This is a genomic window from Paenibacillus tuaregi, assembly GCF_900086655.1.
GTDB classification, from domain to species: Bacteria; Bacillota; Bacilli; order Paenibacillales; family Paenibacillaceae; genus Fontibacillus; species Fontibacillus tuaregi.
Genome location: NZ_LT575476.1, coordinates 55,654 through 113,324, shown reverse-complemented (window position 1 = coordinate 113,324; position 57,671 = coordinate 55,654). Strand labels below are relative to the sequence as shown.

Annotated in this window: 53 protein-coding genes, 10 tRNA genes, 1 other RNA gene and 2 other annotated features (1 of these 66 running past the window's edge); of the genes, 8 read left to right on the top strand and 56 right to left on the bottom strand. The window is 50.9% G+C overall.

The genetic code is table 11. The features are described from left to right. Together BN6628_RS00910 and BN6628_RS00905 are read left to right on the top strand one after the other, a co-directional pair. A protein-coding gene (locus BN6628_RS00910) for an erythromycin esterase family protein (RefSeq protein WP_068612955.1) crosses the window boundary here: on the top strand, window positions 1-728 show its 3' portion. The gene continues 667 nt to the left of window position 1, outside the view; only the last 728 of its 1,395 coding nucleotides appear in the window; the start codon falls outside the window, past its left edge; the stop codon is at window positions 726-728. Between the two features lie 404 nt (window positions 729-1,132). Then, window positions 1,133-1,609 (top strand): hypothetical protein, encoded by a 477-nt coding sequence (locus tag BN6628_RS00905; RefSeq protein ID WP_068612953.1) that lies wholly within the window; start codon window positions 1,133-1,135, stop codon window positions 1,607-1,609. A 111-nt stretch (window positions 1,610-1,720) separates the two neighbouring features. On the opposite strand, the gene trxB is transcribed toward BN6628_RS00905, so the two are convergent. From trxB to BN6628_RS00815, 18 genes are all read right to left on the bottom strand, one after another. Then, window positions 1,721-2,677, bottom strand: a complete 957-nt coding sequence (gene trxB / locus BN6628_RS00900; RefSeq protein ID WP_068612950.1) for a thioredoxin-disulfide reductase — start codon at window positions 2,675-2,677, stop codon at window positions 1,721-1,723. A 327-nt stretch (window positions 2,678-3,004) separates the two neighbouring features. Further along, the gene (locus tag BN6628_RS00895) at window positions 3,005-4,735 is read right to left on the bottom strand and encodes a tetratricopeptide repeat protein (RefSeq protein WP_068612947.1); all 1,731 of its coding nucleotides are present in this window, start codon (window positions 4,733-4,735) and stop codon (window positions 3,005-3,007) included. Window positions 4,736-4,952: 217 nt separating this feature from the next. Beyond that, window positions 4,953-5,900 carry a ribose-phosphate diphosphokinase gene (locus BN6628_RS00890; RefSeq protein WP_068612943.1) on the bottom strand — a complete coding sequence of 316 codons (948 nt, stop codon included), beginning with the start codon at window positions 5,898-5,900 and terminating at the stop codon, window positions 4,953-4,955. A 425-nt stretch (window positions 5,901-6,325) separates the two neighbouring features. After that, a complete protein-coding gene (locus tag BN6628_RS00885; protein ID WP_082926732.1) occupies window positions 6,326-7,477 on the bottom strand; it encodes an ABC transporter permease in 1,152 nt (383 codons plus the stop codon). A gap of 1 nt (window position 7,478) precedes the next feature. Further along, window positions 7,479-8,612: an ABC transporter permease gene (locus BN6628_RS00880; protein WP_068612940.1), complete on the bottom strand. Its 1,134-nt coding sequence runs from the start codon at window positions 8,610-8,612 to the stop codon at window positions 7,479-7,481. Window positions 8,613-8,638: 26 nt separating this feature from the next. Continuing rightward, window positions 8,639-9,580 carry an ABC transporter ATP-binding protein gene (locus BN6628_RS00875; protein WP_068612937.1) on the bottom strand — a complete coding sequence of 314 codons (942 nt, stop codon included), beginning with the start codon at window positions 9,578-9,580 and terminating at the stop codon, window positions 8,639-8,641. A 171-nt stretch (window positions 9,581-9,751) separates the two neighbouring features. Beyond that, entirely contained in the window at window positions 9,752-10,864 is a 1,113-nt protein-coding gene (locus BN6628_RS00870; RefSeq protein WP_068612934.1) for a sensor histidine kinase, read from the bottom strand. A gap of 21 nt (window positions 10,865-10,885) precedes the next feature. Further along, complete coding sequence (locus BN6628_RS00865; RefSeq protein ID WP_068612931.1) at window positions 10,886-11,701, bottom strand: response regulator transcription factor; 816 nt, start codon at window positions 11,699-11,701, stop codon at window positions 10,886-10,888. 408 nt (window positions 11,702-12,109) lie between these two features. Beyond that, window positions 12,110-12,508 (bottom strand): Imm10 family immunity protein, encoded by a 399-nt coding sequence (locus BN6628_RS00860; RefSeq protein ID WP_068612928.1) that lies wholly within the window; start codon window positions 12,506-12,508, stop codon window positions 12,110-12,112. A gap of 132 nt (window positions 12,509-12,640) precedes the next feature. Beyond that, on the bottom strand, window positions 12,641-13,468 hold the full coding sequence (gene hisJ / locus BN6628_RS00855; RefSeq protein ID WP_068612923.1) for a histidinol-phosphatase HisJ: 828 nt from the start codon (window positions 13,466-13,468) through the stop codon (window positions 12,641-12,643). A 21-nt stretch (window positions 13,469-13,489) separates the two neighbouring features. Then, the gene (gene hisIE, locus BN6628_RS00850; RefSeq protein ID WP_068612920.1) at window positions 13,490-14,191 is read right to left on the bottom strand and encodes a bifunctional phosphoribosyl-AMP cyclohydrolase/phosphoribosyl-ATP diphosphatase HisIE; all 702 of its coding nucleotides are present in this window, start codon (window positions 14,189-14,191) and stop codon (window positions 13,490-13,492) included. After that, the gene (gene hisF, locus BN6628_RS00845; protein WP_068612917.1) at window positions 14,188-14,946 is read right to left on the bottom strand and encodes an imidazole glycerol phosphate synthase subunit HisF; all 759 of its coding nucleotides are present in this window, start codon (window positions 14,944-14,946) and stop codon (window positions 14,188-14,190) included. Before hisF ends, hisIE begins: the two co-directional genes overlap by 4 nt. 156 nt (window positions 14,947-15,102) lie before the next feature. Further along, window positions 15,103-15,837: a 1-(5-phosphoribosyl)-5-[(5-phosphoribosylamino)methylideneamino]imidazole-4-carboxamide isomerase gene (gene hisA, locus BN6628_RS00840; protein ID WP_068612914.1), complete on the bottom strand. Its 735-nt coding sequence runs from the start codon at window positions 15,835-15,837 to the stop codon at window positions 15,103-15,105. A 231-nt stretch (window positions 15,838-16,068) separates the two neighbouring features. Continuing rightward, window positions 16,069-16,704 carry an imidazole glycerol phosphate synthase subunit HisH gene (gene hisH / locus BN6628_RS00835; RefSeq protein ID WP_068612912.1) on the bottom strand — a complete coding sequence of 212 codons (636 nt, stop codon included), beginning with the start codon at window positions 16,702-16,704 and terminating at the stop codon, window positions 16,069-16,071. A gap of 3 nt (window positions 16,705-16,707) precedes the next feature. Next, window positions 16,708-17,319, bottom strand: coding sequence for an imidazoleglycerol-phosphate dehydratase HisB (gene hisB / locus BN6628_RS00830; protein WP_068612909.1), 612 nt, complete (start codon window positions 17,317-17,319; stop codon window positions 16,708-16,710). A gap of 2 nt (window positions 17,320-17,321) precedes the next feature. After that, complete coding sequence (gene hisD / locus BN6628_RS00825) at window positions 17,322-18,629, bottom strand: histidinol dehydrogenase (RefSeq protein WP_068612906.1); 1,308 nt, start codon at window positions 18,627-18,629, stop codon at window positions 17,322-17,324. 21 nt (window positions 18,630-18,650) lie between these two features. Further along, the gene (gene hisG, locus BN6628_RS00820) at window positions 18,651-19,280 is read right to left on the bottom strand and encodes an ATP phosphoribosyltransferase (protein ID WP_068612903.1); all 630 of its coding nucleotides are present in this window, start codon (window positions 19,278-19,280) and stop codon (window positions 18,651-18,653) included. Between the two features lie 75 nt (window positions 19,281-19,355). Next, a complete protein-coding gene (locus BN6628_RS00815; RefSeq protein WP_068612899.1) occupies window positions 19,356-20,531 on the bottom strand; it encodes an ATP phosphoribosyltransferase regulatory subunit in 1,176 nt (391 codons plus the stop codon). Window positions 20,532-20,863: 332 nt separating this feature from the next. On the opposite strand from BN6628_RS00815, the gene BN6628_RS00810 reads away from it, so the two are divergent. After that, window positions 20,864-21,388: a sigma-70 family RNA polymerase sigma factor gene (locus BN6628_RS00810; protein ID WP_068612897.1), complete on the top strand. Its 525-nt coding sequence runs from the start codon at window positions 20,864-20,866 to the stop codon at window positions 21,386-21,388. Beyond that, window positions 21,381-22,760 carry a DUF4179 domain-containing protein gene (locus BN6628_RS00805; protein ID WP_068612894.1) on the top strand — a complete coding sequence of 460 codons (1,380 nt, stop codon included), beginning with the start codon at window positions 21,381-21,383 and terminating at the stop codon, window positions 22,758-22,760. Before BN6628_RS00810 ends, BN6628_RS00805 begins: the two co-directional genes overlap by 8 nt. 109 nt (window positions 22,761-22,869) lie before the next feature. On the opposite strand, the gene BN6628_RS00800 is transcribed toward BN6628_RS00805, so the two are convergent. The 22 genes from BN6628_RS00800 to ffs all read right to left on the bottom strand — a co-directional run bounded on the left by BN6628_RS00800 (window position 22,870) and on the right by ffs (window position 36,112). Further along, window positions 22,870-23,394, bottom strand: a complete 525-nt coding sequence (locus BN6628_RS00800) for an acyltransferase (protein WP_068612891.1) — start codon at window positions 23,392-23,394, stop codon at window positions 22,870-22,872. Beyond that, window positions 23,391-24,047, bottom strand: a complete 657-nt coding sequence (ppaX, locus tag BN6628_RS00795) for a pyrophosphatase PpaX (protein WP_068612889.1) — start codon at window positions 24,045-24,047, stop codon at window positions 23,391-23,393. Before ppaX ends, BN6628_RS00800 begins: the two co-directional genes overlap by 4 nt. Window positions 24,048-24,054: 7 nt before the next feature. After that, window positions 24,055-25,119 carry a prolipoprotein diacylglyceryl transferase gene (gene lgt, locus BN6628_RS00790; RefSeq protein WP_068612886.1) on the bottom strand — a complete coding sequence of 355 codons (1,065 nt, stop codon included), beginning with the start codon at window positions 25,117-25,119 and terminating at the stop codon, window positions 24,055-24,057. Window positions 25,120-25,131: 12 nt separating this feature from the next. Further along, window positions 25,132-26,073 (bottom strand): HPr(Ser) kinase/phosphatase, encoded by a 942-nt coding sequence (gene hprK / locus BN6628_RS00785; RefSeq protein WP_068612883.1) that lies wholly within the window; start codon window positions 26,071-26,073, stop codon window positions 25,132-25,134. A 230-nt stretch (window positions 26,074-26,303) separates the two neighbouring features. Next, window positions 26,304-27,425, bottom strand: a complete 1,122-nt coding sequence (locus BN6628_RS00780) for an ABC transporter ATP-binding protein (protein WP_068612880.1) — start codon at window positions 27,423-27,425, stop codon at window positions 26,304-26,306. 114 nt (window positions 27,426-27,539) lie between these two features. Further along, window positions 27,540-28,664, bottom strand: a complete 1,125-nt coding sequence (locus BN6628_RS00775) for a PucR family transcriptional regulator (RefSeq protein ID WP_082926730.1) — start codon at window positions 28,662-28,664, stop codon at window positions 27,540-27,542. A gap of 255 nt (window positions 28,665-28,919) precedes the next feature. Further along, window positions 28,920-28,992: transfer RNA gene (locus BN6628_RS00770), tRNA-Lys, on the bottom strand. A 4-nt stretch (window positions 28,993-28,996) separates the two neighbouring features. Next, window positions 28,997-29,081 (bottom strand) — tRNA-Tyr (locus BN6628_RS00765). Window positions 29,082-29,103: 22 nt separating this feature from the next. Further along, window positions 29,104-29,176 (bottom strand) — tRNA-Phe (locus BN6628_RS00760). 78 nt (window positions 29,177-29,254) lie between these two features. After that, window positions 29,255-29,331: transfer RNA gene (locus BN6628_RS00755), tRNA-Asp, on the bottom strand. 16 nt (window positions 29,332-29,347) lie between these two features. After that, window positions 29,348-29,423, bottom strand: a tRNA-Thr gene (locus tag BN6628_RS00750). A 5-nt stretch (window positions 29,424-29,428) separates the two neighbouring features. Beyond that, window positions 29,429-29,504, bottom strand: a tRNA-Val gene (locus BN6628_RS00745). 10 nt (window positions 29,505-29,514) lie between these two features. After that, window positions 29,515-29,588, bottom strand: a tRNA-Met gene (locus tag BN6628_RS00740). Between the two features lie 50 nt (window positions 29,589-29,638). Then, window positions 29,639-29,730: transfer RNA gene (locus BN6628_RS00735), tRNA-Ser, on the bottom strand. A gap of 98 nt (window positions 29,731-29,828) precedes the next feature. Then, window positions 29,829-30,664, bottom strand: a sequence feature (23S ribosomal RNA rRNA prediction is too short). Between the two features lie 64 nt (window positions 30,665-30,728). Beyond that, window positions 30,729-30,804, bottom strand: a tRNA-Ala gene (locus tag BN6628_RS26355). A 91-nt stretch (window positions 30,805-30,895) separates the two neighbouring features. After that, window positions 30,896-30,972: transfer RNA gene (locus BN6628_RS26350), tRNA-Ile, on the bottom strand. Between the two features lie 33 nt (window positions 30,973-31,005). Continuing rightward, window positions 31,006-31,866, bottom strand: a sequence feature (most likely nonfunctional fraction of RNA operon). Window positions 31,867-32,158: 292 nt separating this feature from the next. Then, window positions 32,159-32,428: a pro-sigmaK processing inhibitor BofA family protein gene (locus BN6628_RS00725; protein WP_187386098.1), complete on the bottom strand. Its 270-nt coding sequence runs from the start codon at window positions 32,426-32,428 to the stop codon at window positions 32,159-32,161. Window positions 32,429-32,452: 24 nt separating this feature from the next. Further along, window positions 32,453-32,695: a DUF2508 family protein gene (locus BN6628_RS00720; protein WP_082927062.1), complete on the bottom strand. Its 243-nt coding sequence runs from the start codon at window positions 32,693-32,695 to the stop codon at window positions 32,453-32,455. Between the two features lie 197 nt (window positions 32,696-32,892). Next, window positions 32,893-33,492 (bottom strand): recombination mediator RecR, encoded by a 600-nt coding sequence (gene recR / locus BN6628_RS00715; protein WP_068612872.1) that lies wholly within the window; start codon window positions 33,490-33,492, stop codon window positions 32,893-32,895. A gap of 27 nt (window positions 33,493-33,519) precedes the next feature. After that, window positions 33,520-33,831, bottom strand: coding sequence for a YbaB/EbfC family nucleoid-associated protein (locus BN6628_RS00710; protein ID WP_068612869.1), 312 nt, complete (start codon window positions 33,829-33,831; stop codon window positions 33,520-33,522). 81 nt (window positions 33,832-33,912) lie between these two features. Further along, on the bottom strand, window positions 33,913-35,679 hold the full coding sequence (dnaX, locus tag BN6628_RS00705) for a DNA polymerase III subunit gamma/tau (RefSeq protein ID WP_068612866.1): 1,767 nt from the start codon (window positions 35,677-35,679) through the stop codon (window positions 33,913-33,915). A gap of 165 nt (window positions 35,680-35,844) precedes the next feature. Next, window positions 35,845-36,112: signal recognition particle sRNA large type (gene ffs, locus BN6628_RS00700), an RNA gene on the bottom strand. A gap of 234 nt (window positions 36,113-36,346) precedes the next feature. Here ffs and BN6628_RS00695 point away from each other — a divergent pair. Next, window positions 36,347-37,603 (top strand): stalk domain-containing protein, encoded by a 1,257-nt coding sequence (locus BN6628_RS00695; RefSeq protein ID WP_068612863.1) that lies wholly within the window; start codon window positions 36,347-36,349, stop codon window positions 37,601-37,603. A gap of 227 nt (window positions 37,604-37,830) precedes the next feature. Here BN6628_RS00695 and rpmE read toward each other — a convergent pair whose 3' ends face one another. The 9 genes from rpmE to BN6628_RS00650 all read right to left on the bottom strand — a co-directional run bounded on the left by rpmE (window position 37,831) and on the right by BN6628_RS00650 (window position 46,971). Beyond that, window positions 37,831-38,028, bottom strand: coding sequence for a 50S ribosomal protein L31 (rpmE, locus tag BN6628_RS00690; RefSeq protein ID WP_068612860.1), 198 nt, complete (start codon window positions 38,026-38,028; stop codon window positions 37,831-37,833). Between the two features lie 105 nt (window positions 38,029-38,133). Next, window positions 38,134-39,405: a radical SAM family protein gene (locus BN6628_RS00685; protein WP_068612857.1), complete on the bottom strand. Its 1,272-nt coding sequence runs from the start codon at window positions 39,403-39,405 to the stop codon at window positions 38,134-38,136. Between the two features lie 50 nt (window positions 39,406-39,455). Continuing rightward, a complete protein-coding gene (gene rho / locus BN6628_RS00680; protein ID WP_068612855.1) occupies window positions 39,456-40,778 on the bottom strand; it encodes a transcription termination factor Rho in 1,323 nt (440 codons plus the stop codon). Window positions 40,779-41,158: 380 nt separating this feature from the next. Beyond that, on the bottom strand, window positions 41,159-42,412 hold the full coding sequence (locus BN6628_RS00675; RefSeq protein WP_068612852.1) for a UDP-N-acetylglucosamine 1-carboxyvinyltransferase: 1,254 nt from the start codon (window positions 42,410-42,412) through the stop codon (window positions 41,159-41,161). 152 nt (window positions 42,413-42,564) lie between these two features. After that, window positions 42,565-43,419, bottom strand: a complete 855-nt coding sequence (locus tag BN6628_RS00670; RefSeq protein WP_068612849.1) for a class II fructose-bisphosphate aldolase — start codon at window positions 43,417-43,419, stop codon at window positions 42,565-42,567. Window positions 43,420-43,555: 136 nt separating this feature from the next. Beyond that, on the bottom strand, window positions 43,556-43,933 hold the full coding sequence (locus BN6628_RS00665) for a response regulator (protein ID WP_068612846.1): 378 nt from the start codon (window positions 43,931-43,933) through the stop codon (window positions 43,556-43,558). Between the two features lie 142 nt (window positions 43,934-44,075). Continuing rightward, on the bottom strand, window positions 44,076-45,677 hold the full coding sequence (locus BN6628_RS00660; RefSeq protein ID WP_068612843.1) for a CTP synthase: 1,602 nt from the start codon (window positions 45,675-45,677) through the stop codon (window positions 44,076-44,078). A 293-nt stretch (window positions 45,678-45,970) separates the two neighbouring features. Next, on the bottom strand, window positions 45,971-46,516 hold the full coding sequence (rpoE, locus tag BN6628_RS00655; protein ID WP_068612840.1) for a DNA-directed RNA polymerase subunit delta: 546 nt from the start codon (window positions 46,514-46,516) through the stop codon (window positions 45,971-45,973). Between the two features lie 218 nt (window positions 46,517-46,734). Further along, window positions 46,735-46,971, bottom strand: coding sequence for a DUF6199 family natural product biosynthesis protein (locus BN6628_RS00650; RefSeq protein WP_235847545.1), 237 nt, complete (start codon window positions 46,969-46,971; stop codon window positions 46,735-46,737). A gap of 393 nt (window positions 46,972-47,364) precedes the next feature. Between BN6628_RS00650 and BN6628_RS00645 the strand changes: the two genes are divergently transcribed. Beyond that, a complete protein-coding gene (locus BN6628_RS00645) occupies window positions 47,365-48,513 on the top strand; it encodes a S8 family peptidase (RefSeq protein WP_068612836.1) in 1,149 nt (382 codons plus the stop codon). Between the two features lie 309 nt (window positions 48,514-48,822). On the opposite strand, the gene argS is transcribed toward BN6628_RS00645, so the two are convergent. The 3 genes from argS to BN6628_RS00630 all read right to left on the bottom strand — a co-directional run bounded on the left by argS (window position 48,823) and on the right by BN6628_RS00630 (window position 52,339). Further along, complete coding sequence (gene argS, locus BN6628_RS00640) at window positions 48,823-50,502, bottom strand: arginine--tRNA ligase (protein WP_068612833.1); 1,680 nt, start codon at window positions 50,500-50,502, stop codon at window positions 48,823-48,825. Window positions 50,503-50,505: 3 nt separating this feature from the next. Continuing rightward, a complete protein-coding gene (locus BN6628_RS00635) occupies window positions 50,506-50,928 on the bottom strand; it encodes a YwiB family protein (protein WP_068612830.1) in 423 nt (140 codons plus the stop codon). A gap of 226 nt (window positions 50,929-51,154) precedes the next feature. Then, entirely contained in the window at window positions 51,155-52,339 is a 1,185-nt protein-coding gene (locus BN6628_RS00630; RefSeq protein WP_068612827.1) for a beta propeller repeat protein, read from the bottom strand. Between the two features lie 253 nt (window positions 52,340-52,592). Between BN6628_RS00630 and BN6628_RS00625 the strand changes: the two genes are divergently transcribed. Next, complete coding sequence (locus BN6628_RS00625; protein WP_068612823.1) at window positions 52,593-53,681, top strand: SPL family radical SAM protein; 1,089 nt, start codon at window positions 52,593-52,595, stop codon at window positions 53,679-53,681. A 333-nt stretch (window positions 53,682-54,014) separates the two neighbouring features. Here BN6628_RS00625 and speB read toward each other — a convergent pair whose 3' ends face one another. Next, complete coding sequence (gene speB / locus BN6628_RS00620; protein ID WP_068612818.1) at window positions 54,015-54,884, bottom strand: agmatinase; 870 nt, start codon at window positions 54,882-54,884, stop codon at window positions 54,015-54,017. Window positions 54,885-54,896: 12 nt separating this feature from the next. Next, window positions 54,897-55,724 (bottom strand): polyamine aminopropyltransferase, encoded by an 828-nt coding sequence (speE, locus tag BN6628_RS00615; RefSeq protein WP_068621803.1) that lies wholly within the window; start codon window positions 55,722-55,724, stop codon window positions 54,897-54,899. A gap of 558 nt (window positions 55,725-56,282) precedes the next feature. Between speE and BN6628_RS00610 the strand changes: the two genes are divergently transcribed. Further along, window positions 56,283-56,573, top strand: a complete 291-nt coding sequence (locus BN6628_RS00610) for a hypothetical protein (protein WP_068612815.1) — start codon at window positions 56,283-56,285, stop codon at window positions 56,571-56,573. 30 nt (window positions 56,574-56,603) lie between these two features. Here BN6628_RS00610 and BN6628_RS00605 read toward each other — a convergent pair whose 3' ends face one another. Both BN6628_RS00605 and BN6628_RS00600 read right to left on the bottom strand, forming a co-directional pair. After that, window positions 56,604-57,080 carry a GNAT family N-acetyltransferase gene (locus tag BN6628_RS00605; protein WP_235847544.1) on the bottom strand — a complete coding sequence of 159 codons (477 nt, stop codon included), beginning with the start codon at window positions 57,078-57,080 and terminating at the stop codon, window positions 56,604-56,606. Window positions 57,081-57,123: 43 nt separating this feature from the next. Beyond that, on the bottom strand, window positions 57,124-57,642 hold the full coding sequence (locus BN6628_RS00600) for a GNAT family N-acetyltransferase (RefSeq protein WP_068612809.1): 519 nt from the start codon (window positions 57,640-57,642) through the stop codon (window positions 57,124-57,126). Window positions 57,643-57,671 lie beyond the last annotated feature (29 nt).

Genomic DNA, 57,671 nt, shown 5'->3' with positions numbered 1-57,671 from the left:
AGGTTATTGATCTCTATGAACCCAAATATAAAGAAACGATCAAGTATATTCAAGAACACCGTCAAGAGTTCGCTTCTAAATATCCGGACAATCCCAAAATGACGGATATCATCATCCGTTCCCTGAGAGACCATATTAATTTTCTGAATATGGCCGCTCAACAAGATGTAACACGCTCTTATGAATTCAGAGACAGACTGATGGTGGACAATCTGGAGTGGCAGATGAAGAACTTATATCCCGGCAAAAAGGTGATTCTGTGGGCACATAATGACCATCTGGCCAAGAATACGTCCCAAATTCTAACCAAAGAGAACGGAAAATGGGTTCGCAGCTTCACCAGCATGGGCGAAATGCTCCACAAGAAGCTGAAGGATAAGCTCTATGTTGTTGGTCTGTATATGAACCAGGGCTCGGCCTCTACGATTTCCGCGAACAAGCCTTTTACCATCAAACCTATGCCTAAGGGAAGCCTTGAGAATCTAATGCTCAGCAGTGGGTATAAGAACACCTTCATCGACTTGTCCAGACAGAAGAAAAATTCGTTAAATGCCTGGATGTTCAAACCTATATATGCGGCTGAAGATGGCATGACGGCTGAGTTCATTATGCCGAACCAGATGAAGTTCATTCCGAGAGACCAATATGACGGCATTCTTCTTATTGATAAGGTAAAGTCGCCCACACCTGTTGATTTCTCCAAGCTTGCAGCTCCTTCATCGAACTAAGGAGCACATGAACAAGGCCACCCGGCAAGGGGTGGCCTTTGTTTGCGTTTTAAGAGTTCGGTTTGTGTTTGTTCAGAATGACAGCCGTCATGCAACGCCATACCGCGCGCCGGGAGCTTCGTGCCGTGCGCTTTAATAACGAACACCCCCTTCCCATCCCTATTGGTTTCGGATTTCTTTCTTGATTTATTTCCAGGGGATGAAATCCAAAACCAAAGGCGACTGCTAGCGCTTGGTCGTGAGTCGTTCGTCTCTTTGCCGACTTTGGCGAAATCTTCCATCTCAAAACAAACAAATTAAAGCAAAAGAAACCGTTCTTTGGTAAAATGGAAGTATGAGGAAGCCGATACAGGTAATTCTCTCAAGTTCAATTTTTATACTAGAAAGTAAGGATGGTCACCGTTATGACATTAAAAAAGTTGTCCCTCCTGCTGGTTACTGGACTCGGCGTGGCTGCAGCAGCTATTGCTATTTTTGCCGCTCCGGGACTGCAGCCGCCATCTGTTCAGGCCTCTTCGTCGTTGCCTTCAGCAGCAGGAAGCCCCTATTCTGAAGACCAGATCAACCTGTTAAGCCATCGGCAGCCTCTTGAGACCCATCATAGCGGTCTGGGAGCCTACACCGGCGAGTATACCAGCTCACCTTTGAATGGCAAGAAATTGACCTTTACGATCAGGAACAACAGCAGCTCATCCGTATATATGACGATTAAGCGAAATCAAGTGAAATTTATAGAGGATATCGCCATCTCACCAGGCTCGAGCAGAACCCAGGAATTTAAGGAGCTTGCTGCTGAAGGTATCAGCGGCAAATGGGATATGTATATTTACACGCGGAACGGAGACTTCGTTGATCTCGATATCTCGGCAGAGCAGAGCTGATCGGATAATCAGACTTCAGTACTTGTCCGCTTCCTACAATAAACAAAGAAGCTGTCCCAACGGCCATGGAAATGGAGGGGACAGCTTCTTTGTTATGTGATTTGACCCTGCTTACTGGTCCAGCGTCTCGCTCCAATCGTGCACCATTGCGCCTTCCAGGAACTTCTCGCAATCCATCGCGGCCATACAGCCGGAACCGGCTGCAGTGATGGCCTGGCGGTACTTCGTATCCTGAACGTCCCCACAGGCGAACACGCCAGGGACATTGGTCTCGGTCGTTCCCGGCTTTACCACAATGTAGCCGTGATCATCGGTCTTGATCTGACCACCGAGGAATTTCGTATTCGGAGTATGACCGATTGCCACGAACACCCCGTTCGCCTCAATAAGTTCCTCTTGTCCGCTCTCATTGTTGCGAACCTTCAGCCCTTTTACTCCCTTGTCATCGGTTACCACTTCCAGCGGCGTCCGGTTCAGTGCCCATTTCACCTTCTCATTCTCCCGCGCGCGGTCCTGCATGATCTTCGAGGCGCGGAGCTCATCGCGGCGATGCACCAGAGTCACCTCAGAAGCGAAGCGTGTCAGGAAGCTGGCCTCTTCCATGGCTGAGTCCCCGCCGCCCACCACAATGATCTTCTTCCCGCGGAAGAAGAATCCGTCACAGGTGGCACAGGTGCTGACGCCGCGGCCCACATTGTCCTGCTCCCCCGGAATCCCGAGGTATCTTGCCGAGGCTCCGGTTGAGATAATGACCGTCTCCGCCTGCAGGGCATCCTCTTGGCCTGTTACCTTAACGGAGAATGGCCGCTTGGAGAAGTCGACTTCTTCAACCCAGCCGCTTCGGAACTCAGCGCCGAAGCGTTCCGCTTGCTTGCGCATGTTGTCCATCAGTTCCGGCCCCATAATCCCCTGTGGGAACCCTGGAAAGTTCTCCACTTCCGTGGTAGTCGTCAGCTGTCCGCCTGGTTCCAATCCCTCAATCACCAGCGGCTTCAAATTTGCACGAGCCAAATATATGGCTGCCGTAAGCCCAGACGGGCCGGTTCCGATCACGATTGATTTATACATTATGGATAACCTCCTTGGAATTGGTTTCTCCTGCTTCAGATATTCTTATACCCTTTTGCAACCCTTGCATAAACATTAGAGCCGATCCCGGAATGCGTTATGCTATATAAAATGAACTTATGAAGGTCACCCTTATGAGGCGCTGCGATACCGAGTGTTCTTACGGCCGCTGTTGTCTCCGAAATGCTTGAACTAGATATCCAAGTAAGGGCATTGCGGAGACCAAGGCGGACGCTCCGCTTCTTCAGAATCACTCGGGATCGAAGCTGAGAGAGGTTAATTCTTAAAGTTCGTTTATATAATTAAAATAAATAATATAAATACCAATTAGACCGAAGGGAAGATTCTCTCCATCTTCTCTTTAATTCCGCATACCTCATCCACACGCCGGGCATACTTGCTTGCCGTGGAAGCCGATACCCCATACCGCTGTGCGACCTCTTCATAAGTAATTGTCCGGCGGTGCATCTTCGCGGTCAGATACTCCAAAGCGGCTGCCCAGCCCGCTACCGTTGTAATAGCAGGAGTCTTGGGATACTGGCGGGACAGGAAGTCGACCCATAAGATCTCCAGATCGTACTGCTGCAGCAGGTTATAGCGCGAATCCATGCCTTGCAGGGCGGTGTCCACCACAGCTTGCCATTCGTCCTCCCAGACTGGAAGATCAGAAGAGATGATCTTCGGATCAACCATCCGGACTTCCTCTTGATCGCGGACCGGCACGCTGTCCTTTACACCCAGACTGCGAAGCACGTACAGCGCCACGCTTTTCAAATACTTCTCTTCTTCCGGCTCCATCAGGAACGCCCGCAGTGCTTCGATAACTTCCACATCACCAATGCTGCCGAAGGCCTGAATGACCTGCAGCTTGGTTCTCGCGTCTCCATGGCGCAGCGCCCAGAAGAAGGAGGAGCGGATCAGCGGGTCTTTCTTCATGCCGTCCGGCACACCTGAATCCTGCTTCTCCCACAGCTTGAACTGCTCCTCAAACGGCAGATGATAATGATAGCTGACCTGAAGACGTTCCCCGCCGGTAAGCTGCTCCTCTTCCAAACGACTTAAGTAGAATTTCGGAATTTCAGCTGCCGGATCGAGCTTCTGTACATGCTGCCAATACTTCTTGGCTTCCGCATAACGGCCCGTATTATATGAAGCCACTGCGGCATAATGGAAGAGACAAGGATCAAAGTTCACCTCATCATCCTTGATGAGACGTTTGAAATGGCCATAGGCCGCTTCATGCTCACCCAGGATGCCCATCGTGGTAGCCAGCTTGAACACATGCTCCTGGTGAAAAGGAACAATGTTGCGCAGCTGAAGGGTCAGCTCGCCCAGCATCTTCTCATCTCCCTGGTGCTGATAGAAGATCGCCAAGTTGCATAAGCCGTGCAGATTGCCCGGCTCACGTTCAAGCACGTCGTCAATCGCACCTTGGGCCTTGCGGAAGAGGCCCAGATAATAGTAGGCCAGCGCCAGATTGTTGCGCGCCGCAAGGAAGTCCGGGTTCTTATCCAGAATCTCCTCCAGCAGCTTCGCGGCCTGCGCGAACTTCCCTTCTTCGAGCAGCGCCCGGGCACTCTCGTGTTCGATCATCCCTTCACGGGCTTTGATGGAGCTGAGCTTCATAGGCCGCTCCAGCTCATAGTGGAGGAGATCCATCATTTCCTCCGCCTCGGCCAGGAACTGGCCGCTGACATCCTGTTCCAAATATGTGATTAAGGCCTGTTCAGCCGCTTCAAACTGTTCCATGTTGGCATAGTTATTCGCCAGATAGAAATAACATTCCGTCATGGACGGGTCCACATGCTCCAAAATCGAAGTCAGAACGGCATTAGAGCCTTCATAGTCCCCCATCTCGGACAGAATTCCCGCCATATTGCAATGATTAACCGGGTTCTCCGGTTCATATTCCACAGCCTTGCGAAAATATTTCAATGCCTTGTCGTAATGATAGCGGTCCAGTGAAGAGACGGCTCTCTCAAAGAAAAAGCCCGCATCCATGCGGATGGGCACCACTTTGCGCGGCACACCGCCATTTTGCTGTTTTTTCTCTTTCAAGCAAGGCACCTCCTTCAAGTATCCCTAAAAGTCTCTCAGGTATTATACCATAGAGAGGCCTTTCGTCCCATGATAAAAGAAAAAGCGGGATCTAAGATCCCGCCGACTCACACGCCTATGTCCGGACAACCTCATCAGCTAGCTAATGAGCTCCAATTTCCTTTTTGGACGTATGCAATTGAAAGTAAAATTATGGAGAACTATGAGAAGCGCCCTCTCAGATCCCGCGGTCTCTGAACAAGGTGGCAATCGACCCACCGTCTCGGATGATTTGGATAGCTTGGGAGAGCATTGGAGCTACGGACAGCACATGAAATTTCTCGGGGTGCTGCTCAGGCAGGGCGATCGAATCCGTAATCACAACTTCACGGATGTTCGGATGAATGAGACGCGACATGCCGTCAGCCGAGAAAAGTCCGTGGGAGGCACACACGAATGCATCCTCCGCCCCCCGTTCCTTGAGCCCTTCGACCACGTTCACAATCGTGGAGCCAGTGTCGATCAAATCCTCAATGATGATCGGGGTGTGCCCTGTAACCTCTCCAATCACATGGGTGATCACCGATTGGTTATGGGCCGGTCTCTTCTTAATCATCATAGCAAAGGGGGCATCCAGGCCGCTCGCCAGCTTCTCAGCCATAGAGGCCCGACCGGCATCCGGCGAGACCACTACCGGGTTCGTAATTCCCTTCGACTTCAGATAGGTGGTCATAATATCCAAGGTCGTCAAATGATCGACCGGAATGTTGAAGAAGCCTTGAATCGCAGGCGCATGCAGATCGATCGTAACCACACGGGTTGCCCCTGCAGTGGTCAGCACGTCGGCAACCATTTTAGCGGAGATCGGTTCTCTTGGGGCGGATTTACGCTCCTGCCGGGCATAGCCGTAATAAGGCATGATAATATTCACTGTCCGAGCGGAAGCCCGCTTGGCCGCATCAATCATAACCAGAAGCTCTACGAACATCTCGTTAATCGGATGGGAGAGCGACTGTACCAGGAACACGTCCGAATTCCGGATGCTCTCTTCGTAATGGACGTAGACCTCGCCGCTTTTGAACCGGGATAGCTCAATCTTGCCCAAAGGCACGCCAAGCCGCTCACAAATCTGTGCCGCCAGCTTCGGATTGGATGAACCGCTGAAAATTTGCAGCCTGGTTTGCATGGGAACCTCCTCTATCACTTCGCAGTTATCTGAGATGATTTGATGTATTCGCTTACTTCTTAAGTATACAACAAATTTTCCAGCCCGCAAAAGCATCCCCGCCTATCTAGCAAATCTCCCCTTAAGTGAATTTTCAGCCACCCCCTATAAAAATGAACTTATGAAAGCTACCCTTTTGGGCGCTGCGATGCTGAGTGTTCTTACGACCACTGTTGTCCCCGAAATCCTTGAAATAGATATCCTGTGGGGCATTTCGGAGACAAAGGCGGACGCTCCGCTTCTTCAGAATCACTCGGCCTCTCCGCTGAGACCGGGAAGTTCTAAAGTTCATTTTATATAGTAGCAAAAAACTCTCCATAGCCTCATAGGCTAAGAGAGCTTTTCACGGACAGGAAGGGTTTCAAGCACGATCCTTGAATCTTCATCTACACGAAGTTTCTTGTGTCATTATTCCGGCCGAATTTATAAGAGGCTATCAGGAAGAACATCAGCCCGAATGCAAACAGAAGCATCATATTAAACCACAGGCTGCCAAGCGAAGCCCCCGACTGAAGCTTCTCAAAGGATTCCAGCACCCAGTTCTGAGGCAGGAAATCGGCAATCCGCCGAACCGCATTCGGCATGATCTCGAGCGGAATGAAACACCCGGAGAGCAGACAGGTTGGCATTACGATAAAGTTCTGCAAGGCTCCCGCTCCCGCACTATTCTTGGAGAAGGCTACGACAACCAGGGAAATTCCTACGGAAGTCAGAGAGAACAGCCCAAGAATAACCAGCATCGGTCCAATTGCCATTCCTACATTCAGCTTGAACACATAAATCAGGAAGAACAAGGCGACAAGAATCTGAGCGAACATGACACAAAGGTTCACGAATATATTCGAAAGCACGTAAGTTCGTGCACTAATCGGTGAGGACAGAATCCGGAAATAGGTCCGGTTCTCCCGGTTCACCAGAATCAGCTCCGACAAATTCACCGCGGATGTCATCATGAACATAATCAGAAATCCAATAGATTGATAGGACATGCGCTTGGCCCCGGAGATATCGGTAACCGTATTTACAACAAGCTTGAAATTGGCAGACTGAAATCCGGCATACAGCTTGTCGAACTTCGGCTGGTCACTGCCCGCGATGCGGCCGATGGCCGAAATATTGTCCATATATTGATTCAGCATCGCTTTAATATAGGACGTAACAGCGGCCCCTTTTGCCGACTGGATCCCAACATGTCCCGGCTTACCGGAGCGCAGACCTTCGGAATAACCGCGTTCAAGCACGATTCCAGTATCCAGATTTCCTGAAGCCAACTCATTCCTAAGCTCGCCCGCATCCATCTCCACCAGCTTAACCTCTTTCAGATTGCCAATCATACGCACCGTGTCAGCTGCCAGCCGCTCACTACCGTCCCCATTCACAACCCCGACCCGCAGCAGAGGCTGCCCGGCCCCCCCATACAACAGGGTCGATACCAGGATTCCCGCCACCGGCAGACCGAAGAACAGCACCCAACTGGACTTCTTGCGGAACGTTCTCTGGAGCGTGCTCAGCATCAGCCATACTATATCTTTGATCATCCTAAAATCCCTCCTTACGCCGCATGAGCACGGCAGATACAGCTAGAAGCAGCACCGCGAGGCCGATATTTAAGCTGATGGCAGGCCATGCGGCGGATACAGAAGGCTTATACACCATTTCAAGAAGCGCCCGATTCGTCCAATAGATTGGTGACATCCGGGTAATATAACTGGTCACACTGGAGCCTGAGGCATCACCAACAGGGAAGTAGGCACCTCCGAAGAATGAGGCTAGCTGTACGAACAGCATGATCAATCCGCTGGATGCGTTGCCTTTGAACAAATAACTTACCCCAAGCCCAAGGCTTACCGCCATGACCACCTCTGTCAGCAGCAGCAAGAGCGCCAGCCACAGATGTTCTCCCCAATAAGCGCCGAACGCAAACTTACTGACCAGAACCACAATCAGAACACACAAGAAATTCTGAACAATACTGCCAAGCACTTTCCCCGCAAAAACTTCACTGCGCCGTACCGGTGCGGCGGCCAGACGCGGTGCTGTCCCCCTGGTGATCTCGCTGCGGATCAATCGTACGGCCGACATCGCGCCCCACAGTCCGACCATGACTGACATCGCAAGCGCATAATAATCCATGGAGCCTGGCTGCCTGTTGGCAAGGATAGAGGTCTCCTTAATGTAACCGCTCCTACTCTGGCTATCGGTATCAAACAATTGGGAGACTTTCGCAGGCTCGATCTTGGCTACCGCCGCTGCAGCGTTGTATTTGTCTGTGAACGCCTGCAGCATACCTTGAATCACATTGCCTTCAATCGCGCTCCGGTTGTTCCCATATAGCGAAATCCCCGAATCGCTTAGTTCCATATAACTGGCATAATGATTCTGCCGGATTTCCTCCACTCCGTTCATCCCGCTCTTCAAGCTCACGAACTCGATGCCCGACTTCTTCATCTCTCCGGTGAACGTTTCGAATGCGGTGGACAGCACCCCGCTGCTGCTGTTCTTCACCAGCACCTTCATCTCGCCCAGACTTACGCTATTAGTAAAAGCATTGGAAAGCGCCAGGCCTAGAATGAGCATCAAAACTAGGGGAAAAGCAAGCATAAACACCAATGTCCGCACATCCCGGAAGTCCTGCTTGATCTCCTTCACGGCAATTGTCAATATATTCCTCATGGTCCCTACCCTCCTCTACACGCGGGCTAATCCCGCAAGTTGCGCCCGGTCAGAGTCAGGAACACCGTCTCCAGGTTCGGCTCCTGTTCTTCCACCGCCCGGATCTCTGCTCCGCTGTCCATCAGCTGTTTTAAGATACGATTCAGGTTGTCTACCGCGGCATCACTATGAATGCGGATCACCGGCTCGTGATCATCCAGCTTTACTGTACGTACGCCCGGAATCAGACGGAGCTGATCTTCAGCCACCTCTACCAGCGACTTCACTTCAATCCGGATATCCTTCACATCTGTAATCGTAGCCGTAAGCTGTTCCTTCGTCCCTTCAGCAATGATCTTGCCATGATCCACGATAGCGATGCGGGAACAGATCTCCTCAACTTCCTCCATGTAATGGCTGGTATAAATGATCGTACATCCGTCCTCGTTCAGCTTTCTAACCGAATTCAGAATGTAATTTCGTGATTGGGGGTCGATCCCCACCGTAGGTTCATCCATAATAATCAGCTTCGGTTTGTGGGCCAAGGCGCAAGCGATGTTCAGCCGTCGCTTCATCCCGCCAGAGAAGTTCTTCGGGTAACCTTTGACCTTGTCAGCCAGGCCCACGAACTCCAGCGCTTCCTCCGTTCTGGCTTTCAGCTCTGCTCCCCGTAAGCCATACAGCCCGCCGAAAAAGCTGACATTCTCATAAGCCGTCATATCCTCGTAGATTGCCAAGTCCTGTGGAACAATCCCCAAATTCAGCTTGGCAAAACGGCTCATCTTGGCAATGTCTTTATCCAATATCTTAATCTCGCCGCTGGTTGGACGCAGCAGGGAGGAGATCATGTTGATCGTTGTGCTCTTTCCAGCGCCATTCGCCCCGAGAAAGCCGAAGATTTCCCCCTCGCCAATCGTGAGGGACATGTTGTCCACGGCGATGAAATTGCCGAATTTTTTGGTAAGCCCCCGAATCTCCAATACGTTCATTCACGTTCACTCCTTAAAATCAATATAAGCTTAGTTAACGTCGGTACCGTTATTTCCTGTCTCCATCATAAAGAAAAAGGATGCCCTTATGTCAGTGCATAAGTTCATCCTTTGAACATGAAGAAATTCATATTTTTGAGGCCCCTGTGTTCATATTTCCTATGAACATATTCACACTGTCCCATGGGGAATCAGAGTAGTCACGCGGAAACCACTCGTCCCATCGGCTATCACTGTGCCCTGGACGGCCGCAGTCCGCTCCTCCATGCCGATCAGCCCAAGACCCTTCACAATCTTCGGGTTACCTTGACCATTGTCTGACACAACCGCTTTAACCAAGCGGTTCAGCACACGGATCTCCACATGCACCGCCGTTGCCTGCGCATATTTGGCCGTATTGGTCAGGGCTTCGATTACATTCGCCTGAATAATCTGCCATTGCAGCGGAGTAATCACTCCCATATCCCCTTCATGCACCAACGTGGTCTGTAGACCCGAGCGTGAACCGAAGCTCTCTACAGCCGCCTTAAGACGGCTGAATCCCAACTGCTCAATCGGTGGCTTGATATTCTTAAGCGTGAGCCGGATCTCCTCGATCCCCTCTTTGGAAATTCCAATAGCATTCTGAAGAAGCTCCTCGGCTTTGTCCGGGTGAGACATGAGCAGCCGCTTCGCAGCCTCCATCTGAATCAGTGCACCCGTCATAGCATGTCCGATCCCGTCATGGATCGTCTGCGACAGCCGGTTCCGTTCCTCCAGCTTCGTCATATACTCGGACGTCCGGATAAGCTCCTGATTCTCGCTCAGCATCCGGGACAGCCGCTGGCGGTCCGATCTTTGAACTTCCGCCTGCTCCTCCAGCTGAATAACCTGCTTCATATAATGCCGGACTATGACGAAATTACAGCAGCTTAGCAATGCCACAAATAAGTAAAGCCCAATCATTGTGAAATCCCTCAGGAATACCGCCGGAAGCAGAGCCACGGGCAGAACCAGCAGATCGCGCCGGACATGAAAGGAGGCCAGCTCATAAAGGCTGAAAGGCAGCAGAAGCAGCACATAGATATCCACACCTGCTGACATGGCCAGCACACCTGCAATGATGCACACAAGCAGTCCCTGCTTCACTCTCGGGTCCTTTAACGTGTGAAGCAGCAAATTCATGGATATATACAGCACGAAATAGAATACAAGCCACAGCGAAGCATGCGTAGTCCCGAAATAAGAAATGTATACCACGAAGAACAAAACACAGAGCTTGTTCCCGACTGTCCATAGTTCCATATCAAGCCCAACCTCCCGGCATTAGCGGACCCGGCCCGTCAAATAATAGATAGCAATTTGCGTACGGTGCTCTAGCAGGGTCTTGCCCAGGATGGAAGTGATATAATTGGCGGTTGTTCCCTCCGAGATAAACAGCTCTTTGGATATTTCCTTATTGGAGAGCCCGCGGGCTACTAGGGACATCACGCCCAGCTCCCGCTCGGTAAAGGGGCTGGGGTCAAACGGTAATCCCTTCGTCTCTGATTGCCCGTGAACCTCTTTCTGGCCAGTACTCCCTTGGGCATAGTCAACCTCCATCGACGCTGTCGTGCCAGCTCTCCCCGGCCCGCCTGCCGGAGCAGCAGTCCTTTTTGTCTCCACCTTGTCCCCAGAACGTCCTTCTGCCGATTCGGACTTGGATGCCGTGTCTACCGGCCGGAGCAGGTCCATTGACGATTTCAGCTTGTCCAGCACCACATCCTGTAACACGTTGTTTCCGCTATGTACGCTCTTGATCGCATCCCGGATGCGTTCGGGATCATTATTTTTGAGAAGATAGCCCTTCGCCCCGTAGCGAATGGCATCGAGTATGTATTCATCATCATCGAACGTGGTCAAGATCATCGGGCGGGTCTTGGTCTCAAGGGTCAGCCTCCTTGTAGCTTCCACCCCGTTCATTACGGGCATCCGCACATCGAGCAGCGCCACATCAACATCCTGACTTTTGCAGAAATCCACCGCTTCCTGCCCATTCTCCACTGTGGCAAGCACATCAAAATCCCCAAATGTCGACAGAATGATCCGCATGCCTTCCCGGATGAATGAGTTGTCGTCCGCAATCAGTACTTTGATTTTCACTATGCTCCACTCCCTTGTGGGGATTATTGTACATGATGACAAGCGCGTATTGGAAGAAGAAAAGCTACTATATAAGTTGAACTATTGATTTACACGTAAGGAAGCCGTATGAAATGTTCCGTAGGGTCGCTGTTGCTCCCCGATTTCTTGAATAAAATGTATAAGGTTGAAGTCCGGTCACAAAGCTTATGCTTCCGATGTAGCTTTCTTTCAGAAAGCTTGTAGGCGAACACTTCGCTTCTCCAGAATCATTTCACACTCTTTCCTATTGGTAATTCTTAAGTCCAACTTATCTTACCTGCTTTTAACGGACTTTTCATATGGCCCACCGGCCATCCAAGCAAGCCCCGGTCCACGAAGGCCCATTATCCATACTCAAACCCACGAAATCAATCGAGGTTGTTAAAATTATAATTCGTAACTGTAAATCTCCTTCTCATTCGAAAACATCTCAAGAAGGTAGTTATGGAATTCAATACGATCTACCTTCTCCTCGTCATAATTAATTACAATAACAGGGCTGCTATTTAATATTCCGGCCGCTTCTTCGTTTAGAGTTATTTCTGTACGAGTAGGTGTGAAGTGAAATTTTGAGATGCCGCCATATATTGATTGCGACTCATCATTATAAGTAATATGAACCTCATCGAATCCGGCTTCGATATCTTCCTCACTAGGATTTAGTGTTTTTTGTAACAAAATATATTCGCTTGTCTCGAACTCATCATCAGCAAAGCCAATCATTAGCACGTCAATTTCTTCATCAATTTGTGCATATAAAAAATTAGCAGTCAATGTTGTAGTCATTTTGCCTCCTAGTATTATTTTTATAGTTTGCATACCATTAAAAACATACAAAAAAACCGTTTCCGCAGCTCACGCCTGCTAAAGCGTTGATCTGCGGGAACGGCGGCCATCATATGCACACACCTTGCCTACTCATTCAGCGGCAAGCGGTATCATCGTTCGGCGGCGGTTCTCGAAGGTCGCAAGCTCACGGAATCCGACCTCATACAAGGTCTTCCGGGCTTGATCCAAATTCTCGCTGAGCTTCTTCGGATCATGCGCATCCGAACCTACCGTCAGCGGAATGCCAAGCTGGAATGCCTGCTCCAGCATTCTTCGGCTGGGGAACATCTCCGCACAGGCCTTGCTTAGGCCCGAAGCATTCAGTTCCATAGCAACACCGGCCGATTTCACCGCTTCAAGCGCCGCCTGCTCCAGCGCAAGCAGCTCTGAATCCTGCTCCGGCTGCGGCTTGTAGCCGAATCTTTTGATCACATCCAAATGCCCCATAATGTCATAAAATCCAGTCTTAGCGGCCTTCTGAACAGCATCATAGTACTGGGTGTACACAGCCAGAATATCTTTGCCCTCCCAATTGTGGGTCTGCCGGAAGTCCGAAATATCCCATTCCCCGAGAAAATGCACCGATCCTATCACGTAGTCCCACGGATAAGCCTCCACGATCCGCTGGATCTCCGGCTCCCAACCCTCAATGTAATCTCCTTCCAGGCCAACACGCACGTCAATCTGCCCGAGGTATTTCGCCTTAAGCGAGAAGCACTCCTCCACATAACGGGAAAGCTCCTCCATCGGCATCGCCATCTCAGGATAGTATTCGGCTGGATTCACATGCAGCAGCGGCATGTGATCGGACAACCCGATTTGGGACAGCCCGATCTCGATGCCCCGCTGTACGTATTCCTCCAGCTCACCCACCGCATGGCCGCAGCGGACATGATGGGTATGATAATCAATCAGCATGCCGGATTCCCTCCCACTGCTCTAATCGCGCCGCGGACGCTCATGACGGCGGTCCAGCTCGCTCATAATGTCATCCAGAGGAAGGTTCCGCTCACGCAGCAGGACAAGCAGATGGTACAGCAGATCGCTGACTTCCAGACGCAGCTCGTCATTGTCCCCATTCTTGGCGGCAATGATCGACTCAGCCGTCTCTTCGCCAACTTTCTTCAGAATCTTATCGATGCCTTTTTCAAACAAATAGGTGGTATAAGCCCCCTCAGGGCGCGTTTCATAACGCTCCTTAATGATCTGCTCCAGCTCACCCAACACCGCAAAACGCCCTTCCCCAGCAAGGGAAGTGGACGGGGCGGCTGGGCTCACGTCCCCGGCCTTCGCCGCTGAGCGGTAGAAGCAGGTATCCTCGCCTGTATGGCAGGCTGGGCCGTTTCTTCTCACCAGCACAAGCAGGGTGTCCCCGTCACAGTCATACCGGAGATCCGAAATTTGCTGGGTATTCCCGGAGGTGGCGCCTTTGTGCCACAGCTCCTGCCTTGAGCGGCTCCAGAACCAGGTTTCCCCAGTCTCCACAGACTTGGCCAGTGACTCACGGTTCATATACGCGACCATAAGCACATCCTTGGTGGCCGCGTCCTGTACGACCGCAGGCACCAGCCCGTGTGCATCCCACTGGATCGTCTTCTGCAGCTCCTCAAGAGGAAGCTGCTGCTCTAAAGGTTGACTCATCGTATCTCCACTCCTCTGGCTTTCAAATCTTGCTTCAAGTCCGGCACCGCAATCTCCTTATAATGAAAAATCGTTGCCGCCAGTGCCGCATCCGCCTGACCCTCCGTGAACACATCATAGAAATGTTCTTTGTTTCCGGCTCCACCAGAGGCGATAACCGGTATTCCGACCAGACAGCTTACCGCCCGGGTAAGCGGGAGATCGAAGCCGTCCTTCGTCCCGTCCGCATCCATGCTGGTCAGCAGAATCTCACCCGCCCCGCGGGACTCGGCTTCCTTCACCCACTCCAGGGCGCGGATACCGGTAGGCTTGCGGCCGCCATGGGTATAGACCTCCCATTCTCCCCAGGCGTCATTGAACTTGGCATCAACCGCCACCACAATACACTGGGAACCGAAGCGCCTTGCTCCGTCGGAGATCAGGTCAGGATTTACAATTGCCGCCGTGTTAATGCCGATCTTGTCGGCACCCGCCCGCAAAATCCGCTTCATATCCTCCACTTGGGAGATTCCGCCACCGACCGTGAAAGGAATAGAAATCTCCCCAGCTGTCTGCCGCACCACTTCAATCATCGTCGCCCGGCCTTCGTTCGAGGCTGAAATGTCCAGAAAGACAAGCTCGTCCGCCCCCTCCCGGTCATATAGAGCAGCGAGTTCCACCGGATCTCCAGCATCCCGAAGGTTCACAAAATTAACACCCTTAACCACCCGTCCGTCCTTCACATCCAGGCAAGGAATTATCCGCTTGGTCAGCATACTTCTCTTCCTTTCTGTACCGTCTCTATATTCATTTCATACTTCATTGTTAGGCGGCCTAACAGCAAGGGTATCTAATTAGTGCCTTATGAGGCAAATGTCCATTCAGCCTGGACCTGAGCCTTGTTCGCCCCCAAAGCTTACCTCAGCCTCAGCCTAGCCTTTCAGCGCTTGAATCGCCTGAGCCAAGTCCACGCTGCCTGTGTAGAGCGCTTTGCCGACAATAGCCCCTCCGATGCCTTGATCCGCATAAGCAGCCAGCTTGATAAGATCCTCCTGGACCGTTACGCCTCCTGACGCAATGACTGTACGTCCCGAAGCCTGTGCAAGAGCCCGGATCGCATCCACGTTAGGCCCCTGCATCATGCCGTCGCGGGAGATGTCCGTGAAAATGAACGTCTGTGCCCCCTTGCCAGCGAGCTCTTTGGCCAGCACTTCCGCCTGGACCTCTGAGGTCTCCAGCCAACCGCGTGTCGCCACAAATCCATCCCTGGCATCGATCCCAATGGCAACCTTATCGCCATACTGTCCAAGCACCTCCTCGGTGAACTGGCGGTCTTCAATAGCCGCTGTGCCAAGAATCAAGCGGCTAACGCCAAGGCTAAGCAGCCGCTCCACATCCGAGACGGTCCGGATTCCGCCGCCAACCTGGACCGGCACCTGTACGCTGCGGGCAATCTGCCCAATCAGCTCATCATTCACCGGGTGCCCGGCCTTAGCTCCATCAAGATCAACGAGGTGAATGTACTCTCCGCCCTGGGCCTCCCAAGACTTGGCGACCTCCACCGGGTTGTCATTATAGATGGTCTCGCGGGCATAATCCCCCTGTACAAGACGGACACACTTGCCGTCCCGGATATCAATAGCCGGATAAATGATAAAAGAAGACATGTACACTTCCTCCTATAATCTATGAATGAAGCCGCCCATGAGGCGGCTGATTACTGCTCGTCTTATCTAAAGCAGGTACTCGTCTACAGAAAGGTGGCGGCCCACACACGGTGAGGCATAGAATAAGGCAAGCTTTGCCAGATTCTGATTTCCTAATTCTGATTTTCGAATCCTCATTCCCGACATCGCTTTCCAAAGTTTTGAGCCTAAGCTCGTTGTTCCTGCTCAGACTTAGCCGGCCTGTCCCTGCTGTCCGCCTTCTGCAAAAGTAAGAAAATTACGCAGCAGCGACATGCCCATCTCTCCGCTTTTCTCCGGGTGGAACTGCATGCCGAACACATTCCCATGGCCAACAACCGCGGTCACCGGATATCCGTAGTCCGTTACGGCAAGCAGATCCTCCTGACGCTCCGGCAGGACATGGTAAGAGTGCACGAAATAGACGTGCCCTTCTTCCAACCCCAAGAACAACGGGCCGTCACTGTTCACATACTCCAGCTTGTTCCAGCCCATATGCGGCACCTTGAGAGAGCCGCCCTCGAACCGCACTACCCGGCCGGGCAGTATGCCAAGACCCTGGTGATCCCCGTGCTCCTCGCTGGAATCAAAAAGCAGCTGCATCCCTAAGCAGATACCAAGCAGCGGCTTGCCCGCTGCGGCAGCCTCCCGAACGACGCGGTCCAGCCCGCTCTCACGAAGATGCTCCATCGCATCGCCGAAGGCCCCTACACCCGGCAGCAGCACACCGCTGGCATTCAGGATGGCCGCCGGGTCACCGGTCACAACGGTCTTAAACCCCAGACGCTCACAGGCCTTGCTGACACTGTGCAGATTGCCCATTCCATAATCGACAATGGCGATGGTCACGGGTTACAGCACTCCTTTCGTTGAAGGCACGCCGGTCACACGCGGATCGAGGCTTGTAGCCTCATCCAGCGCACGCCCAAGCGCTTTGAATACTGCCTCAATCATGTGGTGTGTGTTCTGTCCGTAATGCACAATGACATGAAGCGTAATGCGGGCTTCCAGCGCCAGCTTCCAGAGGAACTCCTGCACCAATTCCACGGAGAAGCTGCCAACCTGGGCTGAAGGATACTGCGCACGATATTCGAAGTGCGGGCGGCCGCTGATATCAATCACAACCTGGGCCAGGGCTTCATCCATGGGTATGAACACGTTGGCATAACGCTTGATTCCTTTTTTGTCCCCGAGTGCCTCAAGAATTGTATGGCCGAGGCAGATGCCGATGTCCTCTACCGTATGATGATCATCGATTTCGATATCGCCCTTGCCATCTACCGTAAGATTGAACTGACCGTGCTTCGTGAACAGGTCAAGCATATGGTTCAGAAAAGGAACGTCCGTCTCCAACCGGGACTGTCCAGTCCCGTCGATTGCGAATTCAAGCTTGATATCCGTCTCATTTGTCTTCCGGCTGATACTTGCTTGGCGTGCGCCACTTGCTCCGTTTGTTGTCGTCATTTTTATTCGCCACCCTTCCTATATGACTTCGCTTCCTGCTGAAGCCTGATCTCTATCGCTCTTGCATGGCCCTCCAGCCCTTCCCTGCGGGCAAGCTCTATAATTGTATCCCCGTTCTCAAGCAGGGCCTGTTTGCTGTAATAAATCATGCTCGATTTCTTAATAAAATCATCCACATCCACCGGTGAAGAGAATCTGGCTGTGCCGTTGGTCGGAATAATATGATTCGGTCCCGCAAAATAATCCCCTACCGGCTCCGAGCTGTACGGGCCGAGGAAGATCGCCCCGGCATTCTCCACAAGACCGAGATAGGCCATCGGCTCCTCGATCATCAGCTCCAAGTGCTCCGGGGCGAGCCGGTTAATAACCTGGATTCCCTCCTGGACGGAATCCACTACCAGGATCACGCCATAGCGCTCTATGGAAGCGGCGGCAATCTCCCGCCGCGGCAGCTCCGCAAGCTGGCGCTGCACTTCCGCTTGGCACGCCTTGGCGAAGTCCACCGAGGTGGTGACGAGAATGGCAGAGGCCATCTCGTCATGCTCGGCTTGGGACAGCAGGTCGGCGGCCACATAGGCCGGGTCGGCGCTGTCGTCCGCCAGCACGGCGATTTCGCTCGGGCCGGCGATGCTGTCGATGTCGACCGCGCCGTACACCTCGCGCTTCGCCAGCGCGACGAAGATGTTGCCCGGCCCGCAGATCTTGTCTACCGGCTCGATCGTATCGGTGCCGTAGGCCAAGGCCGCAATCGCCTGGGCGCCGCCGACCCGGTAGATCTCGCTTACGCCGGCCTCTGCCGCGGCGACGAGGATATACGGGTCGATCCCTTCCTTCCCACCGGTTGCCGGCGGTGTAACCATCACAATCTCAGGCACACCCGCCACTTGAGCGGGAATGACATTCATCAGCACCGAGGAGGGATAAGCAGCCTTGCCACCCGGCACATAGACACCGACCCGCTTCAGCGGCCGGATAATCTGGCCGAGAATACTGCCATCCGGCTGCAGGTCCATCCAAGAGCTGCGCTTCTGTTTCTCATGGAAAGACCGGATGTTTGCCGCGGCTGCGGCGATCGCTGTTACGAAGGAGGGCTCTACCTGGGCGTAAGCCGCCTTCAGTTCGTCCCCAGTCACCCTGAGGCCGGAAGGTGCCAACCTCATGCCGTCAAAACGTTCGGTGTACCGCAGCAGGGCGGCATCGCCTTCTTTTTTTACATCGGATACAATTTGCCTTACAGCCTCATTCTGCTCCGGCGATCCGTACTCCACCTCACGCCGCAGATCAAACTCCTCTGCCGGAAGTATTCTCATTTGCTATTCCCCCTCGCCTCGCTAGACTACACCAATCACATTCTGAAGCGCGTCACAGATGCGCTGAATTTCCGCATTTTTCATCCGGTAACTCACCCGGTTCGCTACCAGGCGGCTCGTAATATCGAAGATACGTTCCATCTCCACAAGCCCGTTCTCGCGAAGGGTCTGCCCGGTCTCTACCATGTCCACAATCCGGTCGGCCAGCCCGATCAACGGCGCAAGCTCGATTGAACCATTCAGCTTGATGACCTCCACCTGTTGCCCTTGTTCCCGGAAATACTGGGAAGCTATGGCCGGATATTTGGTCGCCACACGCTGTTGAATCCCCGGCTGCCAATCCGGGAGTGCGATCACGGACATCCGGCAGCGGGCGATCCCTAAATCCAGAAGCTCGTAGACATCCCGCTTCTCTTCCATCAGCACGTCCTTGCCAACAATACCAATATCAGCCACTCCGTATTCCACATAGGTTGGCACATCCACCGGTTTGGCCAGAATGAACTCCATTCCCACCTCAGGTAGTGGAATGACCAGCTTGCGGGTCTCATCCACATCCAATGGGATGTTAAGCCCGGCTTCCCGGAACAAGGCGGACGCCTTTTTGTATATTCGGCCTTTCGGCATAGCTACCTTTATAATTTCTGCCATATAGGATCAACTCCTCCTCTCTACACTGTTCATTCCTGTATTTAAAAGACTTACAGGCTCTGGCTTTACGTCTAATCAACCCGTAAAGCTGATAACATCGGCATATTTCCCTGCCGCTTCCGTCAATGCAACCAGGTCATCCTGGGTATGCACATGTCGGGTGACCACGATGCCGCCGCTGCTCCGCAGACGGCTGGCTTCCTGAAGGGCTGCTTTACGGCCCTCCGCGGTATACTGGACAAGTACTGGCAGCTCCCGCTCGGTTTGGATTCCATCGACACCATCCAGAATCCGATTGGTCTTCAGTGCGAAGCCTGTTGCCGGCACGGGTCGGCCAAACTGCTGAAGAAGGTTGTCGTAACGGCCGCCGCTGCATACCGGGAATCCCAGCTCTGCTGCATAACCTTCAAATATAAGCCCTGTGTAATAAGAGAAATCGCCAATCATGGTTAAATCAATCAGCACGTGTTCAGCCACACCGTAATCCTCAAGCGCATCCCATACCCTGCACAAATGGTCGATCGAATCCTGAGCCAGCTTACTGGAGCTGAGCTGCTTGGCCTCGCTGCATACTTCCCGGCCCCCGCGAAGCCGGAGGATTCCCTGAAGCTCCTCCTTTTGCTCGGCGGATACATCCAGCCTGGACACCGTCTCGCGGTATCCCACATAATCACGCCGGAGCAGACCCTGCTTGAGCAATTCCCGGGCCTCTTCAGCCCCAGGCACAGCTTCCTCCAGCAGTCCATTCAAGAAGCCCACATGACCAAGGGCAATTTTGAATGTGCTTACGCCAGCAGCCCGCAGAGACGCTACAGCCAGTGCTACAACCTCAGCATCCGCTTCCGGGGAGTCGTCACCGACCAGTTCGACCCCAGTCTGGAAGAATTCCGACTCTCTTCCCGCTTCCTCTTCAATTGCACGGTAGACGTTCGCGTGATAGGACAGCCGGATAGGAAGCGGCTCTTCTTTTAGCAGTGAAGAGACAACTCTCGCGATCGGGGAAGTCATATCAGAACGGAGAACCATCGTTGTTCCCCGGTTGTTGAGCAGCTTAAACAGCTTCTGGTCCGAAGTGGAGCTCGCCACACCCACGGTATCGTAGTACTCCATGGTCGGAGTCATAATCTGGCGGTACCCCCAGCCCTTCATGCAGTCCAGCACACTTCGTTCAATCGCACGCAGGCGTTCCACCGCATATGGCAGATAGTCCCGGACGCCGGCTGGTTTCTCAAATCCTTTCGGTTTAGACAACCCGATCACCTCTTGTCAGCTTCTTTTTATATTTTATCATGGTAAAGCACTACCATGCTACCAAATTAAAGAATATGGGATATCTTATCATATCCTTCCTTACAGCGTCAATAAGTTTCCCCTATTCAGGGCTAGTTGCACCATGAATTATCGAATTCTATGCGGACTGCCCTTATTTTACCATGCTGCCCTCAAGGGTAGTAAATTACTCCAAACTGATCTCTTCTTAAAATCCTTTTACCGTAAATTATTTTTATTTATAAAACGATTCTCCCATCTCGCACGTCATATAGATATACTGCGTACCGAACCTAATTAAAGGAGGCCTAACGGTGGAAGAGAAACAATGGGCCGCCGAAGCATGCAAAGGGGACGAGAGCGCCTTCCATGCGCTCATCGATAGTCAAAAACGAAAACTTTACGGTATTGCCTTCAGTTACCTGCGCAATGAGGCGGACGCGCTAGAGACCGTGCAGGAGACGGTATACCGTGCCTGGATGAAATGCTCGAAGCTTAAGGACCCCGATCATTTTGTCCCTTGGCTGTTCCGGATCTTAATTAACTGCTGTATCGATGAGCAGCGCAGACGCAAACGGCAGAGGTCTATGCCCATGGAGCCACACGGCAGCAGTAGTGAAATGGTGAATGTATATAAGCTTGATCTGGAGGAAGCGATGGACCAGATGAAGCCCAAATACCGGCATGCTTTGATGCTCAAATATTATCAGGAGATGACGGTTCCTGAAATTGCCAGAATTTTGGACAAACCGGAAGGAACGATTAAGACCTGGATCCATCAGGGGTTGAAACAGCTTCGTGGACAGATGGAACGGGGAGGGGAGGTGTATCATGGCTGATCAAGAGGAAAAAATGCTTCGTGATTATTTTCAGGAAGCCCGGATTGCTGAGCAGCACGTCAGTGCATTCAACCTGAATGATGCCGTGAACCGAGGCATCGAGCGGGCCAACCTGGCTCGTCAAAAGAAGGTATACTTCCGCAGGTTCGGCTCTGTGGCAGGAACCTTGGCATTCTGTCTAATGATTGTTCTAATTTTTCGTATAGGGCATTCAGGAACCGTGCCCGCGGCAAATATCCAATTCACCGCACCCGACTATGTCACCGCTGCAATTCAGGGCAACCCGGTATGGCTTACGGCTGCCAACCATGGGCTGTATCAGCCGATGAGCCAGACCGTGGAGAAGGACGGTTATAAATTGACGGTGGATGGGGTGTTGGCTGACAATTTGCAGGCCATTGTTTTTTACAGAACGGAGAATGTGGCAGATGCGGAACCGATCAAACTGAGATTCTTCAATGTGAAGGGTAAGTATACTATTCAAAGCATACCTTACAATAACTCGGTTCCTACTGAACAGGTCAACGCTCAGAAGCAGGGATTTCTGGCATTGAACTTTCTTGGCCTTAATACGCCCGGCTCCTTCAACTTTGAAAGCAGTTGGAGCAAAGGGAGCAGCACAGATACCCAGACTTTAAGTCTGCCTATCGTACTTGATACCACAAAGTTCAGAAGCCTGGTCAGAACCGCCGATTTCAACCAGTTTGTAAGTATTCATAACCACGGCTTCCAAGTGAAGAGGGCTAACCTTTACCCGCTTAGCACAGAGATCACCATTGATTATGACGCTGACAACAACAATATTATAAGGTTCATCTCCCCTTCCCTGATGCTGAAATCGACTCATGAAACTTCAGACATCAAGTATCTGTATCACTTGGTCAACAATAAAGGCCCTTACCGGGTTTATTTCGATAGTATTTACTACGATCAGTTCTTACAGTTGACCTTTGCGGCTAAAGGGATTGAAGAGTCGCTTGGAAATGATCTTAATATCGTCATCAATACCAGTGAACAGAAGCTTATCTGGGCCCCTGATGAGCGTCTCCATCTGAACCGCATCACCCAGACCGGGGAGGTTACCGAGATTTCTCTCTCGTTCTCAGCTAAGAACAGACCTTCGCAGGAGCAGACCCCATTATTAATAAGTGACTTTATGGATGCCAACAGAGAGCTGCACAAGCTGGTAACTAATCCGGCATCAGCGACGGAACTGCCAACCGGGTATATCAGTGTTAGGACCCAGGCTCAGGATGAGCAGGTCTACCCTGTTTATATACAGACCGGAAAGTATGCCGAGCCATTGACTTTCCGGCTCTCCCAGTATCCGGGCAATGATTATTTACAGTCATTTTCCGTAACGGGACAGTAGTCAGCAGGGACCTTAAGAAAACAGGCACACGAGCGATTGTCTTGTACTTTGGGCAATTAGAAGAAGGAGCACGTGAATTCTCACGTGCTCCTTCTTTTTGTCTACCTCACTATTCCGTTTGACCCTCCGCAACCAGGGCCTCCTTCTCCGGACTCTTCCGCTGCAGCACCCGCAGCGGGTTACCGCCAACGAAGCTGCCCGCTTCAACGTCCTTGTGAACAATGGAACCTGCGGCCACGACAGCCCCGTCCCCAATCGTTACACCCGGAAGAATTGTCGTATTGGCTCCAATCAGTACTTCATCTCCGATCACTACCTCGCCCAAGCGATATTCCTTAATCAGGTATTCATGAGCTAGAATCGTCGTATTGTAACCAATCACCGAGTTGCGGCCGATCGTAATTTTCTCTGGAAAGAACACATCCACCATCACCATCAGGCCAAAAGCGGTATGCTCCCCCACCCGCATGCGCAGAAGCTTGCGGTACATCCAGTTCTTTAGCGGAAGAATGGGGCAGTACCGCGTCAGCTGAATGACAATGAAATTCCAGACGCCTTTCCAAGGACTTACCGTCCGGTACAGCTGCCAAAGTGCATTCGGCCCTTCTACCGGATAACGGGTAACCTTCCTCACTTCACTTCAGACTCCATTCCGAGCACACCGTATAAGTCGGTCATGTCGTTAAGAATATAATCAGGTTCATATTTCTTAAGTACCTCTGGGCCCTTCAGTGACCAAGCCACAGCAGCGGATTTCACCCCTGCCGCCCGTGCAGACTGCAGATCAGCCGGGCTATCCCCCACCATCAGGGTTATCTCGGGATTGGCACCCAGCCGCTTGATCGCGGTAAGCACCGGCTCCGGATGCGGCTTAGGGTGCTCCACATCGTTCAGCGTGACAATTTCCTTCATAAACTTCAGCAGGTCAAAAGTTTCCAGTGCAAGTATGGTTGATGGCCTTATCTTGGTGGTGACCACACCCATGGTGATGCCCTTCTCATGCAGTCGGGTCATCACTTCGTGCACATGGGGGAACTCCTGAACCAGCGCATCATGATGCAGTTTATTGTAAGCCCGATAGTCCGTGACAAGCTCAGCCACATCCTCTCTGCCTGTAAACTGATGAAGCTGGTGCTCTAAGGTCAGTCCCATATAAGGGATCATCTGCTCACGGGTAATGGGGGACTCTGGATAATGCTTATTCATCACATGAAGAAATGAGCTGATAATCAGCTCATTCGTATTTACAATCGTTCCATCCAAATCAAACAGTACGGTTTCAATCATTGGGTGGCTACTCCTTTTTATCCTCTGGTTTGATGCTTTCTTCTATCTCTCTCTGTTTATCCGGTTCTGCAGAAACAGACCGGTCTGCTGCTGTAGAATGATGAGTCTCTTCTCTCTCGGTGAGTTGAGACTCAGGCAGATGATCATCCCCTATTCCCTTAGTCCGGATAATCGGGTCACTATAACGTGCATCAGCCTTTCCTGTCTTACGACGGTAAATCATCAGTACAATGGCCGCGATGATGATGAGAATCGCCAGCAATTGAGAAATACGGACATTACCGTATTGCGGGTCCAGCGCTCCAGGTTCGAAGCCTAGAGCCTTCATTGGCGCCCACAAAGCATCCACGAACGATGCAAGCCAGTCCGGTCCTTTGAAGGCCAGGCTGTCCGTACGCAGTCTTTCGATAAAGAATCTTCCAATGGAATACCAAATGAAGTAGGACATAAACAGCTCGCCGGCACGAAGGAACTTCTGGCGCCGCAGCACGAACAGCAGGACTAAGCCAACCAGGTTCCATAACGACTCGTACAGAAAGGTCGGATGGTGGAATACACCTTGAACATTCATTTGATCCACAATAAAAGACGGCAGGTGCAGATGATCGCGAAGGAACGTCTCTGTGGTAGGACCGCCATAAGCTTCCTGGTTCACATAGTTGCCCCAACGGCCGATTAACTGGCCGACGATCAGCCCTGGCGCGCAAATATCCGCGATCCGCCAGAAATTATAGCCTTTACGCCTTACATAAATGACGGCACATATAATAGCACCAATCAGTGCACCATAGATGGCTATGCCGCCCTCCCAGATTTTGAACACATCCCAGAGGTTGTTCTTATAATCTTCCCATTTAAAGGCCACAAAATAAATCCGTGCCCCAATAATGGCAGAAGGCACTCCAAACAGCACGAGATCCATGAAGAACTCAGGCGGAATCCCGAACCGCTTCCCTTCCCGAACGGCAAGCAGCAGGCCAACAAGAGCCGCTGTGCCCAGAATCAGGCCATACCACCGGACATGAAGCTCCCCAATGGAAAAAGCGACCGGATTTAATAACAACGTTTCCATCCACACACGCTCCTAATCCAAATCGTCTACATCTTCCGCAATAGTCTCGGTGAGTTTTGTAGTGAACTGCAATGCGGCATTATAGCCCATCCGCTTCAGTCTGAAGTTCATAGCGGCCACTTCAATAATTACAGCCAAATTTCGCCCTGGACGAACTGGAATTGTAGCAAGCGGCACGTCGGTGTCGATAATTCTTGTTGTCTCTTCATCCAGACCCAGACGGTCGTACTGTTTCTCCTGCTGCCACGCCTCGAGGCGGACAACGAGGGTGATTCTCTTGTTATTACGGATCGCTCCCGCACCAAAAAGGGTCATTACATTAATAATACCGACACCACGGATTTCAAGCAGGTGACGGATTAGCTCAGGGGCTGACCCGTGAAGCTGATTATCCGAGGTTTGACGGATTTCAACGGCATCATCGGCAATTAGACGGTGGCCGCGTTTAACCAGCTCTAGTGCGGTTTCACTTTTACCAATCCCGCTTGAACCTGTAATCAGCATACCCACCCCATACACATCTACAAGCACCCCGTGAATGGTTGCCGTAGGAGCGAGCTTACGCTCCAAGAATCCGGTAATTCGGCTCGACAGAATGGTTGTAGCCATACTGCTGCGTAGAATTGGGATTTCTCTTGTCTCCCCAATCTCCACCATCTCTTTCGGCACATCCAAGCCTCTGGTGATAATGATGCATGGGGTAATCGGGCTTTGACATAATCTCTCAATGCGATCTTTGCGTTCCTTCTCTGGCAGCATTGTATAGAAGGCGAGTTCAGTCTTTCCTAATATTTGTACACGTTCCGATGGATGATACTCAAAATATCCTGCCAGCTCCAGGCCCGGACGGTACAGATCATCTACAGTAATAGCCCGTTTAAGGCCCTGCTCTCCGGATAGGACCTCCAACCCGAATTGATTCACGAGCTCAGATACTTTTACCTTTTTAGCCATACGTGTTCTTCCTTTCTACCTGTCGGCCACACTGAAGTTCTCTACTCTAAAGTTCTCTACACTAAATTGGGATAAATGGAATAACTTCAGTACATTGTATTTATCGTAAAGGATATTGCCTGGTAAATCAATCGCTCCAAGGGACACAGCATATCAACTATTCTCACCCGCGCCCGTTCCCGGTTACAAAAAAACCGCCCCGAAGGGCGGTTTCGGCTTGATTATTCCTCTTAGTTGAAGAATACGTTCAATTCCGAGTCTTTATCAAAGATATGAATTTTGTTCATATCGATAGCCAGTTTAACTTGATCTCCCTCACGGGTTCTGGAGCGTCCATCTACGCGCGCGATTACAGTGTCATTGCCAACACCGCTCAAATGAAGCTGCATTTCGTGACCGATGTTCTCAGTCAGGAATACACTTGCATTAAAGATAGTATGCGGGGAAGCTTCCAGGAATACAGGCTCTTCATGAATGTCCTCAGGACGAATACCCATGATGACCTCTTTGCCTACATAGCCTTTTTCTTTGAGAGTAATGGCTTTGCCTTGTGGTACTTCAACGTCCAGACCGTTTGCTTTGAAATGAACAGCACCGTTAGCTTCGGAAAGTGTGCCTGTAACAAAGTTCATGGTTGGGGAACCAATGAAACCAGCAACAAAGATGTTGGTTGGTTGGTTGTACAGTTCTTCTGGGGAAGCTGCTTGTTGAATAATACCGTCATGCATAACGACAATACGATCACCCATCGTCATAGCCTCGATTTGGTCATGCGTTACATAGATACAAGTGGTTTCAAGACGCTTAACCAGCTTAGTGATCTCAGCACGCATCTGACCGCGCAGCTTTGCATCCAAGTTGGAGAGAGGCTCATCCATAAGGAAGACTTGTGGATCACGGACAATCGCACGGCCCAGGGCCACACGCTGACGCTGACCACCGGAAAGTGCTTTCGGTTTGCGGTCAAGCAAATGAGTGATGTCTAGAATTTTAGCTGCTTCACGAACACGCTGGTCGATTTCTTCCTTCTTCACTTTACGAAGCTTCAGACCAAACGCCATGTTCTGGTATACGTTCATATGTGGATACAATGCATAGGACTGGAATACCATTGCGATGTCACGATCTTTCGGTGCCACATCGTTCACTACGCGGTCACCAATGTACAATTTACCTTCAGAAATCTCTTCAAGACCTGCGATCATACGAAGTGTTGTGGACTTACCGCAACCGGAAGGACCAACCAATACAAGGAACTCCTTGTCTTTGATGTCCAAGTTAACGTCCATAACAGTAGCCTTTTCAGCTCCAGCGTATTTCTTGTAAATGTGCTCTAAGCGTACACCAGCCATGAATAATTGCCCCCTAAGCATTTTTTATAATAGCAATAATGTAATCGGATACATTTCTATTCTTATATTAAACTAAAGGCCAATAGACCGCCATACACAAACTGCACAAAAAACCTATTTCCTTTTCGTCACTTTACACAATAATAAGGTCAACTTCACAAGAACTGCATCTTGAAAGCTGCGCACATCAAGTCCGGTCTCCTGCTTGATCTTATCCATGCGGTACAAGAGCGTATTGCGGTGAATGTATAACCGCTTGGCTGTCTCACTAACATTGCAATCCAATTGGAAGAACGATTCCAGTGTGGACAAAGTCTCATTATCGGTAAATACCGTGGAGCTTGCATGAGGTACCGTCTGATCCAGGAACTGTCTGCGCTGCTCATCAGGAATGCTGTAGATCAGCCGTTCCAAATACAGTGCCCATGGTAAATGAATATGCTCTGTCAGATGAAATAGACGTCCAAGCTGCAAGGACTCTCTTAATAGGGATACTGCGCTGGTTAGAGATTGCAGCGGTGTAATGGGGTCAAGAACAGACAGATGAGAGGTGCCGCCCCACTCGTTGGAAATCAGTTCATAGACCCCCTGGCACAGGTCATACAGCATGCCCCGTTCGGTATCCTGCCCTTCATCGCTCTCTTCCTTAAACCCATTTAACAATGATTCTCCAACCAAAATCAGCCACTCTCGGCTGCCTGGAAGTGGAACCAACGTGATATCTCCGTCAAAATAACTCTGCAGCAGCTTATTCAGCTGTTTATAAGTAAGATCCCGGTGTGTCCGGTTCTCATAACTTAGGAGAAAAGGAACCATGGTACCGGTAAGCCTGGACTTTAAATTAAGCTGGTCCGGAATTTCCTCATGCAAAAGTCCTCGATCCAGCTGTGCTTGAATCCATTGGCCAAGCCGGGTATTTCGCTCTTCTTCATCTCCAGGGGATGAGGCAACACTACTGAATCCCGCTCCGCGGGCAGCTTCAACCACAAGCTCAATCAGCCTGATTTCCGATTCCGTAACCACTTTGGCATCCATTTCAAACCCGGTTATACCGGCCTCTGACTGATCCCAGGGAATGAATAAGCGTTTTCCCTTGATTACCGCAGTAGTACCTGATACCTCACTACCTGCCTTCGCGGCTTTAGCCCAAGAAGACCATTCCTTAAGAGATAGATCCCTTTGCTCTACAGAATCCCCTACAACTCGTTCAAGCTTCTCTCTCACTAATTGTATGTCCATAATCAAGACGCCTTTCTAAGCTATGTCATTATATAAGCTAAGCAAGATGATTACCTCTTATTGTAGCATATCCCATCCGGCCACTTCACCTGGCTGCTCGGTGCCTAGTGCTTGTTGCTTGGTCTTGTTGGTCAAAACCTCCTTGCCTCCACCCGCATAGCAGGTGGTTTTTTTCCCACGCTTCGCATGCTTAGCTGGTTAAAGCCAATAACAAAAAGACCGTTAATCTTAATAGGATTAACGATCTTCATATGATGAGCCATGAAGGACTCGAACCTTCGACACCCTGATTAAAAGTCAGGTGCTCTACCAACTGAGCTAATGGCTCTTACTGGTGGAGGCTGATGGATTCGAACCACCGAACTCGTAGAGAGCAGATTTACAGTCTGCCGTGTTTAGCCACTTCACTAAGCCTCCAAGATATTAGAAAAAAATAAAGTGGCTCGGGACGGAATCGAACCGCCGACACGAGGATTTTCAGTCCTCTGCTCTACCGACTGAGCTACCGAGCCATACAAAATGGTCAAAAAAAATAAAGTGGTCACATTATGCTTCCCACTTCACTGTGGAAAATTCCAGTTTTAAATGAATGGCGGAACTGACGGGATTCGAACCCGCGGTCTCCTGCGTGACAGGCAGGCATGTTAGGCCTCTACACCACAGTTCCGCAATATTCATAAAAGTGGTGCCGGCGAGAGGACTTGAACCCCCAACCTACTGATTACAAGTCAGTTGCTCTACCAGTTGAGCTACACCGGCACATATGGTGGAGGCTGAGGGGATCGAACCCCCGACCCTCTGCTTGTAAGGCAGATGCTCTCCCAGCTGAGCTAAGCCTCCATATGTATAATAGCGGCGGAGGGGATCGAACCCCCGACCTCACGGGTATGAACCGTACGCTCTAGCCAGCTGAGCTACGCCGCCATATTCAAACTTTCCTCTAATGCCCGTCCCTCACGTTCATGTTATGGGAATGGCGGAGAGAGAGGGATTCGAACCCTCGCACCACTTACGCAGTCTAACCCCTTAGCAGAGGGTCCCCTTATAGCCACTTGGGTATCTCTCCAAAGCATCATCAAGGTATTAATCCTTGAAAACTAGATACGAAACGAACTTGCGCACCCTTCTAGGAACTGCGTCCTTCGGGTATTTTTGGATAAGCCCTCGACCGATTAGTACTGGTCAGCTCCATGCATTGCTGCACTTCCACCCCCAGCCTATCTACCTCGTCGTCTTCAAGGGGTCTTACATACTGGGAAATCTCATCTTGAGGGGGGCTTCACGCTTAGATGCTTTCAGCGCTTATCCCTTCCGCACTTAGCTACCCAGCTGTGCTCCTGGCGGAACAACTGGTGCACCAGCGGTGCGTCCATCCCGGTCCTCTCGTACTAAGGACAGCTCCTCTCAAATTTCCTACGCCCACGACAGATAGGGACCGAACTGTCTCACGACGTTCTGAACCCAGCTCGCGTACCGCTTTAATGGGCGAACAGCCCAACCCTTGGGACCTACTTCAGCCCCAGGATGCGATGAGCCGACATCGAGGTGCCAAACCTCCCCGTCGATGTGGACTCTTGGGGGAGATAAGCCTGTTATCCCCAGGGTAGCTTTTATCCGTTGAGCGATGGCCCTTCCATGCGGTACCACCGGATCACTAAGCCCGACTTTCGTCCCTGCTCGACTTGTCAGTCTCGCAGTCAAGCTCCCTTATGCCTTTGCACTCTTCGAATGATTTCCAACCATTCTGAGGGAACCTTGGGGCGCCTCCGTTACGCTTTAGGAGGCGACCGCCCCAGTCAAACTGCCCACCTGACACGGTCCCCGTACCGGGTTACGGTACTAGGTTAGAACTCCGATACGATCAGGGTGGTATCCCAACGGTGCCTCCACCGAAGCTGGCGCTCCGGTNTGCTCTTAGTAGCTTAACCATTGCTCGGGTTGGTTGACCAACCTTCGCGCTACCTTAGATACTTCACTTGTTTGCACAAGTTCAGCTTAAAGGAATTCTAATTTACGCAATTTCGTTTCGTTATCTAGTTTTCAAGGATCAAATGAAAATTTGTATGGTGGAGCCAAGCGGGATCGAACCGCTGACCTCCTGCTTGCAAGGCAGGCGCTCTCCCAGCTGAGCTATGGCCCCATATTTCACCCCAAAAAATGATGTATGGCTCCGAAGTCTATTCTGATTACTTTCCGGGGACCCCGGTGATACATTACTTTTGGTAGCAATATGGTGGGCCTTAGTGGACTCGAACCACCGACCTCACCCTTATCAGGGGTGCGCTCTAACCAGCTGAGCTAAAGGCCCTTAATTTGTTAAATTGTAACCCATTAGGGTTGCGCTTGGCGACGTCCTACTCTCCCAGGACCCTGCGGTCCAAGTACCATTGGCGCTGGAGGGCTTAACGGTCGTGTTCGGGATGGGTACGCGTGGAACCCCTCCGCCATCATCACCAAACGCATGTTTGAAAGAGGTTTGCTCTCTCAAAACTGAACAACGAGTGAGAGGTTGCTTTGCGATGCAAAGCGGATACGGCAGCTTGCGCTGACCGCAATATTTGAATGCTTCCGTCGCAGGAAGCGATTCTCCNCATACCAGCCTCACTGCTTGGACGGACATCCATCAGTCCGCGTCACTACCCTGCTGCGTCACCCCATCGCTCATAACGGATTACGGTGGTACAGGAATTTCAACCTGTTGTCCTTCGACTACGCCTTTCGGCCTCGCCTTAGGTCCCGACTTACCCTGAGCGGACGAACCTTCCTCAGGAACCCTTAGGCTTTCGGCGGATCAGATTCTCACTGATCTTTTCGTTACTCATACCGGCATTCTCACTTGTATGCAGTCCAGCGCTCCTTCCGGTACACCTTCAATNCAGTCCCAGTGTGGCCGTTCACCCTCTCAGGTCGGCTACGCATCGTCGCCTTGGTGAGCCGTTACCTCACCAACTAGCTAATGCGCCGCAGGCCCATCCATAAGTGACAGATTGCTCCGTCTTTCCCAAATCCCTCATGCGAAGAACTTGCGTATCCGGTATTAGCTACCGTTTCCGGTAGTTATCCCAGTCTTACAGGCAGGTTACCTACGTGTTACTCACCCGTCCGCCGCTAACTCTCTGGAGAGCAAGCTCTCCATCAAGTCCGCTCGACTTGCATGTATTAGGCACGCCGCCAGCGTTCGTCCTGAGCCAGGATCAAACTCTCCATTAAAGTGTTTGACTTGCTCATTTTGAAACTGACGAGAATTTTAATTCTCATTCGATCAAAGAACCGAAGTTCTTCAATCTTGTATCTCACTCGTTGTTCAGTTTTCAAAGATCAAACTCGCTTTTGTTCATCACCGCGTTGTTTCAGCAGCGACCTTTATAATATATCACATTGCTTCTTCAGTAGTCAACACTTTTTTTAACCGATTTTTCTAAGTTGTTAAAAGCGCTTGTCCCCTCAAAGGAGCGATTTATAATGTAACACAGATGCCAAGCAACCGTCAATCATTAAGTCCATGTTAATTTTATCCCTATTAGGAGAGCAACCCCAGGCAGTCCTAACAAAAGTACAGTACTCATAGTTATCGGATTCAAAGGGATATACAGATCGGACACAATACCTGAGTAATTCACCACATAGATACCAAGAGCAGCAAGAACAACATGAAGACCGAGCTTGGTCAGCCAGCTGAACCCGAGCTTTCTTGTTACCAGTATATATACGATTAAGATCAATGACGCAACTAATACACCTGTAAAAACCCATCTCACAGTCATTACGCCTCCTTCGTATTCACATAATTAATATGGCATTCCATAATAATTCGGACCCCACTGGGATTCCTTCTTGGCCTCTTTCAAATGGATCTGATATCGCCTTTCAGCAGCCTCCAGGGTATATACCGCAAAATCAATCTCGTCCTCGCCTACAGCCTCTTGGAAAGCCATATAGGCTCTCTCCCACTCTGCCTTAGCCAGACGGATTTCCTCGTAAATGTGAGCCTTGCGCTCGTAATCATGATCTGCTGCCCGCTGCTTCTTCATACTCTCGGTCCATTTTGTCCACCAAGCCACTCATACCCCTCCCTCTGTACAAACAGAATTCAACCAGCCCTGTCCGACTGTTCATATTCCGTATTCCATACATATCTGGGAAAGGACAAACTTAGAACCAAAAAAAGAAGCCTCCTAAGAGGCTTCCGTCATTACACATTTATTTCATTCATTGATTAGAATTGTGCTCAGCTAAGCTCCCGCCGGCCCTCAAGCGCCTTCGATAGCGTTACTTCATCCGCATATTCTAAGTCTCCACCTACCGGCAGCCCGTGAGCAATCCGGGTCACACGGATGCCAAAAGGCTTAACCAGCCTGGAAATATACATAGCTGTAGCTTCACCTTCAATGTTCGGATTCGTCGCAAGAATCAACTCCTGTACCCGCTCATCACTAAGACGGCCGAGCAGCTCCTTAAGGCGGATTTCATCCGGACCAATCCCTTCCATGGGAGAAATCGCCCCTTGTAGAACATGATAATAACCGTCAAATTCTTTCGTCCTCTCCATGGCCACTAAGTCCTTGGACTCCTGAACCACACAGATCACAGAAGCATCTCGGGTCTTATCCTGACAAATCCGGCACGGGTCTGTGTCCGTGATATTGCAGCAGACTGAGCAATAATGAAGATTCCGTTTTACACTAACCAAAGCTTTAGCGAAATCCACCACATCGTCGTCCTTCATGCGCAGCACGTGAAAAGCCAGTCTGGCTGCCGTCTTAGGCCCAATTCCCGGCAGGTGCGTAAATGCATCGATCAGCTTGGCGATCGGTTCGGGATAATACAATATTCGTGTGCTCCTTCGATAGTGTAATTAGAACAGTCCTGGAATTTTCATACCGCCCGTGAATTTGCCCATGTCCTGATTAGCCAGCTCTTCCGCTTTAGTTAAAGCGTCATTAACCGCAGTTAATACGAGATCTTGAAGCATTTCCACATCATCAGGATCTACAGCTTCCGGTTTAATATTGATGGACAGCACCTTTTTGTGGCCGTTCACTTGAACTGTAACCACACCGCCGCCGGAAGTTCCTTCGATCATTTTTTCGCCGAGCTCTTCTTGAGCTTTCAGCATTTGCTCCTGCATCTTTTTAACCTGCTTCATCATTTGGTTCATATTGTTCATGGGAAACGCTCCTTTAGATTAATTTCAAGCTATGGATGTAACAACAAGCAATCGCAGGTGGATGTACTCCTTACCTGCAAATCACTCTTTTATAACAACAAGGTCGTCTCCAAAAATATGAAGAGCCTCATCTACCCAGGGTTCTTTACTCGCCCCCGTGTCCTCAGGACCCGGTTCTAATTGAAAAGGTTCAGGCGCAGCATTAGACCCTGCTCCCTCAACCGCTTCGTTCCAATCCTTAAGCATCATGCTGACCAGGCGGAATGGTCCACCCAGCTGCTGTTCCAGAATCCGTTCAATCACTTCCTTATTGGCCGGCTTCTCCGTGGTCTCCCTGTGGATGTCGTTCTTAAAAGCCACCAATACGGTGTTGTCCAAGACGGAGACAGGCTCCCCATTCATGAACCAGGCATGGATGGTCACCTTCTCCTCCTTCACACGCTGGAGAATCTGATTCCACTTATTCTGAACAGCTGTAAATTCCGGAGAGTTACGCTGGGCAAGATAACGGTCCAGGTTCGCTGGAATCTTGGCAAGATTCGAGATTCTTGGCGCCGGAGATCTGCTAGCCTGAGGACGAGAGCCCCCTCCAGATTCAGAACCTCCCCCACCTGCCGGTATGCCATTCTTAAGCGCCTGATTCAGCTTCTTCTCAAGCTCGGCAAGCTGACGTCTAAGCTGCCCTACCTCGGAAGCATCCGCATTTCCGGCAGATGCTCCTGCTGAAGCGGCGGCCTGAACAGACAGGCCCGGAGCCTCACCCTCAGTAATACTGCACAATTTAAGCAAAGCCACTTCAAATAACATCTGCGGCTGCGCAGCATATTTCATTTCCGTCTGATAATGATTCAACGTGTCGATAATACCGAACAGCTGCGGCTTTGTAAAGGCTTTCGCCATCTCTTCGAACTCCCGCGCGTCCAGAACGCGCTCTGTCATGTGTTCAGCCTTTGGCACCATCTTGATCATCAGCAAGTCGCGGAAATAATACATCAGGTTCTCCATACACTTGTCCGCGCTCTTACCCTCCTGCATGAACCCCTCAATAATCTGAAGCATTCCACCAATATCTCTACGGGACAAAGCTTCAGCCAGCTCGGCAAACTGCCGCGAGGCAATCCCTCCGGTCATAGCTAGAACCTGCTCATAGGTGACATGCCCGTCGGTAAACGAGGAAATCTGATCCAATATGCTTAGCGCATCTCGCATCCCGCCATCGGACAACCGTGCAATATACTGAACAGCCTCGTCATCGGCCTGAATATTCTCTTGTTCGCAAATCTGCTTCAACCGGTCACTCTGTTCTTCCAGAGAGACCCGGCGGAAGTCAAACCGCTGACAACGTGATATAACCGTGGCCGGAAGGCGATGCGGCTCCGTTGTTGCCAGGATAAACATCACATGTGGCGGCGGCTCCTCCAGCGTCTTGAGCAGCGCGTTAAAAGCCTCCGTTGTAAGCATGTGAACCTCATCTATGATATACACCTTGTGCCGGACTTCCGTCGGAGCGTACTTCACTTTCTCTCTAAGATCGCGGATCTCCTCGACCCCGCGGTTGGAAGCTGCGTCGATCTCAAGAACATCCATGACCGCTCCCGCCGTAATCCGTCTGCAGGCTTCACATTCATTACACGGCTCAGCTGCCGGTCCCTTCTCACAGTTCACGGCCTTGGCCAAAATTTTGGCAGCACTCGTCTTACCGGTTCCTCTAGGCCCGCTAAACAAATAGGCATGGGAAAGCCGGTCTTCCCGGATCGCATTCTGAAGCGTCCGGATGATATGCTGCTGACCCACCATATCTTCAAACGACTGCGGCCGCCAAGCGCGGTACAGCGCGATATGTTCCACTTGCGGCACCTTCTTTCGGACATTACGTTAATAACGCTGGTCACATACTTTTATTATACTATACTCCCAAGGAGAGAAAAACTTTTAATCCCCAAATCCAGCCATTCAGGCATAAAAAAACATCTCCGCCTATCGGCAAAGATGTGCTTGTTGTTTATGGATGTACCGTGCACCTATTATTGATCATTGCGATCCAAGCGGCACCCTTGCAGAACAACTCGGGCTAGGCCACCCTCCGGCACAAGAGTGGGACTGCTTATGGCTGCTTCCTTCCGGACCTGACCAGGTTCACAGTTACTCATTGCGGAGGACCCAGCCGTCAACATTGACTGCAAGGACCAAACCTCACATCGACAAGACCTCTAATAGGAATTCAACCTCGCTACAGCGGATTGCGAGTTACAGGGCACCGCTACCTCCCCGTCTAGCACGGTGAAAATAAGTATATCTCAAGCCCGTCCAAAATGCAAACGGTTAGAAGAAGTTAACAGATTGTCCACCTAATCCGGCCTGTTGTGTTGGAACAACATATACCCGTCATTTCATCCGGTCCTTTCCCTTTTCTTCCATTCACTGCTAGACTTTTGATATAATTTAATAGATTTACCTGGTGTTAACACAGCCACTCACTACAGCTGTAACTCAGAAAGGTGGTTATTTTCGAATCATGAATACATTTAAAAAAACCAAGGCGGTTCTCTGCCTGGCCCTCGCCCTCACATCGTTTGGTGCGATTGGTTCAGGAGCTGCACATGCCGCCGGCAAAGTAAGCATCCTGCTTGACGGGTACCCCCTACCGTTCCCTGCTCAGCCGACAGTCGTAAAGGGTACGACACTCGTTCCATTCCGGGCGATCTCCGAAGCACTGGGCGTGGCTGTCATCTGGGACTCAAAGACCAAAACGATTACTGCAACCAGGAACAGCAGCGGAGCATCTAAAAAAGTCATACTGACTCTGGGCAGCAAGAATGCGACAGTGAATGGACAAAAGGTAGCCGTGGCGCTTGCCCCACAAACGATCAACGGCACAACCATGATTCCCCTGAGCTTCTTCAGCCAGCAGTTCGGTGCCGGTGTGAAGTGGGACGGTTCTACAAGCACGGTATCTATTGTATCTCCACGTGAGAAATTGTATACGCTGGCCTTCTATGCCCAAGGGGCATTTAGCGAAGCCTCGCTGATTCCAGACTTTAATGCGGTTGGATTCGGCTGGAGCCGCATTGATGACCAAAGCAATTTCACCACAACGGGAAAAGATTTCTGGTGGCCTAAGCCGGCCGGAGATACCACACCCGAGAAGCTGGTGACAGATGCAGCTGCTGCCGGAACCTCCCCTTATCTGCTTGTCTACTCGGGAGATGCCAAGGGCGAGCTAACCAAGTTGGTGGAGGATAAAACCACTCGTAAGCAGGCCCTAACCCAGATGGTCGATACCGCAATTCAGAAGCAGTTCAAGGGAATCCTGCTGGACCTCGAAGGCTTAGGTCTTACAGGAAATCCGCAGACTGTTCAGGCTTCCTATAACAATCTGGTCAAAGAAGCCGCAGACGCTGCCCATGCAGCCGGCCTCAAGCTCTCTTTAGCCCTGCCGCCGCTGAACGGGTCTTATCATGGCTATGACTACAAGAGGCTCGGAGAGCTTGCGGATGAGCTTATCATTATGGCCTACGCCTATACCAACGAGAAGCTGCCTCAGCCTGCAGACCGGGTGGATAAGGCTGTCCAGCTCGCTCTGAAAGAGGCTCCTAAAGACAAGCTCGTACTTGGAGTAAACTTGTACAGCGAGAATGAGAATACCGTGAATACCAAGGTAGGCCTCGCCAAGCGTTACGGTTTGAAGGGCGTAGCCTTCTGGAGACTGGGGCTTGGCAAACAGGCCGTATGGGACAAACTTAACCAGACCATCACGTTAAAGAATAATTAATATCCCTTACCTAAAGAGCTTAATTACCGCCTATTAATTGCCGTTAACGCGTAATCCCTACAGGAACGCACTCATCTTTATAAGCTCCTAATTAAGCACCCATATAAATTGAACTTTAGAATTAACCGATCTTCATGTATTTTTAATAAAATGCACAAGAAAAATCCCCTCTGACTCGTCAGAGGGGATTTGCATATATCGATCAAGCTGCAGCACAGAAGATCGTATTAGATTCCGTATTTCTTCTTAAATCTATCAACGCGGCCGCCAGCATCAAGGAATTTCTGTTTCCCTGTGAAGAACGGGTGGCAAGCGGAGCAGATCTCCACGCGCAGATCCTCTTGAACAGATCCAGTTTCAAACTTGTTGCCGCAAGCGCAAGTAACAGTTGTCACGTGATATTTCGGTTGAATAGCTTGGTTCATGACATTCACCTCTTTCCGCCCTGAGTCTCATGCGTACCCAGAGTTATAATAACCAACTCTGATTGTATCATAATTATGTCATCAATTGCAATCGCTTATTACAAATCAGCGGGCGCTCTTCTTAAACCGTCTAAGCTCGGCAGGAGGAACATGAGAATAAGAGCCCATGACCACATCCGGGAGCTCTTCCTGAAAAATTTCAATGGCCTGCTTCATGCCAAGGACCTCACCGCGTGCCTTAGGAATCAGCTCTAGATAACTTTCTGGATCAATATTAAGATTACGCCATTGGATCAGCCGAAGCTTGGTCCGCCGGGCAAATTCGATCATCGCCTCAATCTCCTCCTCACGGTCGGTAACGCCCGGGAAGATGAGATAGTTAATCGAAGTATAGACGCCCTGCTCGGAGGCGTAGCGAAGAGACTTCTCCACATTAGCCAGCGTGTAGCCTCTCGGCTTGTAATAAGCATTATAATGGTCGTCCAGAGCACTGATCGTACTTACACGCATCAGGTCAAGGCCGGCATCCACAATGCCCCGAATGTGATCGGTTAGACCTGCATTCGTATTAATGTTGATGTAGCCCATATCCGTGGTTTGACGAACCTGACGGATCGCGTCAATAATGAGCTTGGCTTGCGTGGAGGGTTCCCCTTCACACCCCTGCCCAAAGCTGATAATCGACTCTGGCGTCTTCAAGTGTTCCAGCATTACTTCCACAATTTCCTCGGTGCGAGGACGAAAGTTCATCCGTGTCTGCGGGGAGACAAACCCACTGTCATCCGGCTGCTCGGAAATACATCCGAAGCACCCTGCGTTACAGGAGTAAGAGACTGGAACAGCCCCCTCCCAGCGGTTCAGAAACGTATTGGAAGCCGTTAGGCACTCGTAACCCAGCGCACAGTTAGATAGATGCTCATACAGGCGATTCTCCGGGTATTCCTGCTTGAGACGCTTTACCCCCGCTTTAAGCTCAAGCGGATCGCAGTTGAGCGGATTCCATTTCTCCGGATCATCCGTCAACCGGGCAGTGACGTAGAATTTCCCCTCACTCCAAACCACGGCTGAATATCCGAAGAGTGGCAGCTTATATTCCTTATCTGTCTTGATGTAACCAGGAAGACAAAGCCGGGTATACCCCTGCGGCAGCAGTGCGCCCACAGCCTGGACATTGCCCGGCAGAGGCTGCATCTCCCCGCTTTCAGGGTCCATACCCACCGGACGGGTGCTCGGAAGGCCCACCAATGTGGCACCATCCGGCAGCGGAATCAGTTCATCCTCCATAATCTCAACGATCATATCTCCGCTGCGGGCTAGACCATACAGCGAAGGATGATCGAATACATTGCCTTGTTCATCTGCATATACCAAATACATTGTGTTCTCCCTCTTTGCTTGAGACCAAAACGATGGGGTCAAGCCGTTAGTTAAGTGTTCATCGGGGACGGAGTCTGGCGTCCGGAACGACGCGCAGTGCTGCCGGGTGAAGATGGCGTGCTGGCCTGGCCAGCCACGTCGAATGAAGCCAGGAATTCGGCATTCGTCTTCGAATCACGCAGTTTTTTGAGGAAACCTTCCACAAAATCATAGCTTTCGTTCATATTTTTACGGATCGACCAAATGGTGTCGAGTTCTTCCTTCGTCAGCAGCACTTCTTCGCGGCGGGTACCCGAGCGGCGGATATCTATCGCCGGGAATATGCGCCGTTCTGCAAGCTTACGGTCCAAATGAAGCTCCATATTACCGGTTCCTTTGAACTCCTCGTATATAATATCGTCCATCCGCGACCCCGTATCCACCAAGGCTGTAGCCAGAATAGTCAGGCTTCCGCCCTCCTCCACATTCCGCGCTGAACCGAAGAACCGCTTCGGACGATGGAACGCAGCTGGGTCAATCCCCCCGCTGAGGGTACGGCCGGATGGCGGAACCACCAGGTTGTACGCCCGGGCCAGCCGGGTAATACTGTCCATAAGGATGACCACATCCTTCTTATGCTCCACCAGGCGAAGGGCACGCTGCAGCACAAGCTCAGCCACCTTGATATGATTCTCGGGCAGCTCATCGAAGGTGGAAGCAATGACTTCCCCCTTAACGGAACGCTGCATATCCGTAACCTCCTCGGGGCGCTCATCAATCAGCAGCACAAACAAGGAGATATCCGGATTATTCGTTGAGATGCTGTTGGCGATTTCCTTCAGAAGCAGGGTCTTCCCCGCCTTCGGAGGCGCAACGATCAGGCCGCGCTGGCCAAGCCCCACCGGAGCAAGCAAATCCATAATCCGGGTGGAGAGCTGGGTAGGCGAGGTCTCAAGCGACAGCTTGGTCTGTGGGTACAATGGTGTAAGCGCAGGAAAATGCAGGCGCTCTGCCGCCTGGGCAGGATCTTCTCCATTCACCGCATTGACCTGAAGCAGACCGAAGTAACGCTCGTTCTCCTTCGGTGTACGGCATTTGCCGGATACCAGATCCCCTGTACGCAGGTCGAATTTACGAATCTGCGAAGCAGAGATATAAATATCCTCCGTGCTTGGCAAATAGTTGATCGGACGCAGGAAGCCATATCCTTCCGGCAGTATTTCAAGTACGCCTTCCATAAACATCAGTCCGCTCTGCTCCGCCTGGGCGCGCAGAATGGCAAAAATCAATTCTTTTTTCTTGAGCTGACCGTAATACGGAATTTGGTACTGCTTTGCAAGCTTGTACAAATCCGTCAGCTTCTTTTCTTCCAGATCGGAAATTTGGAGATCCATTTCATTAACCACCTATTCAATTTATAATTCAACGTAAGTTGGATGTATGTGTCAGAAAGTACCAGAAGTTGTACTCGAGGGTAATAAGAAGTTCCAATCTGAAGTGATGGAGCAGGATTCTATGAAATCTGGATTCTATGACGACGTCTTAAGAGTTATAGAATAGTTATACCCGTAGTGGGGGGAGTTATGCGGACAAAGAAGAAAATATTCCAAAAAGGGGTTCTCACTTCTCACTATTTCAACGTTCAGAGAGGATCAACAGTTACACCTGAATTTGTATTCACAAGTAATTTCTCTTGTAAAAATGCGGCAGAGCTCTGAAGAGCTGCCCCCTTATGAGGCCGGCTAACTTCAGGGCTCCGCCCCAGTCTAACAGGCTACTCCGCCTGACGCCACACATCCGCACCAAGATCGCGCAAATTGGTGACGAGATGGTCGTATCCACGGTCGATGAGCTCAACACCGGATACTTCCGTGATTCCTTCATCCACAGTCAGCCCGGCAATCACAAGAGCAGCTCCCGCTCTAAGATCAGCCGCTCTCACCTTGGCTGCATTCAGCTTGCCGCCTTCAATGATCGCACTTCTTCCTTCCACACGGATCTTGGCACCCATCCGCACCAGCTCCGGCACATGCTTGAATCGGTTGCTGTATACGAAATCACTAAGCACGCTAACCCCTTCCGTTTGAGTCAGAAGACTGGTCATGGGAGACTGCAAATCTGTTGGGAAGCCCGGATACACCAGCGCCTTCACATCAGCATGTCCATACGAGGCGGCTCCGATGACCCGAATGGATTCATCAAGCTCTTCCACACCTACACCCATTTCAATAAGCTTAGCTGTTAAAGCCTCCAAATGCTTGGGAATAACATTATCAATAAGAACATCCCCGCGCGTAGCCGCGGCGGCAATCATATAGGTTCCCGCTTGAATGCGGTCAGGGATGATGGAATGGCGGCAGCCATGCATTTCCCGAACGCCCTCAATACGGATCGTCTCCGTTCCGGCACCCTTAATCACTGCGCCCATGGAAACTAGCAAGGTGGCCACATCAATTATCTCCGGCTCCTTGGCCGCATTCTCAATAATTGTAGAGCCTTTGGCTCTGGCTGCTGCCAGCATGATGTTAATCGTTGCACCTACACTGCTGACATCGAGGTATATCTTCGCACCGCGCAGCTCCTTGGCATGAAGGTGAATCGAGCCATGCTCATTGGTCACGGTGGCGCCCAGCGCTTCAAAACCTTTGATATGCTGGTCAATTGGGCGGGGCTCAAAGTTGCAGCCTCCAGGGAGTCCGATTATGGCTTCGCCAAACCGTCCCAGAAGAGCCCCCATCATATAATAGGAAGCCCGGAGTTTCTTCACAGGCCCATTTGGCATAGGAATCGACTTAATAAGACTTGGGTCAATCTTGATCTGGTTTCCGGACCAAGTCACGGATGCGCCCAAGTCTTCAAGAATTTCAGTATACACAGCGACATCACTCAACTCCGGCAAATTATCCAGAATAACTTCTGATTCCGCTAAAATTGCCGCCGGCAGAAGCGCTATGGCGCTGTTCTTCGCTCCACTGATCTGAACGGTTCCCCTGAGCGGGCGGCCACCGCTGATCATTAATTTTTCCATCAAAGTGAGGTTCCTCCTGCAGGCAAAAATGATTCTGACAATTCCTTTCCATGATACCACTTCTGCCTTATAAAAGCATCTTTGTCTCTATATCGGCACAAAAAAGAGGAACTCCGCCCTAGGCGGAATCCCTCTTCTGTGACCGATTTATATTAAGCTTTGTTGTTGGATCCGAACTCGCGGATTTTGCCGATTACTGTCTTCTTGATTGCTTCACGGCCTGGAACGATGTATTTACGCGGATCGTAAGCTTCAGTTTGTGCGGCAAGCACTTCACGAACAGCTTTAGTGAACTCGATTTGGTTCTCAGTGTTCACGTTAATTTTGGAAGTACCCAAAGAGATAGCTTTCTTAATATCATGAGTAGGAATACCTGTACCGCCATGAAGAACAAGTGGAACCTTCACAGCGTCGCGGATTTCTTCCATTTCAGCGAAACCAAGTTTTGGTTCACCTTTGTAAGGACCGTGAACGGAACCAAGTGCTGGTGCCAAAGTATCAATACCTGTTTCTTTCACGATACGAACACAGTCGTCAAGCTTCGCGTACATTACGTCAGCGACAACGTCATCCTCTTGTCCACCAACGAGACCAACCTCAGCCTCAACGGAAACGCCTTTGGAATGAGCATACTCAACCACTTTCTTCGTAGTTTCGATATTCTGCTCGATTGGGCCGTGGGAAGCATCGATCATAACAGAAGTAAAGCCAGCATCGATTGCTTCTTTACATTTGTCAAAGCTTGATCCATGGTCCAGGTGAATGGCTACAGGAACTGTAATCTTCATGTCATGGATAAGTCCTTCAACCATCTTAACCACAGTATAGAAACCGCTCATATGGCGGGCAGCACCTTCAGAAACGCCAAGGATAACTGGTGACTTCTCTTCTTCTGCGGCAGCCAGAATCGCTTGTGTCCACTCCAGGTTATTGATGTTGTATTGACCAACAGCATATTTCCCCTCAAGTGCTTTGTTCAACATTTCTTTCATAGATACTAATGGCATGGTTCATCCTCCTAAAGTTGGCTTGTCTATTCTTTACCCGATTCTCACACCTGCTTATTATACCACATTACGGGAAAAATACTAACCAACCTTTAGGCCATAATCGTGACAAAAAAAGGACTCCGTTACCGGAGTCCTAAATTACTGCGCCGCCCTTAAGCTGCATATTTACAGCAATCCGCATCTCATCAATATCAAACGGTTTCGTAAAATGCATCAAGGCGCCGAGTTCCGTAGCTTCTTTAATCATATCCAGCTCGCCATAAGCCGTCATCATGATGACTTTGGTTTCCGGCTTGACTGCTTTAATATGTTTCAGGATCTCCAGACCATCCATTCCGGGAATCTTCATGTCCAAAAGCACCAGGTCCGGCGATTCACTGCGGACAATTTCTAGAGCCAGCTTGCCATTTGCTGCTTGGTACGTCTTGTATCCTTCACTGCTGAACACTTCCATCAGCAGAATCCGGATACCATTCTGGTCATCAACGATCAGAAGCTTCTTATCTTCCACGAAACAACCCTCCCGAAATCCCTCTAATCATCTCAAAATACTGCTATCCGACAGCTTGATGTGTAGATATTCGCTTAAGAATTTGAAATTCCTGCTAATTTCGGGAGTATTTTTTCATTTTTGTGAATATATCGAATCGATATTAAGAATTGTGGGTGATGGATGCCTTCACGAACTCACGGAACAACGGTTGTGGACGGTTCGGACGGGAAGTAAACTCTGGGTGGAACTGAACAGCCAGGAACCAAGGGTGATCCGGGCACTCTACAATTTCAACCAATCTGCCGTCCGGGGAAGTTCCCGAGATGCGCAGGCCTGCCTTCTCAATAACCTCACGATAAGCATTGTTGAATTCATACCGGTGACGGTGTCTCTCGTAAACCAGCTCATCGTTATAGCACTGTTCTGCAAGAGAACCCGGCGCAAGCTTACAAGGGTACAATCCAAGGCGCATCGTTCCGCCCAAATCTTCAATATCTTTTTGTTCCGGCAGAAGATCAATAACCGGATACTCGGTAGCCGGGTTGATCTCGGAGCTGTTCGCACCTGTCAATCCCGCCAGGGAACGGGCATGCTCAATCACAGCAACCTGCATTCCGAGGCAGATGCCGAAGAAAGGAATCTTCTTCTCACGCGCATAACGGATCGTGCTGACTTTCCCTTCAATCCCACGGTCTCCGAAGCCGCCAGGAACCAGGATACCGCCTACGCCACCAAGCATTTCCTCCACATTCTCATCGGTCACTTCTTCCGCATGAACCCAGCGGATCTTCACATCCGCGTTGGCATCAAAACCTGCATGGGAGAGGGACTCAACCACACTCAGATAAGCATCGTGCAGCGCGACGTATTTGCCCACAATCGCGATTTCTACCGTCTTCTCCAGCTTGTTGATGCGGTGCACCAAATCTTCCCACTCGCTCATATCCGGAGCCGGAGTAGTCAGCTTCAAGTGGTTGACCACAATCTCGTCCAATCCCTCTTCGCGAAGGTTCAGAGGCACTTGATACAGCGTATCTGCATCCCGGCATTCTACAACCGCGCTGGCATCAATGTCACAGAAGAGGGCGATCTTCGCTTTCATGTCGGAGGACAGCTCATGCTCCGTGCGGCAGACAATGACGTTCGGTTGGATCCCGATGCTGCGAAGCTCCTTCACGCTGTGCTGGGTTGGCTTGGTCTTAACTTCACCCGCAGCCTTAATATAAGGAATCAGGGTTACATGAATGTACATAACATTCTCGCGCCCGATGTCACTCTTGATCTGGCGGATGGCTTCCAGGAACGGAAGGCTCTCGATATCGCCCACGGTACCGCCGATCTCTGTGATCACGACATCGGATCCAGCTTCGCGGCCAGCACGGTATACACGCTCTTTGATCTCATTTGTAATATGCGGAATAACCTGAACCGTTCCCCCAAGGTACTCCCCACGGCGCTCTTTACTGATGACCGAAGAGTAGACCTTACCGGTTGTAACATTACTGTTCTTAGACAGGTTAATATCAATGAAACGTTCGTAGTGGCCCAGGTCAAGATCCGTCTCAGCCCCGTCATCCGTAACGAACACTTCTCCGTGCTGATACGGGCTCATCGTTCCCGGGTCCACGTTGATATATGGATCGAATTTCTGGATTGTAACTTTCAGCCCTCTGTTCTTAAGCAGTCTCCCCAGCGATGCGGCAGTGATCCCTTTGCCCAGGGAAGAAACCACACCCCCGGTTACGAAAATATATTTTGTCACAGTCTTAAACCCTCCTATAAGTAGTCCAGTAAGTAGTCCAGAAATTCTAAAAACAGTATGGTACAGCTTGTACTATGGTAACCCATTCAGATGGAAATCATCTCGAAAAAGCCACATAAAAAAACAAAAAAGTGACACCCGAACAAGACGGGGCACTTTTCTAATTTTGATCATATTTATAGGTCTGAATCATAAGCCCATGCAATAGTTTACCCGTAACCCTGCCCTCTGTCAAGTCAGGCAGCGGAGCGATTTCGGATACTTAAAGCAGGCATAACCGCCGGGTAAAACGTCTATTTGTCGTCGTCTTCCTCAAGCTCTTCATCCTCAAGCGTATCGGAATCCTCGTCCTCTTCGTCAAGATCCTCATCATCCAGAATCTCTTCGTCTTCCACATCAGCGTCATCGTCATCATCCGGGAACAGTTCATCTTCCCCGTCCTCGTCAACAGCATCGTAATCCTCATCGTCGGAATCGTACGTTTCTTCCTCTTCCACGAAGTCATCGTCCAGATCGTCATCCTCGTCATTAATAATGCGCGGACGTTTGGCGTTAGCTACCGGATCCTCGGAACGCTCAATCGGATACCAACGCTTCAAGCCCCAAAGGTTCGTACCGACACAAGCGAAACGCCCGTCGATATTAATCTCCGTATATAGCTGGGCAATGGCTTCATTAATCTCGGCTTCCGACATACCGCGAAGCTTCGCAACTTCGTTCATTAGATCACGGTAATAGTACGGCGTATTAGCCGCTTTCAAAATCATAAAGGCCAAGTCGACCATCGGAATCTCATGCACTTTCTCCGGGTCAAACTTCAAATTGAGCGGTGTACTCACTTACACACGTCCTCTCACACAATGTTTCAAGCAGAAGATTGAGGGAACCCCTCACTCATCCATTCTGTTCTTTATCACACATAAGTAAAACCTATTTGGAAGCAAAAAGCAAGTTTATTCTATACGCCGAAGCGGTTAAATTCGCATGTCCTTGCATGCTGCAGCTGGAATTCACCAGTTTGGCATCGGAGTTGTGTAAGGAGAGCCGAGCTTACGAATTAAAAGCAGGAGAGCACCAGAATCAAAAAGAAAAGAATCACCAGAATAATAGCAATTAAAGAGCTAAGTTTGGTAAAACGGATCGCCTTCTCGGATACTTCAGGCTCTTCCGCATACTTCCACCGCTCACCCCAGAGGATACTCTGCTCGGGATTAAAGTACGTCCATATCAGCAGGGCGAGTACGGGAAGGAACACTATAAACAGAAACATAACATCACCAATGGTAAAATCCAAACCTATCTCCTCCCTAATGACATCTTCGATTACTTTTATTGTAAAATAGTGTAAATTACATTGTCCATTCCAATGAGTCATGGACAAACATTGAAAAGACGGAGAGCAGCGCCCTCCGTCTTTTTGACTGTATCCGCTCTCTGAAGAGTCTTGAACGATCTTCAGAAATCGCAAGCTGAAAGCCGTTTACAGGCCTTCCCCACATCCTATGTGCTTTTCCTTGGTTTGACACGGTAATTGAGCACTTTATGCAAATAAATCACCCTGGGTGCCGGTCCCAACCTGGGGCTATTCAGCCTATTTCCCTCTATACAGGGCAGGCTCCCACTCCGGTTCCCTCTGCTGCTCATACAATACTGCAACCAACACGCTTTGTCAGAAGGGACTGCTTGCATGGACTACTCCCGATTCCTCCATTTTATTCAGGAACAGGCCGGAGCGGCAGCACACAAAGGACAACGGACGATTATCCGCTTCGCCCGCCCGGCGGCTTACCGCGAATGCTTAAAGCTGCTTAACCGGATGAAGCGTTCAAATCAGCCGCTGCGCCACATCCGCAGTTCCTCTCTGCTGCACGCTTTCATCTGCCCTTTTAAGGTGACCGACCTGCCCAGCGGCTGCAGGCACGGCCTTTATATTGAACATGACGCCCAAGTCAGCGTACATGCGGTGCCCGCCAGCGGACTGATGAACACACCTGAAATTCCTTGGGGTGTCCGTCATATTCAGGCGCCTGATGTATGGTCCTCCTCAACCGGCTACCAGGTACGCATCGGGGTTATTGACACCGGAGCCGATTTCAGCCATCCCGATCTCCGCTACTCCCTTGCAAGAGGGGTTAATCTGCTAAATCCCAACATGCTGCCCCATGATGACAACGGGCATGGTACCCACATTACCGGGACCATAGCTGGCTCCGGTGGTATACAAGGCATACTCGGAGTTGCCCCGCGCGCAACAATCTATCCCGTCAAGGCCTTTGACCATAATGGCGCGGCGTATGTATCCGACATCATTATGGGTATCGATTGGTGCGTCCGGAATCAGGTGGATATTATCAATATGAGTTTTGGTATGAAATCCAAGAACAAGTCGCTGCTGAGTGTAGTGAACAAAGCTCTTCAGGCCGGTGTTGTAATTGTCGCCTCCGCAGGCAATGACAATAAAAGCCGCAGCGTTGATTACCCTGCGCGCTATCCCCAGACCATCTCCGTAGGCGCGACAGACCGGAACCGCCGGATTGCCCGCTTCAGCAACAGCGGACCACATGTCGATATCTATGCGCCCGGGGAGAAAATCTACTCCTCCTGGGTTGGCGGCAAGCACAAGGAAATGAACGGGACGTCCATGGCGACTTCACACGTCAGCGGGGCTATCGCACTGCTGCTCGCACTCCGGCCGGGTCTCAGCCCTACCGAGATTAAGCAGCTGCTCCGCAGGACGGCCCGTCCGGTGGCCCCCGGCAAAAAAAAGGCCGTCCGGGGCAGCATCTCTCCGGTTGAGGTCAACGCACTCCGGCTGGTGAAGCGGGGGCTGAAGTAGGATGAGCTTCGAATGAGCAAAGCTCGGCATGGCCCCAATCAGGGACGCCCGGCGAGCGCTGCACGGTAAGTCCGCTCTGCGGGTCGCTCGTTGAGCGTCGGTGTGGTGCTCCGGGGTACGCACGAGCGCTGCGCGGTGTGGCCGCCTGTAACCGGGCGGCCTCCAAAAACAGCAAGGCCCCGCCCGGGAAATCCATGGGCGGGGCCTTGCTGTGGGGTCGGCGGCGGACATTCACGCCGCCGAAGGGAAAGCCCGCCGCGCTAAGCTGGCGGGCTCCCGGCCCTGACCGGACATGAGCCGGGAATCCGGCTACATGCGGTCCGGGGCCTCGACGCCGATCAGCGCGAGTACACGCGCGATCACGCGGCGGGTCGCGCCGAGCAGCACGAGGCGCGCGGCGGTCTGCTGCGCGTCTTCCGTGATGACGCGCTCGGCTCTATAGTAGCTGTGGAACAAGGAAGACAGTTCATACACATAACGCACGAGACGGTGAGGCGCGAAGTGATTCGCCGCTGTCTCCACCTCCTCAGGAAGCTCGCCGATCTTGCGGAGCAAGTCGTATTCGTGAGCAGCCGTGAGCTTCGTAAGGTCCGCATCCACCGGACCTGGAATGGCGATACCTTGCTCCTCAGCCTGACGGAAAATACTGCAGATCCGGGCATGCGCATACTGAACATAATAGACTGGGTTCTCATTGGAAGTGGAAACCGCCAGATCCATGTCGAAGTCCAGATGCGAATCCATGCTTCGCATGGTGAAGAAGTAACGGATCGCGTCCACACCAACTTCGTCCATCAGATCAACCATCGTGACCGCTTTCCCGGTCCGCTTGGACATTTTCACCTTTTCCCCGTCCTGGAACAGGCTGACCATCTGGGCAATCAGCACCGTCAGCTTGTCCGGGTCATTTCCAAGCGCAGTCATAGCTGCCTTAAGACGCGGAATATATCCATGGTGATCGGCACCAAAAATATTGATCATGCGGTCATAACCGCGGTTGTATTTATTGCGGTGGTAAGAAATATCCGGGGTGAGGTACGTATAAGTACCGTCATTCTTCACAAGCACCCGGTCCTTGTCATCCCCGTAGTCGGTCGTTCTCAGCCAGACCGCTCCGTCTTCCTCATAGGTCTGTCCCTTATCCTTAAGCTCCTGAAGGGAAGCTTCCACCTGTCCGCCTTCATAGAGCGAGGTCTCGCTGAACCAGCTGTCAAAATGAACACGGAAACGCGACAAATCCCGCTTGATCTTATCGAGCTCCTTCTCCAGCCCATACTTGCGCAGGAAGGCCACACGCTCGCCCGGGGTGCGTGACAGCAGAGCATCGCCCTGCTCTGCCACAAGCTCCTTGGCAAAACCTTTGATGTCCTCGCCGTGATAACCATCCTCCGGCATTTCAGCAGGCTGTCCAAGCTCCTGCAAATAGCGGGCTTCAATCGATTTGGCCAGATTGACAACCTGGTTTCCCGCATCATTAATGTAGTACTCACGTGTAACTTCATAACCGGCATAGTCCAGCAGGTTGCAAAGGGCATCCCCTACAGCCGCCCCGCGGGCATGACCCAGGTGCAGGCTTCCTGTTGGGTTCGCGCTGACGAACTCAACTTGAACCTTTTGACCTTGACCGAGTGAAATGCGCCCGTATTCGTCCCCCTGCTCATAAACCTGCTCAAGAACAGGATACAGATAGCTTTTGCTCAGAGTGAAGTTGATGAACCCTGGACCTGCAATCTCCGCCTTCTCAATGGAAGCGCTGCTGTGATCCAAATGCTCCAGGATCGCCTCAGCAATCTGGCGCGGGTTCTTCTTCGCAATCTTGGTTAACTGCATCGCCGCATTTGTAGCGAGGTCCCCGTGGGCTTTCTCCTTCGGCACTTCAAGCTTGATTGTCGGAATGTCTTCCTTGGCGGCAAGCCCTGCCGCCACAATAGCTGTGGTTACGGCCTCCGCCACCTTCAGGTTAATTTCTTCTAATGGATTGTGTGTCATTGTCTAAGCTTCCTCCTGTATATGTAAACTGATATCGAAATGACCCGCTAATTCATCATAGACATACAAATCATAATTCCACTTGGCGGTCCCTGATAATCCATCCAGGCTGAGGGAAAGCTCCCGGGTATCCGTGGACAGGTTGAACGAGGTATACGCCGCCCGGTAATGACCCGGAAGCTTCTTCCCCGCTTGAAATGTCTGGGAAGACTCTACCGCCCCGTGACGGATCAGCTTGAGCTCGCCCGGCGAGATTTTGACCATCACCCGGGTCACTTCCTCCCCGCTGGGGCCTTGGCCCAACTCTTCATATTTAATATAAATCGCGCCTCCAGCACGGAATACCTGCCCCTGGTAACGCTGAACCACTTCGTTCTCTTCTTGCAGGCTGGTCACTGTAATAGCCGCTGGTTTATGATCCGGCATTCTTCTTGCCCCTATCTGCTGAATCTATTGTACTATATATCGTTCATTCCATATACTATATCCAGTTCGTCCGCTCAGTTCAATGGCGGCACCGTTAAAATGCGTTTTTTCTCCCAAAAAGAATCCCTCAAACCACACAACCCTCCTTGGGAGGTTAACTCCTAAGAAGGGCTGTTATCCACTTGCAGACTAAATCTCTAATTGCTTTCTATGCGCTCTAGGCGGTCTATGCATCAGGCAGGGAGAACTTCTTGTTCCAGGATACCCCGCCGTCGTGGGTCACATACACCGCTGTATTGGAGGCATTTGTAACTGCCAGCCAACCGGTCTTGATTGAAGGGAAGGAAATTCTTGCATCAAAACCTGGAAGAACCGCAGGTACGTTGCTCCACGATTTCCCGCCATCCAAAGAGCGTCCGACGCCCACCTTGCCACCGGCTGGTGATCCACCTGCCAAATACGCAGCCGAGCTGCCGATGAGCTGCATATTGCCCGGATGCCCGCCTGGACTCGCTGGACCCTTCTTCACCAGTGCGGGTCCGGTACCCGGAGCCGGTCCTCCCCCAGCAGTGCTCTGAGCGATAATCCGTTTCCAATGTACCCCTCCATCATGACTCGCGTATAAGGAATACGATACCTGAGACATGCCAGACTCCCCATAGGCCAGAGCCCAGACCTGGCTGCCTTCAGCATACAATTCTCCTCCGAAAGCCGTTCCCGATGGAATTGTCAACACGGTAGCCCAGCTTGTGCCTCCGTTCACCGTCTTATGCAGTTTATACCCAACTCCCGGATGAACGGTTAGCGTAAAACCTTTTAGGGCTGATTTGTCTGTAAATACCGCTGCTCTGGTGTTGGCAGGTGTCTTGATTTTGGTCCAGGAGGTGCCACCATTCGAGGACTTGTAAGCCCCGTTCGAGGTATATCCTATGATATACTGCCCGTCCTGGGCATCCATCTTCTTAAAGACTTGCCCCGAGGTATTCAGCACCTTCCAATGAGAACCTCCATCGCTGGTGGCAATCAGCTTTGCCGCCGCTTCAGGCGAAGTTCTTGCGAGCGCAAAACCTGTCACATTGTTCGGGAATACGATCTGGTCAAACTGCCACTGACCCGTATAAATTTCCTGCCAGTTACACCCTCCGTTGGAGGTGCCAATAAGAAAACCGTTCCCGGCGGCCCGCCCGGTGGTATCACTCAAAAAGTTAACATCCGTAATATGAAGCGGGTCTAGAGTCTTTGAAGCATGCTGCTTCTGAAGCTTCTGTAAGAGACCGTGGTCCCCGGTCTGACAAGGGGCTGAGGAAGCTGCTTCCGCCACAGTTCCCTGTGCCGGAGCACTTGTCCCCAATCCCCAAGTTAAAGCCAAAGCCGCTGCAAGCAAGGCCGATCTGAACGTTCTTTTAGCCATAGCCAGTCCCTCCTTAAGGTTACATGCAAATCTAGCGATAACTTGGCCTTGATGCAAAGGCCGTTGGAGTCTGTATGTATATTTTTACCCATTCTGATTATAAATCAATATTTAATTCGCATGATGGCCTGAATGGAAATTGGCGGTATTACTTCTAATGAGAACATTTGTTTGGTATACTGTTATCGATTGTAAGTTTTTAAACTGGGTTCACAGCTTTTCATTTTGGCAAATTATAAGGGGGTCTGCCACCATGCCTGAAACCAAATATGAACATATTCAGACCAAACAGACCCTGAATCGGGTCAAGGAAGAACGCATGCCGTTCAATTGGTCCATTAATCCTTACCGCGGCTGTGCCCATGGCTGCAGCTTTTGTTATGCCCGGGCATTCCAGTCCTTCATAGGAAGAGGCGCGGAAGATGAATTTCAGCACCATATCGTGTTAAAAGACAACGCCCCCGAGGCTCTGGAAGCTCAGCTATCGCGTCTTGCCCGAAAGTTCGGGCAGGATATCGAAGCCATGCGCAGGCATGTGGGGGAGGTCACCATCGGAACGGCCACAGACCCGTACCAGCCTATTGAGGCCAAGTCGGAACTGACCCGCGAATGCTTAAAGCTTCTGGCCAAATACCGGATCCGTACCAGTATTACAACCCGCTCTCCGCTGGTTCTCCGAGACTTGGATATCCTAACTCAAATGAGCGACATATCCGTAAATATCAGCTTAAATACTCTGGATGTCGGAATTATCCGCAATATTGAACCCGCAACTCCGCACCCGGAGATGAGACTGGAGACCGTGCAGCAGCTCACCAGGCATGGAATTTACGCTGGCATCTTCGCCGCACCTGTGCTGCCACTGCTCACCGATTCTCAGGAGAGCCTAGATGCCCTGCTTGGCGCAGCCAAGAAACATGGAGCCAGATTCGCCATGGTCTCGCTGCTTCGCCTGTCCAAGGACGTGAAGAGCTGGTATCTCGCCACTCTCCGGACCAGTTATCCGGAGCTAGTCCCAGCTTACACCCGGCTGTACGGGCAAAGTCACTATGCGGACCGGCAGTATATCGGCCGGTTCAAGATGATGTCGGCAGCCCTGCTCCACAAGCACGGATTGTCCGGTGTGCCTGGAGGAGGAGAACCTGCTTCCTATACAGGCTCACAGCCAATGGACAGCCTAAGTCCGAAAGAGTACTCGCTTTCTGGCCAAGAGTTGGGTTCTGATTTAAATTCTGATTCGAGTTCTGGCCCGGACTTGAATCGCAGAATTCTCAAGCCCACGGCCGGCGTGACTCAAGCGGAAATTCAGCTAGAAGCCGAGCAGTTGTCTTTTGATTTTTAAGCTTAGAAGCATAAGCGCTTTCTGAATCCAAACGCCAAGCTCAAAACAACATGATCCGTTGGCCAGCCGCCCGTCACCCGGCCCGTTAAATTACCGTAATGTAGGCTCAACCTGGGGGCGGTTTGGCGGTTTGGCGGTTTGGCGGTTTGGCGGTTTGGAGATTTGGAGAGATACAGACTACTGCGGTCTCCATTCGCCCTAACCGAACCGTACGGATATCCTACACATGGAGCAGCAACTTGCAAATCCGAAAAAACGCCCTGCCCTAAAAGCCATATTGGCCTTAGGGCAGGGCGTTCCTGTCTTTAAGATTTGCGTTTCGCGGTTACTCCGCTATTTTACAAAGCCAAGCAGCATTTCACGGATCAGCTTGGCCGCAACAATTTGCGTCTGTTCCGTTGGATCGTAGATCGGAGCGACCTCCACGAGATCACAGCCCACCACGTTCACATCAGAGCCAGCAATCAGATGAACCGCTTCAAGCAGCTCCTTGGAGGTGATCCCACCCGCTTCCGCGGTACCGGTACCCGGAGCCGCCGATGGGTCAAGAACGTCAATGTCAATGGTGACATAGACAGGGCGGCGGCCAATCTTAGGCAGGGCCTGCTTCAGTGGAGCAGCCACTTCAAATGGATAGAAGTTGATGTTCTCCCGAGCATACAAGAACTCTTCCTTGGAGCCGGAACGGATTCCGAACTGGTAGATGTTCTTGCCGCCCATCAGCTCGGCCGCCTTGCGGACTGGTGTAGAGTGGGACAAAGGCTCGCCCTCATAATGCTCGCGCAAATCCGCATGCGCGTCGATATGAATCAGAGCCAGGTCCGGGTATTTGGCATAAACCTCCTGAAAGATTGGCCAGGAGACAAGGTGCTCCCCTCCTAGACCAATGGGGAACTTGCCGTCGTTCAGAAGACCGCGAACGTACTCTCCGATAACTTCAAGACTGCGGGCCGCGTTGCCGAAAGGCAGCAGCAGGTCGCCTGCATCGAAGTAGGTCATATCAACAATGCTCTTGTCGAGGTATGGGCTGTATTCTTCCAAACCTACAGAAGCTTGACGAATACGGGCAGGACCGAACCGGGAACCCGGGCGGTAACTAACCGTGAAGTCCATAGGCATCCCGTAGATCACCGCTTTGGACTCTTCGTAGTTGTCGGAGCTGCAGATAAATACGTTGCCGGAATAAGCTTGATCCAGTTTCATATAAACAGCCTCCTATTTCACCAGATCTTCAACGAATTTAGGCAGCACGAACGCAGCTTTGTGCAGGCGCGGTGTGTAGTATTTCGTCTCGATCTCAGGAATTTGAGTCTCGTCCACTTGCAGTGGATCATGAGTTTTACTTCCCATAGTGAACGTCCACAGACCACTTGGGTAAGTTGGGATATTCGCGCCATAGACACGAACGATCGGGAAGATTTCTTTGACGTCTTTGTTAACCTTTTGGATCAGATCGGCCTTAAACCAAGGGTTGTCGGTCTGGGCAACGAAGATCCCGTCATCCTTCAGAGCTTCATGAATACCTTGGTAGAAGCCGCGTTCAAACAGCGGAGCCGCCGGGCCCACAGGTTCCGTGGAATCGACCATGATGACATCGTATTTATTTTTATTTTCGATAATATGCATGTAACCGTCATTCACCAGCACCTCTACACGAGGATTGTCCAGCTCGCCGGCGATTTCAGGCAGGTATTTCTTGGAGTATTCAATGACTTTCCCATCGATTTCTACAAGTACAGCTTTCTCTACAGCAGGGTGCTTCAGCACTTCACGGATAACCCCACCGTCACCGCCGCCCACTACGAGCACGTGCTTTGGATTAGGGTGTGTAAACAGCGCCGGATGAGCAACCATTTCATGATAGACGAATTCATCTTTGATCGTAGTCATGACCATGCCATCTAGAACGAGCATGCGTCCAAATTCCTCAGTGTCAATCATCGCCAAATCTTGAAAATCCGTCTTCTCCGTTACAAACGTTTCCCGGATCTTCGCTGTAATGCCGAATGCCGGTGTCTGTTTCTCAGTAAACCACAATTCCATCGTATATACCTTCTTTCCGTCAGAATAGTGTTTAGCCGCCATATAAAGCCCCTAACCAAAACGGGTTCTCCAGTTACACTTCTTGCGAAAGCTTCACTTCCTATATTGTACCAAACAAAATGTATAATAACACAAGATGGGCAGGGATGCGACTTATGTCAGCAGGGTGTGAAATCTTCAGCAATATATGGATTGGAGAGCCTGATGAACAGCGGGTTAAACCCTACAACGGCATCTAATTTTCTTTGGTCAGATGGATATGTTGGATGAAAGAGGTTTAATTAAACTTAAGACAGTTGATAAACAGGACTACAGCAATCCCCAGCAAGATGATACCGCCGATTCTGTGCAGAAACAATGAGGATCGACCTGACTACACATCACCATCAAACAGCTGCCAATTTGAAAGAATCTATGATACTTTCGGAGCTATGAATAACCACATTTTTCATCCACCCTCAAACAACGGCGATAACAGAACTGCCAAAGAAACATGACGGTTAGCTGAGAGCTAATATTCCTGATATTCTAGATAAAAATGGACGTGGAGGTAATATTATGTCAGCAATATTAAAGGTTACGGGCTACCTTATTTTAGTTACCGGTTTTATCTTTGGTATTATACGCGGCGAATTTCTACTGACCCTGATTACCTGGTTCAGCATGTTCACATCAGGCATCATCTTCATCTCCCTAGGCATGATTCTTGATCGGCTCGCGGAGAATAAAACGAAATTGAACACAATTCTGAATAGGCTTGACTATGATCCATCCCTTAACAGTATCGGGAATTCCAAGTCATCGCTAAGTTCTCTGGCTGGATACACCATGAATTCCAAGGGAGAATAGGAGCGGGGCAGAGTGTTCATGCAGTTCTTTCTACAACTTGGCCACCATAGTTATGGAAGTTCCTACCACGCCGACCTCCCGAAAGCCAAACTTCTTATACAACCGGACCGCATAGTTATCGGGGTCCACACTTAACGAGACCTGTTTGATCCCCTGCCTGTGGACCTCATCTAGCAGTTTGCTCATTAGCGCAGTTCCCAACCCTTTGCCCCTGTAGGCCTCAAGGATAGCCATGCCAAGCTCGGGGGTCTCCTGATCCACATAACCGAACCCTTGGCTGATCTCATCAAACAACCGGCATGTGATGGAGCCTATGGATCGACCAGCTTCATCCATGGCGATATATCCGATGTCGCCCTTGCGGCCCCAGCCTTCCACATACTTAGCTAATGCCGGCTCCTTTAGAATGTCTCTGCTCACAGGAGGTTGCCCTGCTGGAACATAGATGGAAGCATAGAGCATCTCCCATAGAAAAGGAACATCCTGTACGTTGACAGCTCTAATCATATAATTCATCATTTCCTCCTATTCCTACTGAGTCCAGTCTGTCTTAGGGCTCCCGCAAATCTTTATAGTAAATCACGGTAGCATCCAGACTTCCCCCGGCTGACATAGCAAACCCGGGAATACGGCCTGCCTCGATATAACCGAGAGACTGATATAAAAGATTGGAAGGGTCTCCTTCCCTAGTATCGAGCACCAGCAGTGTACGACCTTCCTGATGTGCCGCCTCTTCGGCGGTCAGCATCAGCCGCTTGGCCAAGCCGTTCCGGCGGCTTGCCGGGTGAACCATGAGCTTGGCGATCTCCGCCCGGTGCAGCGCATTCTTCTTCCCTGCCAGTTGAAGCTGGACCGTTCCTATGATTCGGCCATCCTGAACGGCTGCCCACAATTTTACACCCGGTTCATTCACCTGCCTCCAGTAAGCATTCGCTTCCTCCACTTCAAGCGGTGGAAGAAAACCAACGGAAGCTCCCTCGTTCACAACATCAATAAGCAGTCTGGAGAGCTCATCAAGCTGTTCCGGTATTGCCGAGGTTAATTCAAGAATATCTATACTTGACCTCATCACATTCACTTCCTTCTGATTGTGATATT

Bases quoted from the DNA above. Each gene is read 5' to 3' on its own strand.
- hisB (WP_068612909.1), bottom strand. From the start codon at position 17,319: ATGACGACAACAAACGGAGCAAGTGGCGCACGCCAAGCAAGTATCAGC.
- argS (WP_068612833.1), bottom strand. From the start codon at position 50,502: ATGACACACAATCCATTAGAAGAAATTAACCTGAAGGTGGCGGAGGCC.
- BN6628_RS00775 (WP_082926730.1), bottom strand. From the start codon at position 28,664: ATGGACATACAATTAGTGAGAGAGAAGCTTGAACGAGTTGTAGGGGAT.
- lgt (WP_068612886.1), bottom strand. From the start codon at position 25,119: ATGGAAACGTTGTTATTAAATCCGGTCGCTTTTTCCATTGGGGAGCTT.
- BN6628_RS00860 (WP_068612928.1), bottom strand. From the start codon at position 12,508: ATGACTACAACATTGACTGCTAATTTTTTATATGCACAAATTGATGAA.
- BN6628_RS00675 (WP_068612852.1), bottom strand. From the start codon at position 42,412: ATGGAAAAATTAATGATCAGCGGTGGCCGCCCGCTCAGGGGAACCGTT.
- BN6628_RS00905 (WP_068612953.1), top strand. From the start codon at position 1,133: ATGACATTAAAAAAGTTGTCCCTCCTGCTGGTTACTGGACTCGGCGTG.
- trxB (WP_068612950.1), bottom strand. From the start codon at position 2,677: ATGTATAAATCAATCGTGATCGGAACCGGCCCGTCTGGGCTTACGGCA.
- ppaX (WP_068612889.1), bottom strand. From the start codon at position 24,047: ATGATTGAAACCGTACTGTTTGATTTGGATGGAACGATTGTAAATACG.
- rpmE (WP_068612860.1), bottom strand. From the start codon at position 38,028: ATGAACCAAGCTATTCAACCGAAATATCACGTGACAACTGTTACTTGC.
- BN6628_RS00805 (WP_068612894.1), top strand. From the start codon at position 21,381: ATGGCTGATCAAGAGGAAAAAATGCTTCGTGATTATTTTCAGGAAGCC.
- BN6628_RS00875 (WP_068612937.1), bottom strand. From the start codon at position 9,580: ATGAACGTATTGGAGATTCGGGGGCTTACCAAAAAATTCGGCAATTTC.
- BN6628_RS00600 (WP_068612809.1), bottom strand. From the start codon at position 57,642: ATGAGGTCAAGTATAGATATTCTTGAATTAACCTCGGCAATACCGGAA.
- hisIE (WP_068612920.1), bottom strand. From the start codon at position 14,191: ATGAGTCAACCTTTAGAGCAGCAGCTTCCTCTTGAGGAGCTGCAGAAG.
- BN6628_RS00670 (WP_068612849.1), bottom strand. From the start codon at position 43,419: ATGCCATTAGTATCTATGAAAGAAATGTTGAACAAAGCACTTGAGGGG.
- BN6628_RS00710 (WP_068612869.1), bottom strand. From the start codon at position 33,831: ATGAACAATATGAACCAAATGATGAAGCAGGTTAAAAAGATGCAGGAG.
- BN6628_RS00880 (WP_068612940.1), bottom strand. From the start codon at position 8,612: ATGAGGAATATATTGACAATTGCCGTGAAGGAGATCAAGCAGGACTTC.
- BN6628_RS00645 (WP_068612836.1), top strand. From the start codon at position 47,365: ATGGACTACTCCCGATTCCTCCATTTTATTCAGGAACAGGCCGGAGCG.
- BN6628_RS00725 (WP_187386098.1), bottom strand. From the start codon at position 32,428: ATGACTGTGAGATGGGTTTTTACAGGTGTATTAGTTGCGTCATTGATC.
- hisA (WP_068612914.1), bottom strand. From the start codon at position 15,837: ATGTCTTCTTTTATCATTTATCCGGCTATTGATATCCGGGACGGCAAG.
- speE (WP_068621803.1), bottom strand. From the start codon at position 55,724: ATGGAATTGTGGTTTACTGAGAAACAGACACCGGCATTCGGCATTACA.
- hisD (WP_068612906.1), bottom strand. From the start codon at position 18,629: ATGAGAATACTTCCGGCAGAGGAGTTTGATCTGCGGCGTGAGGTGGAG.
- BN6628_RS00630 (WP_068612827.1), bottom strand. From the start codon at position 52,339: ATGGCTAAAAGAACGTTCAGATCGGCCTTGCTTGCAGCGGCTTTGGCT.
- BN6628_RS00695 (WP_068612863.1), top strand. From the start codon at position 36,347: ATGAATACATTTAAAAAAACCAAGGCGGTTCTCTGCCTGGCCCTCGCC.
- BN6628_RS00635 (WP_068612830.1), bottom strand. From the start codon at position 50,928: ATGCCGGATCATAAACCAGCGGCTATTACAGTGACCAGCCTGCAAGAA.
- BN6628_RS00890 (WP_068612943.1), bottom strand. From the start codon at position 5,900: ATGCAAACCAGGCTGCAAATTTTCAGCGGTTCATCCAATCCGAAGCTG.
- hisG (WP_068612903.1), bottom strand. From the start codon at position 19,280: ATGGCAGAAATTATAAAGGTAGCTATGCCGAAAGGCCGAATATACAAA.
- BN6628_RS00720 (WP_082927062.1), bottom strand. From the start codon at position 32,695: ATGAAGAAGCAGCGGGCAGCAGATCATGATTACGAGCGCAAGGCTCAC.
- BN6628_RS00605 (WP_235847544.1), bottom strand. From the start codon at position 57,080: ATGATTAGAGCTGTCAACGTACAGGATGTTCCTTTTCTATGGGAGATG.
- BN6628_RS00625 (WP_068612823.1), top strand. From the start codon at position 52,593: ATGCCTGAAACCAAATATGAACATATTCAGACCAAACAGACCCTGAAT.
- BN6628_RS00870 (WP_068612934.1), bottom strand. From the start codon at position 10,864: ATGGAACTATGGACAGTCGGGAACAAGCTCTGTGTTTTGTTCTTCGTG.
- hisJ (WP_068612923.1), bottom strand. From the start codon at position 13,468: ATGCTGATTGATTATCATACCCATCATGTCCGCTGCGGCCATGCGGTG.
- rho (WP_068612855.1), bottom strand. From the start codon at position 40,778: ATGGATCTCCAAATTTCCGATCTGGAAGAAAAGAAGCTGACGGATTTG.
- speB (WP_068612818.1), bottom strand. From the start codon at position 54,884: ATGAAACTGGATCAAGCTTATTCCGGCAACGTATTTATCTGCAGCTCC.
- BN6628_RS00780 (WP_068612880.1), bottom strand. From the start codon at position 27,425: ATGGCTGGTGTACGCTTAGAGCACATTTACAAGAAATACGCTGGAGCT.
- BN6628_RS00610 (WP_068612815.1), top strand. From the start codon at position 56,283: ATGTCAGCAATATTAAAGGTTACGGGCTACCTTATTTTAGTTACCGGT.
- BN6628_RS00685 (WP_068612857.1), bottom strand. From the start codon at position 39,405: ATGTATTTGGTATATGCAGATGAACAAGGCAATGTATTCGATCATCCT.
- hisF (WP_068612917.1), bottom strand. From the start codon at position 14,946: ATGCTGACCAAGCGGATAATTCCTTGCCTGGATGTGAAGGACGGACGG.
- BN6628_RS00885 (WP_082926732.1), bottom strand. From the start codon at position 7,477: ATGATCAAAGATATAGTATGGCTGATGCTGAGCACGCTCCAGAGAACG.
- hprK (WP_068612883.1), bottom strand. From the start codon at position 26,073: ATGGCTAAAAAGGTAAAAGTATCTGAGCTCGTGAATCAATTCGGGTTG.